The following is a 56,291-nucleotide window of genomic DNA, read 5'->3' as shown; positions in this document are numbered from 1 at the left end:
GCAACGCGAGTTCGCGCCCGCTCTCGGTCAGGTGAAAGCAGGGGGCTCCACTGCTATCGCTGGCACGCGTCAGCAGACCCCGCTCGATCAAACTGCCCAGCGTCTGCTCGCAGCAATGGTCGAGCACACCGGCGGTGAGCTTGTCGAGATCGGCGCTGGTCATCTGCGGCTTCAAGGTCATGGCCGAGAGCACGTAGAACTCCTCGTCGCTCAGCCCGGCCTCGCTCAAGTGCGGCCGGATGCGCGAGAAGAATCGGAAGTGACTGCGACCGAGCAGATAGCCGAGAAAGTCCTCGCCAAAGCTCCCCGCCAGATAGGGCTCGCCCGGCTTGCTGTTGACGCGCTGTGTGGCGTGCGCGTAGCGCCCGCCATGAAAGACGAGGGGCGGATTCTCGGAATGGTCGTAGGCGGCCACCTCACCAATGAAGATGAGGTGGTCCCCGCCCTGATAGCTGGAAGCCGTACGGCACTGGAAGCGCGCCGTGCACCCCTGCAGCAGGGGAATGTTGCCCAGCCCGGATTCGATGTCCAGATCGGCGAACTTGTTCTCGCCCCGCTTGGCAAAGCGGGTGGAGAGATCCTCCTGATCGGTCGACAGGATGTGTACGGCCCAGTACTCGGCATCGCGGAAGGCGGGCAGGCTCATCGCGTCATTGGCCAGACTCCAGAGCACCAGCGGCGGATTCAGCGAGACCGAATTGAAGCTGTTGACGGTGAGCCCGACAGGCTCGCCCGCGGCGTCGCGTGTCGTAATGATCGTGACGCCGGTCGCGAAACTGCCCAACGCTCTTCGAAATGCTCGGGCGTCAAAAGCCTCTGCCGTCATGCCTTCCCCTTGTTGCTTGTGCGGCGTGGTAGGGCGCTCTAGAAGCCGTACTTGATATCGAGCGCGAGATAGTCGCGGTCGGTGAACGGATTCTTCGCCTGGAAACTCTGGCCGATGGTCTCGGTAGGGTCGCCAAAGAAGAAATTGTAGGCGAGCCCAAACTGCAGGTTCTGCAGATACTGCATGTTGACGCCCAGCGTGAGGCGACGGTCCTGCTCACCGAACAGCGCGCCGAAGGAGCCCGCCTGCGCAGGATTGCCATAGGTCAGTTCCGCATAGGAGATCGTGCCCCCCATATCCCAGCCGGAGAAGACGTTGCGCTTGCGCGGCAGCATCAGCAACTGGAAGCCCGCCGCATCATTGTCGATGAAGAACAGCTCGTCACCGTCACCAGCGGGCTGGATGCCATCCTGCGGATTCTTCAGTGCTTCTACATCCAGCACGCGAATGTACTGCACTTCACCAACGATATTGACTTCGTCAAGCCACGTCACCGGCGGGTTGAAGGCCGAGATTGCCGACACCAGACCCTGTACCGTCTCGCCACGACGCGGCACCGGGAACGGCACACCCGAGGCAGTGGTCAGCACGTCGATATTGATGCCGTCACGGTAATTGACTTCGCCCGCCACGCTCAGACCGAATAGCGTCGTCGAGAAACTGACGTTGTACAAGTCGATGTCGTTGAAGTAGCGCACGCTGTAGGCCACGGGAACGGCCTGATTGATCAGGCCCGTCGTCAGCTCGACGCCACCCAGCTCGCCGATCTTGGCGAAGCCGGTCCGGAACTGCAGCGCCGGATTGGGGTTGTGGTAGTTCAGATAATGGAAGCCGATGGAGGTGGACATTGTCAGGCGATAGTCCAGGCCGATACCGAATTGACCGTCATCGCTGGGTCGGATGTCGCTTTCCCGCACGGTCAGAATGTATTCCGGTGCATTCAGGAGCGTGCCGCCCAAGCCGCCCACGTTGCACAGCCCGCTGAGGTCGCTGAGCGGCCCGAGCAGATTGGCCAGCACCTCGTTGAATTGCCCCACATCCAGCAGGCCGGGACAACCATTGAGGAATGCCGGGTTGATCGAGCCGTAAGCGAATTGCGCACCTGGACCAAGAATGTCCGAGGGCGAGAAGTACGAACCGACCGGGAAGATTTCGTTCTCTTCGAAGACAAACTTGTAGTAGGCCTTCAGCGTGAGGTCGAAACCGATGCCCAGGGTGGCCGACACCTGCGGGCTGGGAAGCAGAATGTCCTTGACGTTGGCCCCAGGGACGAAGCTTGCATTGGCGTCCGCCACGCCCATGTCGCGCGCCATGCCGCCGAAGAAGAGCGCTTCGCCCCACGACACCACGTGCTGGCCGAGGCGCATGTTGATGAAGGACGCCTCGCCGAAGGGGAAGTCCGCGATCAGATAGGCATCCAGCAAGCGCGCACGACGACCAACCTCCGAGCGCATGGCCGACGAGAATTCGTTGGTGTCGTCCTGCTCGGGCGACTCTCCATCCTCGTCGTAGCGGTTGAGGAACTCCGCGTTGCGGTTGTCATTCGGCCGCATGTAGACGCGGTCATACCAGGCATTGCCGCTCAGCAGAAAGGCGAAGTTGTCGCGCTCGAAGCTCATCTCCGCCAGTACGCTGGCGCGATTGTTGATGAGGCTGTACTTCTCGAAATTGCGGTTGCCATCGTCCGAGTTCGAGGCCGTCGGCAGGCCGGTCCGGTCGAAGCCGACGATCTGCCCTTCCGGCAGGACGCGGGGTTCCAGCGGGTCGGGCTCGCCATTCAGCAGGTTGGGATCCTGATCCTCCATGCGCATGGCGGCCGAGTAGCTGAAGGTCAGCTTGTAGCTGCCGTCGATGTCGAACGGCAGGCTGAAATCGGCAGCCATCGCCGGTGCACACAGTACGGCGCTGCCAAGCATCACAAACTGCCGCGCAGATACCGCCGCCAAGATTCGCTTCATGTCGGTTGTCCCCTCTCACGAAATGCTTCCCCCTTTCTGTGATGGGGGAGTTGCTTGGCGGTAACACTAGTTGGACAGGGCTTGCGGGCAATCACCCAAACTGACTAGTGCTCATGCGGCAGTATCCGACACGCACATTCACATGACGAAGCGGTACCCTAGATGCCAATAATCACAAGTGGGGGAGCCAGACAATGCATCGACTCGGGTTACTCGATACCGCCTTTCTGCGCATGGAATCCCCGCGCACCCCGATGCATGTCGGCGGTCTGATGACCTTCCGGCTTCCGGAGGACGCCGGACCGGACTACCCCCGCTCGATTGTCGAGCGGCTGCGCGCCTTCCCCTACATGCCGGCGCCCTTCAACTGCCGTATTCAATGGCCACTCTCGCGCGCCATGCCACCACGCTGGGTGGAAGCGGACACAGACGTCGAATACCACATTCGCCACTCCGCGCTCCCGCATCCGGGTGGCGAACGCGAACTGGGCGGCCTGGTGTCGCGGCTGCACTCCAACGCCATGGACCTGGATCGCCCACCCTGGGAGATGCACATCATCGAAGGCCTGGAGAACAAGCGCTTCGCGCTCTATCTCAAGGCGCATCACAGCGCCATCGACGGCATGGGCGCCATGAAGATGGTCCGCACCTGGTTGTCCACGGACCCCAGCGAGACGCGCAGTCCGGGCGAGATGACCGCGGCCAAGGAAGCCGAGCGCGGTGCCGACACCCGCGCCCTGCAGGATGAAGCCGATCAACACGATCACCACCTGCGCGCGGCGCTGGAGCGCTATCTCCACAACGGCCGCCTGCGCGTGGAAACGGCGCGGGACCTCGCGGCCACCTTCTATCGCCTCGGTCAGGGCGGAGACAACAGTGTCATTCGCGCCGCCCTGCGAACGCCAGCCACCCCTTTCAATCAGCGCGTCACCGCACAGCGACGCCTCGGCACGCAGCTCCTCGACCTGAAGCGCTTCCAGGCCATCGCCGAACGCATGGACTGCACGATCAACGACGTGGTGCTCACCATCTGCGGCAGTGCCACACGGCGCTACCTGCAGGAACATGACGCACTGCCGGACGGGCCGCTGACGGCCTCGGTTCCGATTGCCCTGCCGCGCAGCGATGGCAAAAGCGGCAATGCCGTGAGTGGCTTCGTCTGCCCGCTAGGCACCGATATCTCCGACCCGGTGCAACGCCTGCAACGCATCAGCACCATTACCCATCGCACCAAGGAGCAGATGCTGTGCGCCTCCTCGGCGGCGCTTGAGCGGTTCGGCAGCTTCGGCATGGCGCCGCTGATGCTGGGCCAGCTCACGGGTACGTTGCCGAAATGGCCGCCCCTGTTCAACGTCATCGTCTCCAACGTGGTGGCGTCGAAAGAAAAGCTCTACATGATGGGCGCCGAGCTGGAATCGCTCTATCCGATGTCGATCCTGTTCGACGGCTACGCCCTCAACCTGACCGTGGTCGGCTACGCCGGCAAGGTCTGTGTGGGCTACACCGGCTGCCGCGATGCCATTCCGTCCCTGCAGCGGCTCGCGGTCTATACCGGTGAGGCGCTGAACGAGCTGGAGGCAGCCGTGGGGACAGCGGAAGCCGCACTCTCGGCCTAAAGCGGCGAGCGTTGCGCCGCCGCGCTCAGCTGCCTCAAAGCTGGCCGGCGGGGATGCGCAGCATCATGCCGTCCAGGTCCTCGGTCACCTCGATCTGACAGCACAGCCGGCTGTGCGCGAGGGGCTCCACGGCGCCCTCCAGCATCAGGGTCTCCATCTCATCAAGCGGTCCCAGCGCCTCGAACCACGGGGCATCGATGTAGACGTGACAGGTGGCGCAGGAGCAGCAGCCACCGCACTCCCCCACGATGCCGGGGACCTGGGCGGCAGTCGCCGCCGCCATCACGCTCTGGCCCACCGTTGCCTCGACCGTGTGTGTGACGCCGTCCGGGGTGAGGAAGTGCAGCTGGGGCATAGCGTCCGGGTTACTCGGGCAGGAAGGCCTTCAGTGGCACTTCGGGATCGGCCAGCCGGGCCCGGTCCGGTGCGATGTTGAGCGTGACGAGCTTCTTGGCAAACATGAAGTCCTGGGGTCGCCCGACGGAGTCGGCGGCGATCAGCTGCCCCTCCCGCAGGTAGAAGGCCGAAAAGCGCTTCTCGGCGGCGGGATCGCCGCGCAGCACGATGTCGTCATAACCGCTGGACAATCCGGCCATCTGCAGCTTGCAATCGTATTGATCGGACCAGAACCAGGGCACGGCGTCGTAGGGGCTCTCCGCCCCGAGCATCGTGCCGGCCGCCACACGTGCCTGCTCCATGGCGTTCTGCACGGATTCCAGTCGGATGCGCTCACCCGCGAAGCGGTTGGGATGATTGGCGCAATCGCCAGCCGCCACAATGTCCGGATCGCTGGTTTGCGCACAGGCATCGACCACGATGCCGTTATCGACCTCCAGACCGGCGGCCTCGGCCAATTCCACATTGGGAATCAAACCGATGCCAACCACCACCACATCGGCCGGAATCACGCTGCCATCACCAAGCCGTACGCCTTCGACCTTGTCCGTGCCTTCGATGGCCTCCACCCGAACGCCGGTACGCAGGTCGACACCCGCTTCCCGGTGCACGCGTTCGAAAAAGGCAGAGACGACCGGCGCCGTGACGCGTGCCAGCACCCGGTCGAGGGTTTCGACCACGGTGACCGTCATGCCCGCCTTGCGCGCCGACGCCGCCACCTCCAGGCCAATGAAGCCACCGCCGACGATGGCCATGCGGGTCTCGGCACTGCACTGCGCGCGGATCGCGTCGACGTCCGCCAGGCTGCGCAGCAAGAAGACCCCGTCAAGATCACTACCTGGGCAGGGCAACGGCCGTGCACGGCCGCCCGTGGTCAGCGCCAGCTTGTCGTACTGCAGACTGCGGCCATCCGACAGCGTCACGCTGTGCGCCGCACGATCGATGGCATCTACCGTGACTCCGGCGAAAAATTCGATGCCATTCTTCTCCAGCTGCGGCGGCTTGAGCACCAGCAGGCTGTCTGCCTCGGCATCCCCGGAGAAATAGGCCTTGGACAGTGGAGGCCGGCGATACGGGGCGACCGGCTCGTCGCCGATCAAGCTGATCCGCCCTTCGAAACCGCGCTTGCGCAGTTCGCTGGCCACCTCGGCACCTGCCTGTCCCGCCCCCACAATGACGTAATGCTGGTCGCTGCTTTCGCTCATGATCTCTGTCGAAGGACACTTGACTGCATCCTAATCGGGTGCCTTCTCCAGGTACATCAGCCGTTCGCATGACGTCTGTGTTGCAGCGCGTGGACAGCGCAAGGGAATGGCTTGCGCATGACATCCAGGCGCTGGCAGAGCAGCCACAGAAGGCAAGCCAACCGCTGAAGGCGCAGGGCCTGCGCGGTTTCGGATCAGGGGATGCGCCGCGCTGCCTCAGGCGTACCAGTCGGGCCGGCCGTTGGTCCACAGCTCCCCCCAGAGACGGCCACCGCCGTCGACGGTGAGGACTTCACCCGTGACGAATTGGGCGGAGGGCGCTGCCAGATAGACGCAGGACTCGGCGATCTCCATCGGAGTACCCGGTCGCTTCATTGGATTGGCACGCGGGAACTCGCGTTGCCCTTCGGGCGGGTACACCAGCAGTCCTTCGGTGGCTGTCAGCCCCGGGGCGATGCAATTGACGCGAATGCCGAGAGGCGCCCATTCCACCGCCACCGTACTGGACGCGCCAATGATGCCGGCACGGGCGGCCACGGTGTGCGCCACACCCGGCATGCCGCGCTCGGTGACAACGACGACATTGACGATGGCGCCACCGCGGTCGGCGTCGCGCCAGCCGCGCGCGGCGCGCTGCATCATGAACCAGGTGCCGTTGAGGTTGTTCTGAATGACCGCGTTCCAGCCATTCGGAGAGAAATCGATGGCGTCGGCCGCGAATTGACCACCCGCGTTATTGATGACGATGTCGGGCATGCCGACCTCATCCGCAATGCGTGTATACAACGCATCCACCGCCTCGGCGTCGCGGACATTGACGCTGTAGGCGTGCATCGCGGCGCCGCGCTCATGAGCGAAGGCTGTGACCGCATCCAGCTTTTCCTGCGTGCGACCGCAGATCACCACGCGCGCACCCAGGCGCGCGCACAGCAGCGCCACCGCGCGACCGATGCCGCTGCCTCCACCGCTGACCAGCACCACCTGTCCCTCGAGCAGGTCGGCGCGGTACACCGTCGGCGCGGCCCAGACCGCTTCCGGGGTGTTGTTGGCCAGCTGCTGCTGGAGCCAGTCCTCGCGGGCGCCATCCGACACGGGATCAGCCTCCAAGCAGTTCACCGCTGATGATCAGCTTGCGCACCTCGGAGGTCCCGGCGCCGATCTCCAGCAGCTTGATGGAGCGATACAGGCGGTTGACCTCATGCTCCCAGATATAGCCATTGCCGCCGTGCACCTGCACCGCGTCATTAAGGACCTGGTTCATGGTTTCCGCCACGAACAGCACCCCGGCCGCCGTCAGCTTGTGAATCTCGCCGCGGCCACCGTCTTCTTCACCCACCACATTGGCGGCACGCAGCGTCTGATAGGTGTAGAGGCGCATGGCTTCCACGCGCGTATACATCTGCGCGATCTTGTCCTGCACCATCTGGAAGTCGCTGATCGGCCGCCCGAACTGCTTGCGCTGCTTGACGAAGTCCAGCGACAGCTCGAGCGCACGCTCAGCGATGCCGAGACAGATCGGAGAAATCATGGCGCGTTCCAAATCCAGGCCGGACATCACCACGCGCACGCCCTTGTTCTCCTCGCCCACCAGATTCTCGACCGGTACGCGGCAATCCTCGAACACCAGCTCGGCGGTCTGGCTGCCGCGGAAGCCCATCTTGATCAGCTTCTGCGCCACCTTGAAGCCCGGCATGTCCTTCTCGACCAGGAAGGCCGAGATGCCGTGCGCGCCCTTGTCCTTGTCCGTCTTGGCGTAGACCAGCAGCACGTCGGCCACCGGGCCGTTGGTGATGTACAGCTTGCTGCCGTTGAGCACGTAGTGATCGCCATCACGCACTGCCGTGGTGCGCATCGAACCCAAGGCGTCCGAGCCGGCACCCGGCTCGGTCAGGCCCAACGCACCGATCAACTCGCCGCGGCACATGCCCGGCACATACTTCGCCTTCTGATCGGCGTTGGCATTGCGCAGGATGTTGTGGAGGCAGAGGTTCTCGTGCGCCACCCAGGACAGTGCCAGCGCATGGTTCCACCGGCCAAAGGCCTGCAGCACCAGCCCGCTGGTGAAGACGTCCATGCCCGAGCCCCCGAGCGACTCGGGCGCCGTGATGCCGAAGAAACCGGTCTCCCCGATCTTCGGGAAGATGTCCTCTGGCCACCATTCCTCGTTGTCCATGCGCTCTGCCAGCGGATACAACTCCGCCTGCGCGAAGCGATCCGCCTGATGCAGGATTTCCAGTTCTTCCAGAGAGAGACCGGTGAAGGCCTGGTACACAGAAGGCCGATCAGCGGCCGGGGTGCTATCGGGCATGATGTTGCGCCACTCGTGAGTTGGACTTACCACAGAGGCTAAAGGGTGGAGCGGGGTGTGCCTTCGTCCGATGAGATGAGCTTGAGGGCTTGTCTCAGTTTTGCATGGCGCCCTGTTTGGGCTTCGTGATCAGATGGCTCCGTCATGCATCCCAGTTGTGGAGCTCTGAGATTTGGTGGCCATTGGCGCAACCACTATCGCACCCCACTGCCAAGGGTTCCGCGCTCTGAGGCAATCCACTGTCGAGTGGATCACTGAGAACGCGCGGGTTCCTTTGGTTACGGCCAAAGGAACCAAAGCCAGGGTGCCCACGGGTGGCCTGGGCCGGCTACGCCGACCCAGGTGCCCGGATCAGGCGTCGTGCTCGGGGTACGCGCCGACACGACGTCCCTGTCGTGACGGCGCTTGCTCGACGTCCTGTCTCGCACCCCCTGCGCGCGCCACCCAATCCGGCCACCCGCCAAGGGCACAAGGACTTATTCGGGCCATCACTGAAACTGTTGGAGCGAATTGCTCGCCATCCATGGCGAAACGTTTCCGAGAGCCGAACCCCGGCCCGGACATCCATGTCCGAGCGGTCGTCGCGCTGCGACTTGCCACTGGCAAGTCGGTCGTTCCTCCCCCTCCACCCGCGCCGGAGTAGCGCCTGCGCACAGGGGATGGCTGGCCATGGACGGCCAGCCAAGGCCTGTCACGACAGGGACGTCGTGTCAGGCCGACCCCGAGCACAGGCGCTACGTAGGGACCCGGCCCGACAGGGCCGGCGCGGGTGTGGGGTGCCCTCTCTTTGGTTCCTTTCTCTGGGCAAGCAGAGAAAGGGACCCGCACCGGGCAGGATGCTCAGATCAGAGCTCAGAGCATCACAGGTGCGGAACCACGAGCGAAGGTGGTTATTCGAGCAATCAAAGCTGAAACCTGATCGCCAAGGATTCCGCGCTCTGAAGCAATTCACTGTCGATTAGATCACCGAGAACGCGCGGGTTCCTTTGGTTACGGCCAAAGGAACCAAAGCCATGATGCCCACGGATGGCCTGGGCCGGCTAACGCCGACCCAGGTGCCCGGATCGAGCGGCGTGCTCGGGGTCGGGCTGAGGCGCCGTCCATGGCGCCACAGCCCTTGCTCGACGTCCTGTCTCGCACCCCCTGCGCGCGCCACCCAATCCGGCCACCCGCCAAGGGCACAAGGACTGGCTCGCCGCTCCGCAGCATCGCCGTCATTCCGCGATGTCGCGAAGCGACGAGCCGTATGAAGTCCCCTTCACCCGCGCCGGAGTAGCGCCTGCGCGCAGGGGGTGGCTGGCCACGGATGGCCAGCCAAGGCCTGTCACGACAGGGACGTCGTGTCAGGCCGACCCCGAGCACAGGCGCTACGTAGGGGCCCGGCCCGCTAGGGCCGGCGCGGGTGTGGGGTGCCCTCTCTTTGGTTCCTTTCTCTGGGCAAGCAGAGAAAGGGACCCGCACCGGGCAGAGTGATCGAACCAGAGCTATGGCCATCACAGGTGCGGAACTCTGAGCGTAGAGGGCCATTGGATCAGCCAACGCCGAAACCTGATTGCCAAGGGTTCCGCGCTCTGAAGCAATTCACTCTCGACTGGATCACTGAGAACGCGCGGGTCCCTTTGGTTACGGCCAAAGGAACCAAAGCCGGGGTGCCCACGGGTGGCCTGGGCCGGCTGACGCCGACCCAGGTGCCCGGATCAGGCGTCGTGCTCGGGGTACGCGCCGACACGACGTCCCTGTCGTGACGGCTCTTGCTCGACGTCCTGTCTCGCACCCCCTGTGCGCGCCACCCGATCCGGCCACCCGCAAAGGGCACATTTCCTACTGGCTCGCTGCTTCGCAGCATCGCTGCACTCGAGATGGCGTCACCGATAGGGACAAGGCTGCCCTTTCCATCGATCCCCATAACGCGCCTCCCGTGACGCATTCGCCACCAGCGGCCAATCCTCCAACGACACCCCCGCACTGATGCGCCGCTCCAGTTCATCCTCCAACGCGTGCAACAGGTCGTAGCCGATCAAGCGCTCGACCCGGGCGACAGGCACCACAAAATCCTGCAGCGCTTCGAAACCGCACACCTGCTGCGGTACGACGAAGGCGATGGCATGCGGCGTGCCGTCCGCGGCCTCACGCACCCAGATGCGGTAGAAGGCCTCGGGGATGGCGACGCCGCCGCGCAAAAAGCGCGACTGCTCGCCGAAGATTGGGCCAGTGAGGACCCAGAGCTGGCCGTACTTCGGGGCCAGGCGATCCGCCTCCAGTTCCTCCAGCCGCTGCCAGAGCAACTGGTTCAGCCGCGGCTTCTGCGGCACGATATTGGTCATGCGAAAAGTGGCGTCCTGCGCCGCTTCACCGTAGACACGGGAGATCAGGTAGTTGGGCGCGAGATGCCCACGGTTGTAGCCGCTGTTGCGGTAGTCATCGCTGTTGACGCGACGCAGGGTGCGGCCGTCCACCGAGAAATACTCGGGCCGTGCCAGCGGCTTTCCACTGGCGGGATCGCGCGCAATGTAGGCCACCCATAGTGGTGCCGCGCGCAGCTCGGAGTAGCCGACGGCAAAGCCGGGATTGCCGAGGTTGTGCGTGGTGATCTGGGTCAGCCAGTCCGTGGCGCGCGGCAGACCGCCATAGACATGCGCATCGCCAATCGGCCAGAAGGCCTTGCCGGCCAGCAGGGCGATAACGAGCAGCAACAGCGGAAGCAGCTTCCGCAGCCAGCGTCTTGGCATGCGCCTGCCCTAGCCTTCCCGATCGCCAAACCAGCGCAGCTGCTCGCGCAGCCGGACGACTTCGCCCACGATGACGAGGCACGCGCCTTCGACCTGTGCCGCGTCCACGCGCGCCGGCAGATTCTCCAGCGTTCCCACGACGACCTGCTGTGCCTCCAGCGTGCCCTGCGCGATCAGAGCGGCGGGCCAGTCGTCGGGTAGGCCATGTGCGCGCAGCGCGGCCATGGTCTGCGCAAGGCTGGTGCGCCCCATGAAGATGCAGACCGTCTGCCCGGAGCGGGCCAGGGCATCCCAGTGCAGATCGAGGCTGCCGTCGGCGCGTGGGTGTCCCGTGACGAAAACCGCTGCCTGCGCATGGTCGCGGTGGGTCAACGGAATGCCGGCATAGGCCGCACAGCCATTGGCGGCGGTGATACCCGGCACCACTTCGAAGGCCACGCCATGGCTCGCGAGTTCGGCGATCTCTTCACCACCGCGACCAAAGACGAAGGGATCACCGCCCTTCAGGCGCAGTACGCGTTTGCCTTGCTGGGCGAGTTCCACCAGCTTGGCGTTGATTTCTTCCTGCGGCAGCGTGTGCTGGCTGCGGCGCTTGCCGACGTGGATACGCTCGGCGTCACGGCGCACCATGTCCATGATGGCGGGGCCGACGAGATGGTCGTAGAGCACCACATCGCAGTTCTGCAGCAGGCGCAAGGCGCGCAGCGTGAGCAGGTCCGGATCGCCCGGTCCGGCGCCCACCAGCCAGACCACGCCGCGTTGGCTGGCGTCCGCACTCAACCGCGCCAGTTCGGCGTCCGCCGCCGCCTCGTCACCGGACATGGCAGCGGAAGCGCCCGGTCCATCCAGAAAGGCCTCCCACAGCTTGCGGCGTACATCGATATCCATGTCCATCTGCGCGTCGCGGCGCTTGCCGATGTAGCGCGCAAGCCGCCCGAGACGCTGATCGAAGAGTTCCTCGACCTGCTGGCGCAGCCGGCGCGCCAGCATGGGCGCGCGACCAGCGCTGGAGAAGGCCACCAGCAGTGGTGCGCGGTCAACGATGGCAGGAGTGATGGCGGTGCTGGCGGCGCTGTCGTCGACTACATTGACGGGCAGTTGGCGTTGCCCGGCGGCCTCGGCCACGGTGCGGTTCAAGGAAGCGTCGTCAGTGGCAGCCACCACAAAGGCACAGTCGGCCAACTGGGCAGGATCGAAAGCCCGTGCGTGCACGGCAATGCCGAGAGCCTCGAAGCCCTCGTGCGCCTCCCGGCACACCAGCCGGATGCGCGCCCCCGCCTTGCACAGCAGGCGGGCCTTGCGCAGTGCCACTTCGCCCCCGCCCACGAGCAGCACGGTGCGACCGTCCAGACGCAGGAACATGGGGAAATAGGGCCAGTCGGGCGCAGTCGTCACCAAGCCGATGGTTCCGAATAAAGAGCGTCGGTATTATAGCCGCGCGAACTTAGGAGACACGCCATGAAACTGCGCCAACTGCACTACATTCAGGAGGTCGCCCGGCGCGGGCTGAATGTGACCGCCGCGGCCGAGGCGCTGTTTACCTCGCAACCCGGCGTGAGCAAGCAGATCCGGCTGCTGGAAGATGAACTGGGCATCGAGATCTTCGTGCGCAATGGCAAGCATCTCACCGAAATCACCCCGGCGGGCGAACGCATTCTCGAGCATGCCGAGCGCGTGCTGCGCGACGTGCAGAACATCGAGCGCGTTGCCGAGGAATTCCGCTATTCGGATCGCGGCGATTTGTCGATCGCGACCACACACACCCAGGCACGCTATGCGCTGCCCAATGTCATCGACCGCTTCCGGCGCGACTACCCCCGCGTGTCACTGCATCTGCACCAGGGCAGCCCGCCGCAGATCGCGCGCATGGCGGCCAGTGGCGAAGTCGACTTCGCCGTCGCCACCGAAGCCATGGAGCACTTCGACGACCTCGTGATGCTGCCCTGCTATCACTGGAACCGCTGCATTCTGGTGCCGCCGGACCACCCGCTGGCCAAGTCCAAGGGGCAACTCGCGCTCGCCGAGCTCGGCGAACATCCGCTGATCACCTACACCTTCGGCTTCACCGGTCGCTCCAAGCTGGATCAGGCCTTTGCCGCGCGCGGCATTCGCCCGAATGTCGTACTGACGGCAGTGGACGCCGATGTCATCAAGACCTATGTCCGCCTCGGGCTGGGGGTGGGGATCGTGGCGCACATGGCCTACGACCCCGAGGCCGACAAGGACCTGGTCATGCGGCCAGCCGATCATCTCTTCGAGGCCTCGACGACGCATATCGGCTTTCGCCGCGGTCTGTTCCTGCGTCGCTTCATGTACGACTTCATTGAGCACTTCGCCGAGCATCTGACGCCGGAACTGGTCGACGAGATGGCCGGTATCTCCGACCCGGTGCAGCGCCGCGCCCGCGCGGCGGAGATGCAATCCTCCTTGCCCTCTCACTAGCAAGGCCGACGCGGCACCGCCTTCAGCCACCGGTCAGACGCTGCGCGTGATGGGCCAGATGGTCGGCGATGAAGCTCTGGATGAACCAGTAGCTGTGGTCATAGCCGGCATGACGCCGCAACTGTAGCGCCTGCCCTGAGGCCGACGCCGCCGCCTCCAGCGCCTCCGGATGGAGTTCGCGCTCCAGAAACTGATCCGACAGCCCCTGATCCACCAGGATGGTGTCGGCGCGCGGGTGGTGCCGCATGAGCTCGGCCGCATCCCAGGCCTTCCAGGCGTCACGGTCTGGGCCCAGATATCCCGAGAAGGCCTTTTCCCCCCAGGGCACGGCGCTGGGATTGCAGATCGGCGCAAAGGCCGACACCGACGTCCATCGATCAGGATGGCGCAAGGCCGAAACCAGCGCCCCATGGCCGCCCATGGAGTGCCCGAACAGGCCCCGTTGTTGCGCCGATACCGGGAAGTGCGCCTCGATCAGCGCCGGCAGCTCGTCATTGACATAGCTGAACATGCGATAGCCGCGCGCCCAGGGCTCCGCGGTGGCGTCGATATAGAAGCCGGCCCCGGTACCGAAATCGTAGGCGGCGTCCTCGTCGGGATAGCCCAGCCCGCGCGGGCTGGTATCCGGCGCGACCAGCGCCAGACCATGCGCCGCCGCCAGGCGCTGCGCCCCGGCCTTGATCATGAAGGTTTCCTCGGTGCAGGTCAGGCCGGCCAGGTAGTACAGGGCCGGCACCGGCCCCTGCTCCGCCGCCGGGGGCAGATAGACCGCAAAGGACATCGGAGTGCCTGTCTGCTCGGCGTCGTGCCGATAGAAGCCCATGCGCCCGCCGAAGCAGGCGTGTTCGGCGCGGGTTTCGACCGCCATCAGTATTCGACCACGGCGCGAATGGATTCACCGCGCTGCATCAAGTCAAAACCGTGATTGATGTCCTCCAGCGCGAGCTTGTGCGTGATCAGGCTGTCGATATCGATCTTGCCGTCCATGTACCAGTCGACGATCTTCGGCACATCGGTGCGGCCGCGCGCGCCACCAAAGGCACTGCCCTGCCAGACGCGCCCGGTCACCAGCTGGAAGGGGCGCGTGCTGATCTCGGCCCCGGCCGGCGCCACGCCGATGATGGTGGACACGCCCCAGCCCTTGTGACAGCACTCCAGTGCCTGGCGCATGAGCTGGACATTGCCCACGCATTCGAAACTGTAGTCGGCACCACCGTCGGTCAAGGCCTGAATCTGCGCCACGACGTCGTCGACTTCCTTTGGGTTGACGAAATCCGTCATGCCGAAGGCGCGACCCAATGCCTCGCGTTCCGGATTGATGTCCACGCCGATGATCTTGTCCGCGCCGACCATGCGCGCGCCCTGGATCACGTTCAGGCCGATGCCACCGAGACCGAAAACGACCACATTGGCGCCAGCCTCCACCTTGGCGGTGAACAGCACCGCGCCGATACCCGTGGTCACACCGCAGCCGATGTAGCAGACCTTGTCGAAGGGCGCGTCCTCGCGGATCTTGGCGAGGGCGATCTCGGGCAGCACCGTGTAATTGGCGAAGGTCGAACAACCCATGTAGTGATGCAGCTTCTGCCCATTCAGCGAGAAGCGGCTGGTGCCATCAGGCATCAGCCCCTGCCCCTGCGTACCGCGGATGGCCGAGCACAGATTCGTCTTCTGGCTGGTGCAATGCTTGCACTCGCGGCACTCCGGCGTGTAGAGCGGGATGACGTGATCCCCGGGCCGCAGATGCTTCACATCCGGCCCCACCTCGACCACGACGCCAGCGCCTTCATGGCCGAGGATCGAAGGAAACAAGCCTTCCGGGTCTTCTCCAGAGAGCGTGAACTTGTCGGTATGACAGAGACCGGTGGCCTTGACCTCGACCAGCACCTCGCCGGCCTTCGGGCCTTCGAGCTGTACGGTTTCAATGGTCAGGGGTTGGCCTGCGGCGTGAGCTACGGCGGCGCGAACATCCATGCATCAGTCTCCCGTTTGTGATCGAACAGCTTAGTACGTCAGCCACTTGCATGAAGATGCGGCACACTGGCGCGGCGCATCGGGAGCGGAGAACACGGGGTGGCTGCGGAGATTCAATACGATCCGCAAGGCTTGCAGGCCTTGAATGCGGCGCTGGCCTTCATCGTCTTCAGCGTGGCGCTGCATCTGCGGCTGGAGCAGCTGCGCGCCGTTGTGCGCGCACCGCGAGTGGTACTGGTCGGCCTGCTCGCGCAGTGGCTGGCGCTGCCGGCCATCACCCTTGCACTGATTCTTGTGGTGCAGCCGGAGCCCGCCTTCGCCGCCGGCATGGTGCTCATTGCCGCCTGCCCGGGCGGGCAGGTGTCCAATTTCTACGCCATGTTGGCGCACGGCAATGCCGTACTCTCAGTCACCTTGACCAGCATCTCCACCGTGGCCTGTGCGCTGCTCACGCCACTGCTGTTCGCGATTGGATTGCAGGTGGCGGGCAGCAGCGGCGGCGATCTGGAAGTTCCGCTCGGAGACATGCTGCAACTGCTGGGCTGGACAGTATTGTTGCCACTCAGCCTGGGGCTGGCCGTGCAGCGCTGGCTGCCAATGGCGGCGAGCCGCCTGCGCGCGCCCTCCCGCTTCGCGGCCGCCTTTCTGCTGGCTGCGATCATCGCCATTGGCCTGTTCAACAACCGCGGCCTGCTCGTCGACCCTACCGTGGTCGCCATGTTCTGGCTGGTGGTGGTACACAACGCCCTCGCCTTCGCGGGCGGTTATGCCGTAGCGCGGGTGGCGCGCACGCCGGAGGCGGAAGCGCGCGCGGTGACCCTGGAGACCGGCATTCAGAATGCGGGGCTGGGCCTGATCCTGATCTTCAATTTCTATCCGGAGCAGGGTGGCATGATGACCCTCGTTGCGACCTGGGGGGTATGGCACTTGTTGGCCGGTGCCGTGCTCGCGCGCTGGTGGCAGCGGCGCGGCATCCCAGCAGCCCTTTAGCCGAAGATTCGCTGCAGAGAAACCTCGAAGGCGGCCTCGACCTCGGGGAGATCGGACAGGGTCACGTTGCCTTCCAGACGCAGCCGATCGAAGGCCGGAAGCACGGCATCCGCATCGATCTCATTCACAAAGGACAGGCGAAGCAGCTTGCGCGCCACCAGGACCACATCGAGTGCGTCGGTGGCACCGCCATGGCTGCGCATGGGGTCCTTGGTGGCAAGCGCGACATCGCTGACCGATTCCGAGAAGCCCCATTCCTCCAGCAGGAAGTAGCCGATCTCCGGCTGCAGGGTGCGAATCAGTTCGCCAATGCCCGGTTCATTGTCAAACCGTCCCGGCGATTCATCGGCCAGACGAATGACGGGCAGGCAGCCCACCAAGTGCAGAAGACCGGCGAGCAGGGCTTCATCGGCGCCTACCGTGCTACTGCGAAATCGCGTCAAGGCCTCGCACAGCGCGCCCACCCGGACGCTTTCCAGCCAGATGTCGGTCGCTACCTTGTGCAGCATGCGTGAATGCGCGCAGAACATCTGCTCAAGCGCAAGCCGGTTCACCAGCGCACGGGTGTACTGCATGCCGAGGCGGGTCACCGCCGCGGGCAGGGTATCGACCGGCTCGCGCCCTTGGGTGTACGCACTGTTGGCGGCAACCACCACCCGTGCCGCGATGGCAGGGTCAAGGGCAATGCTGTGCGCGATCTGCGTAGTGTCGCAGTGATCCGTCCGCAGCAACGCGTTCACCCGCATGGCCACATCGGGCAGTGTGGGCAGAACCACTGCCTCGCGGTCGATGGCATCGCGCACTTCGCGTGCAAAATCCAGCAGCTTGCGGGAATGTCCTGCGATCGGCATTGCCGCTTCGCGCGGGCTCGCGGCCGTCACCATATCGATGGTTGCAGTATTCCTCATGCCCGCCGCTCCGTAGCATTCGCGCCGTTTCGCATCCGGACTTGAGCATGCCGGTTTGTCGAAACCCCGGTACGGCGCACGCGATCAAGGGCACATCGGCAATGACGAGCGGCTCACCTTCCTTGCAGCACGTGGATGGCGTGCGCAACGCGATGCGATGCGCGCTGGCACAACCTATTGGGTCAGGGTCTGCAATGCGCCGTCGAAGGCACGCTGAAAATCGGGGAGATCCTCCAGGCAGGCGAGCGATGGCAGGCGCAGACGCTCGAAGGCAGGCAAGGCAGCGTCGCTGGGCAGAGGTCGCAGAAACTCCAGCGCCAGCAGCTTGCGCGCCACGATGGCGATGTCGCCAGGGTCGGTCGCGCCTTCATGACTTCGCCACGGATCCCGGCAGACCCAGGCACAGGCGCGCAGGGGTTCTGCGAATCCCCATTCCGCGAGCAGGTAATAGCCAATCTCCGGCTGCAGGATGCGGATTACATTGACAATGTCCTCGTGGTGGCCGGCCAGCTCGTGCATGCGATCGGCCATTCCTATGATGGGCAGGCTCCCCACCATGTGCAGCAAGCCGCCGAGCATGGCTTCCTCAGGGTGGACCTCGGTGCGTTCGCGTGCGAGCAGCTGGCTCAACGCGGCCACCTGCAGACTTTCCTTCCAGACAACGCGCGCGAAGCGCAGCAGCGGACCCGACCTTGCCCGGAACAATCCGGCAAGCGTGAGACGCGTCACCAACGTGCGGGTGTATTGCATGCCTAGCCGCGTCACCGCCATTTGCAGGCTGTCGATCTGCACTGCGCCCGCTGCATAGACGCTGTTGGCTGATTGCATCACGCGAATCGCAATGGCGGGATCGCTGGAGATGGCACGCACGAGATCGACGATGGCGCCTTCCGGATCGCTGACGATCGCATTCACGCGCAGCGCTGTATCGGGAAGCGTCGGCAGCGTGAGCTGATCCTCGTGCACCGCATCGCGCACCGTACGTGCAAAGTCGAGGACCTCACGGGAAAGCTGTGTCTGCCGATTGGGCTCCCCCTCGGAAGCCGGCGAAGCGACCTGATTCATTCTTTCAATGCCCTGCTTTACGGTCACCATGAAGACCGGAGGCCGCCGTTGTGGCCATGTCTTCGCTTCGCAACAGGATGGGTTGCCGCATGCCGCTTCATGCATGGCGGAGGATGAAGGGTCACCCTCGGGTGACAAGTGGATCGCGTGTCCGATCCCTTTCCGTTTACGGCCGGCGCGGCTGCTCCCGCCCGTATTTCTCACTGCTGGCACGCCCGTTCGATGCACGCGCTCCATTGATCCAGATCATGGCCCATCCCCCAGGGCGGGCCGAAGAATACCTTCAGAAACGGATACGACGCCGCCCCGGCGGCACCGTCAACCGACCCGAATGACCATGGCAGCGGCAGGAGACAAGACCATGCGATTCGAGCAAGTGAAGGATGTGCTGACGCACGTCATCGCCTTTCACGATCAGGTCGCGAGCGACTACGCCGACATGGCGCAGCAGACCGACAACCCACGTCTGAAGATGCTGCTTGTCTATCTCGAATCGCACATCCGCGATTCCATGAAGGGCTTGGACGGCTACTTGCATGGTGACGCCCAGCAAGTGCTCAATACGTGGTTGCAGAATGTGCCGGAGCTCGAGCACCCGCAGTTGCTCGAGCATTTGCGCGATCGCCTGAATGTCGCCTCCATCGACGAGGTCGCGGACACGGCCGAGAAGATTCAGGAAACGCTGGGCGAAATGTTCTGGCTACTTTCCGAGCAGGCCGCCATCGATAGTGAGCGCGAGCTGTTCGCGTCGCTGGCCTACTTCCAGAATGCCGAGGTGCGCCGCCTGGCACGCGATACCGCGCGCTTCGACAGCTGAACCACCGAGCGGCAGACGTCATCAATGCCGCCCGGCTGCCCGCGCCGGACAGGCACGCGATTTGCGACGTCACTAGCGGTGCGCGCCACAGGCGCCGTCAACCGCGCAGGCCCTCGTCATCGCGGTGTCTTCGGGCTGCAGAGTGCTGTGTGTGATGCCGAAACGTTCGGCAAGCATTGCCTGCAGTTCTGGCAATAACCGCTGCCAGTCGTCAAGGGCATGCAGGTCGACATGTGCTGCCAAGGCGTAGGTGGTGGATGACAGGCTCCAGATATGCAGATCATGCACGGCCCGTACGCCGGGCACGGTTGTCATTGCCTTTCCGACTTCATCAGCCCGGATGCCGCGCGGTACGCCCTCCATCAGCACCTGCAGGGCTTCGCGCAGCAAACGGCTCGCAGATAGCAGAATCAGACCCGCCACGAAGAGCGACAACAAGGGATCGATGGGGGTCCACCCGGTGAAATAGATGACCGCACCCGCCGTCAGCGCTGCCACCGACGCCAGCAGGTCGCCCATGACATGCAACAGTGCGCCACGCACGTTGATGGTCTGCTCGCCACGCATCAGGATCCAGGCGACCAGCAGATTGACCAGCAGACCGACGAAGGCAATGAGCATCACCGTGGCACCTGCCACCGGCGCCGGTGCAAGCAAACGCTGAATGGCAGCGAAGGCCACTGCGACCACCACGACCGTCATGAGCAGGGCGTTGACCAGTGCACCGATGACTTCGGCGCGCTGCAGGCCAAAGGAATGCCGCGCTGAGGCGGGGCGACGTGCCAACCAGGCCGCGAAAGCGCCGATTGCCAGGGAAAAGCCATCGCTGACCATGTGACCGGCGTCCGACATGAGGGCCAGCGAACCCGACAACCAGCCGCCCACCGCCTCGACCGCAGCAAAGCCAAGGGTGAGCGCCAGCGCCCAGAGCAGCGTGGTGGTGCTTGCCGGCGCATGGTGGTGATGGTGCCCGTGATCGTGATGCGGCGTGGTGTGACTCATGGGGCGGCTTCCTCCCGCACGTGGTCAATCATGTCGCGCAGCATGCGGCGCACATGGTCGTCGGCGGCACGGTAGTAGACGCGCTTGCCCCGGCGCTCCGTGCGCATCAGGCGGGCTGCACGCAACAGCCGCAGATGATGGCTGGCGAGGGAGGCCGACAAGCCCAGATCGTCCGCCAAGGCCTGCACACTGACGGACTGATCCAGGCAGGCGCAGACCAGACGCAGCCGGTTGGCGTCCCCCAGCAGATGAAACATCTCGGCGAGATTTTCCGCGTGTTGGGCACTGAGCTTGACCATGGCCGAAACATATCAATAATTGAAGACCTGTTCAAACATTGTTTTTATTGGGTGACACAATCGGGGTGTTCCCCCATCAAGCTCGTTCTCATCATGCTCCGCGCACTGCGCCTGTCCCTACTGATCGTGCTGTTCTGGTTCCTGGCCGGCTGCCAGGAGACCCCCACCGGCCGCAGCCAGCTCGCCCTGGTGCCCGAGTCAACCATGACCGATCTGGGCCGCACTGCCTTCGCCCAGATGCAACAGGAGGGACGGCCGCTGCGCGAAGGGCCGGAGGTGCAACAGGTGCATTGCATCACCCGCCATATCACGCGAGCGATCACCGAGGTCTACGGCGCCGTGGCGACGCCGCCGCGATGGGAGGTCGCTGTCTTTGACAACCCGGAACCCAATGCCTTCGCCCTGCCTGGCGGCTACATCGGTGTCCATCGCGGCTTGCTGCAGATCGCCGACAACCATGACCAAGTCGCCGCGGTCATCGGCCACGAAGTGGGCCACGTCCTCGCCCGGCACGGCAATGAACGCATGACGCAGAAGCTGGGCATCCGCATCGCGCTGGTGGTTTTCGGGCTTGTCAGCGATATCGAGAGTGAACAGTTCCTGCGCATGCTGGGCTTGGGCGCACACATCGGGATCGCCCTGCCCTTCAGCCGACACCACGAGCGCGAAGCCGATGTCATGGGCCTGCATCTGATGACCGCCGCCGGCTATGCACCGGAGGAAAGTGTCGCCTTCTGGCGCAACATGGCCGACCTTGGCGGCGAACAGCCGCCGGCCCTGCTCTCGACCCATCCGCACCACTACAACCGCATCGCACAGCTCAGCCAACAGGTGGCGACCGTGCGCAGTCTGTACGGCGACCGCACCGGATTGCCCGGGCGGGCAATAGGGAGGAGGCCTACTGCGTCTGGCGGGCGGTGCCCTCGCCTTCGTGTTCGAGATGCGGCAGGTGGGAAGCGCCCCGCCGCAGCGCCGCGAAGGCGTCTTCCAGCGCGAGGTAGGCGGCGGGAATCAGTACCAGCGCAATCACCGTCACGAATAGCACGCCGAAGCCCAGCGAGACCGCCATTGGAATCAGGAAGCGCGCCTGCAGGGAGGTCTCGAAGATCATCGGTATGAGACCGAAGAAGGTAGTCAGCGAGGTGAGCAGCACCGCGCGGAAGCGTCGGGCACTGCCGATGATCACGGACCACGCAGGCCTATGACCGCGTTCACGCGCGCGATTGACCGCATCGATCAGCACCAGGCTGTCATTGACCACCACGCCCGACAGCGCCACCAGACCGAACATGCTGACGAAGGAGATATCCAGCCCGAGCAAGAGATGCCCGGCCACGGCACCGATCAGGCCGAAGGGAATGGCCAGCATGATGAGCAGCGGCTGCACATAGGAGCGGAAAGCCACCGCGATCAGCGCATACATGATGAACAGCGCGAAGACCATGCCCTTGCCCAAGGCGCTGAAGGACTCTGCGCGATCCTGTTGCCCAAAGGACAGTTCCCAGGCCATGCCGGGGTAGTCCTGCATCAGTGCCGGCAGAATCCGCGCCTCGATATCCGCGTTGATCTGGCTGGCGGAGGCCTGCGCAGGATTGACGGATGCCGTCACGTCGATGACCCGACGCCCCTCCTCCCGCTCGATCTGCGTGAAGGCCTGGTTGTACTTCAACACCGCCGCTTGATTCAGCGGTACTTCGCCACCGTTGGGCGTGCGCAGGATCAACGACTCCAGCGTCTCGAGCCGGTCGCGCTCCTCTTCGCGCAGGCGCACATAGAGACGTACCTCATCACGTCCTCGCTGCACGCGCTCGGCTTCGGCGCCGAAGAAGGCGCCGCGCAACTGCGAGGCAACGGAGGCCACATCCAGTCCCAGGGCGCGTCCCAGCGGGGTCAGCGCAATCTCCACCTGAGGCTTACCGCTGGAGAAGCCGTCGTTGATGTTATAGACACCGTCGTAGGTGCCCAGTTCTGCCGCCAGGCGGGTTGCTATCGCCTCCAGCGTGGCCTGCTCGTTGTGGGCCACTTCATAGCCGAGATCCGGTCCGCTGGCCGGCCCCAGGCCGAAGTCGAACTGCAGCCGGTCGACACCGGCTGGCTCACCGAAGCGTGCGCGCCAGGCATCGGCAAAGGCGCGCGCGCTGAAATCGCGCTGGCCCGATTCCACCAATTCCACTTCCACGAAACCACTGTTGGCCGAGCCGCCACGGCTGCCGCCACCCCCTGGCCCGCCCTCACCCGGCCGCCCGCCAACTTCGGCATAGACGCCTTCCACGATCACTCCGGCATCCTCGCCGGCCAGTTCGGCCACCGTGGCGCGCGCTGCCGCTTCCAGTTCACGCACCAGTCGGATGGTATCCGCCTCCGGCGCACCTACCGGCAACACCACCGTGCCAGTCACCGTGTCGCTTTCGATATCCGGCAGGAAACGCACCGGCATCAGTCCGGAAACGATCATGCCGACGGTCACGATAAGCCCTGCCAGACCGCAGGACAGGGTCAGATAGCGTCGGCGCAGCGCCTGTGCCAGAAACGGGCGATAGCGGCGGCGCACGAAGTGCTCCAGGCGCGCCGACACCCCCTCCTGAAAGCGCTGCAGCGCCCCAAGCGGCCCCCTCCAGGGACGCACATTGCGCACCATGGCGAGATGCGCCGGCAGGATGAACAGGCTCTCGATGAGCGAGATCAGCAGGATGGGAATCACCACCAGCGGAATATCGACAAAGAACTTGCCGATGGTTCCGGGCATGAACAGCAACGGGGCGAAGGCGACGATGGTGGTCAACACCGCGAACACCACGGGCTTGCCCACCTCGCGCGCACCGCGGATCGCCGCCTCCAGCGGCGGCACACCGTTCTGTCGGTGATGGAAACCGGCCTCACCCACCACGATGGCGTCATCGACGACGATACCCAGCACCAGAAGGAAGGCGAACATCGACAGCATGTTCACCGAGACACCCAGCGCGGGCAGTAACAGAAAGACGCCAAAGAAGGACACCGGAATACCCAGGGTGACCCAGAAGGCCAGCGCCGGTCGCAGGAAGATGCCCAATACGACCAGTACCAGCACCACGCCCAACTGTCCGTTGCTGATCAACAGGCCCACGCGGCCGGCGAAGAGTTCGGAGCGGTCGTCCCAGACCTGGATACCGACCGTATCGGGCCATTCCTCGCGCTTGCGGTCGGCGTACTGCCGGACCACCTCGGCAATTTCCAGCGGGGACTGCTCGCCGACACGAAACACGCGCACCTGTCCAGCCGGCTGACCATTGAAATAGGCCGACCGGTTGGTGTCCTCGAAATCCTCGCGGATGCGGGCAATGTCGCCAAGGCGCAGCAAGGCCCCGCCTGCTTCGGCAAGAATTACCAGATCGCGCAGGGACTCGGCATCCTCGCGACGCTCATCGACGCGCACCAGCACTTCGCCGCCGCGCGTCTCAATGATGCCCGCACCCAGTTGCTGCGAGTTCTGATCGATGCGCCGTGCGATCTCGGGCAGGCTGAGCCCGTGGCGCCGCAGCATGGTCTCGTCGAGTTCGATGCTGATCTCCGGCGGCGGGATGGCCGCCAGATTGACCAGGGTGATCTCGGGAAATTCGAGCAGTTCCCGACGCGCCTGCTCAGCCAGCGACTTCAGCGTCTGGCGGTCGACATCGCCGTGGAGGATGAGTGTGATGACCTGCTGCTGCGTCACTGCCGAGGAGATGACGGGCTCCTCCGCATCTCCAGGGAAGGTGGTAATGCCGTCGACGGCCGTCTTGATGTCGCTGAGGGCGGTACTGACCTCGGTGCCCGCGAAGAGCTCGGCAACCACCACCCCGCGGCTTTCGACGGAAGTCGAGCGTACCTCCTTGATCTGCTCGATATCGCGGATGGCTTCCTCGATGGCGAGGACGACCCCTTCCTCGACCTCCTCCGGTGTGGCACCGGGAAAGGGCACGGAAATGGTGATGATGTCGAGTTCGACGCGCGGAAAGACTTCCTTCTTGACGTTGAGCGCGAACAGCAGGCCACCGACCAGCAGCACCAGCATGAGCAGGTTGGCGGCCACATGATTCTCGGCCATCCATGCGATGGGGCCCCGGGCTTCACGCATCGCCGTCTTCCGCGCGACGCAGGCGCAGCCCCGCCACCGGATTGCTGAGCGGGCTGGTCACCACATGCTCGCCGTCGCGCAGGCCGCCGTCGATCAGGATGTGATCCTCGGCACGCCAGACCACCTCCACGGTCCGGATATCCAGTTGCCCGTCGACGAAGACCCAGACCTGATCGTTGCCGCGCAGATAGGCGCGCGGCAGCCGGATCAGCGGGCGCGCGTCGCGGCCTTCCAAGGTCACGTCGACAAAGGCGTCGAGCAGCAGCGGTGCGCCCTGCGTGGTCACGTCCAGCGCCAGAGGGTCCGGTACCGCTACCAGCAGCTGCGCCAGGCGCCCTTGCGGCGTGACGTCGCCGAGCAGGCGCAGTACCTGACCGCGCCGCGTGCTCGCATCGTCGTCACCTTCGGCCTGGCGAATGCGCACCTTTGCCCCGGCATCGGCATTGAAGCCCGGAATGGCCACGTGTTCGAGGTGGGCCACCGGCAGCGTCGCGCGGACCCAATAGCGGTCCACGGCGACCAGCCGCGCCAGCTGCGATTGCGGCCCAACCAGAGCACCCACATCCACCGAAGGTTCCGCAACCAAGGCCCGGAAGGGAGCGCGCAGCGTGGTTCGTTCCAGATTGGCGCGTGCACGTTGCAGTTGCGCCTCGGCCCGACGCACATTCGCTTTCGCACTCTCCAACTGCGGGCCGCGCAGCGCCAATGATTCGTTGACGGGAACATCCAGCCCTTCGCCGAATTGCTCGAATTCGGCCTGCGCCACATCCCTGCGCCCACGCTCCAGGGCCAGCTCGGCACGCGCCTGCGCCACTTGCGCCTCGGCCTCGGCCAATGCCGCCTCGAAATCAGTCGCTTCGATCTCGACCAGCATCTCGCCCGCCTCAATGACGGCACCGGGCTCAAGCTCTGGGTGCACGGCCACCACCCTGCCACTGATCTGCGGTTGGAGCATCACCGCATCGGCCGCCACCACCGAGCCGGTCGCGCGTACCGTGATGCGCTGCGGCAGGCGCTGTGCCACCTCGGTATGGACCAGCCGCGCCTGCACGCTGCCGTTGGCACCCCGTGCTGGCGGCTCGCGCGTGGCCATCATCGCGGCGAAGGCAACCACCGCCAGCGCCAGTACCAACAGCGGAAGGGCGGCTCTCAGGACGCGTTTGGTCACGGCAGTTCCTCAGCGTGGGATGCAATCAGGGCGGGTTTGGGCAAGGGCTGGCCGACACGGGCGGCGATGCTGCGGCAGAGGTTCACGCGCTGCACGAAACGCGCATTGCGCGCCGCCAGGGATTCCAGCTCGGTGGCATTGAGCGCCTGCTGCGCCGACAGCACTTCAAGGTAAGGCAACTGTCCCTGGGCGTAGCGCTGCCGTGCCTGACGCAGACGCTGCTCGGCGTGGCCGCGCTGCGCATCCAAGGCCTCCAGCCGCCGGTTCGCAGCGGCCTCGCCAACCAGCGCCCCCTGCACTTCGTTGAGCGCTTGCAGCCAGGCCTGCTCCAACGCATAGAGCCGTTCGATGGCCACCGCTTCGCTTTCCTGCTGGCGGGCCTTGAGCGCGCCGCCCTGAAACAGCGTCCAATCGAGGGTCGCGGCAATCTGCCGGAGGCTTTGCTCGAAAAGCTCGCCGAACTGTGCGGCCTGACTGAACAGGTTGGCCGACAGCGTCAGACGTGGCCAGCGCTCGGCCGCGCTCGCGGCGGCCTGGGCATCGGCCGCCTGCAGGCGCAACCAAGCAGCGCGCAGGTCGGGCCGACGATCCAGCAGGGCACTTGGCAGTCCTGCGTCGGGCAAAGCCTGCGGACCAGGAAGACCCTCCGATGGCGCCGACAGTGATGCGCCCTGCGGCGTCTGACCGCGAAGCAACTGCAGGCGCAGGCGTGCCTGTGCCTCTGCTCCATCCGCATCGGCAAGCTGAGCCCGCAGTGCGGCCACCTGCTGGCGCGCCTGCGCCAATGCCAAGGCGTCGGTTTGACCGCGACCGAAGCGCAGCGCCTGCAGTCTCGCCAGCGCTTCAGCGTCGTCGAACTGGTGCTGGAGTGTGGCGTTCCGATGCACTGCCGTGACCCATTCCGCCCAGGCGATCGCGATGTCCGCCGACAACGACAGCGCCGCCGTGTGCAGGTCCGCCTCGGCGGCTTCGGCCGACCGCCGCGCCGCCTCGCGCCGATGGTGCAGGCGCCCCCAGAAGTCCAGCTCGTAGCGCGCCGCGATGGTCGCCTGCCACGGCTCGCCGCCGATGTTCGCGCCCGGCCCGAAGCCACCCTGAGGCACACCGGCAACGGTATTGCCACCGCTGCCGACGGTGGCGGTATCGCGATACTCCCCGGAAAAGGAGAGCGCGGGCAGCACGCTGGCGCCCTGGGCGCGAGCGGCGGCGCGCGCCTGATAGAGACGCGCCCAGCTCTGCGCCAGGGTCGGACTGTCGGAAACGGCATCTTCGATCAATGACTGCAGGGGCGCGCCGCCCAGGCTGGCGCAGGCGGCAACCGGGGCCTCGCCGTTGGCATTGAAGGCCTCCAGCGGCGCCAGGGTCTGCTCGGCGTTGGGCGCCATCGCGGTAGCACAACCCACGAGCAGAACCGTACCGCCTGCCAGCGTGACACGGCGCAGGGCCGCGGCCAGGCGCGCGGGTAGCCGGTCAGCAGGGGGGCGGGGATGGCGCATCATGCGGAAGCTCTCTACAAACAGGGCGCACTGCGAGGTCAGGGCATCGGCGCCCGACATGATACGTGCCACTGCCGCCCGCACGATGACGCACCCCACGCCTGCTCATGTTTCACGGCACCGACGGTGCCTGAGCCGCAAGGTGTGTGGCGGAGCAGGAGCCGGTGCGGTGCGGTGCAACGCGCCGCTAGGCCCAGGCTACCGCCACCAGGCGCTCGCCACGAAAGGGCATGCGCCCATGCGCCACGCTGGCGTTGTCGATCGCCAGTACATCGCCGCGCTGCCAGGGCATGACGACGGTGTGGTCCCAGATGACATCGCAGACATGACGAATCATGCGCGCGGGAATCTCGCCGCCATCCGCGAAGGTAACGTGATAGCTCTGCTTCTCCGCCGGGAACAGGCGGTGCTTGGCGGTGGCAATGGCCTTCAGCGCCGTGGCTGCGGCAAGCAGGCGCGGGCTCTTGAGCAGACGCGCCTGCCGGAACAGCTCGTGCGGCGTGGCCGTGAGGTGCATAACCTGACTGTGATTGAACCAAGCCAGCTCGCCCGTCTCGGGGTGATGGCGGAAGGCGGGGTGGGTGCTGTACAGGGTCAGACGGTCGTTCGGGCCCCAGACCACTTCGTCACCGGCCTCGGCAGCGATGCGCTCGACTTCGGACTTGTCTTCGGTGCCATAGACCTCGTGCCAACGCTTGAACTGGAAGACATCCCAGCTGCGCTTGGCGCGCGGCCCCTCGTAGGCGCGGATATGCCGTACCCCACGCTGCTCGAAGGCCTGGCGTACTTCGGGGTCCAGTGCCTGCACCACGCGCCGCAGATCGGTGAGTGGCGTCGCCCCGCCGAAGCGTGAGGCCGTCGCGCACCAGAAGAAGAGACTGTGCGGCGCGCGGTCGTAATAGAAACTCATCTCCGCGTGCTGCGGAATGGGGTAGTGCGGCGGCAGCTCGGTCGAGGTGAAGACGTAGTTGCTGAGCTTGCGCCGTGGACTCTGGCCGAGATACTCACACTGCAGATCGGGGGCAATCACCCGCGCCGCATCTTCGAAGGCCTGAGCCTCGTCCACCGCAAAGCCACGGAAGCACAGCGCGCCGTGCTGACGGCGCGCCGCCATGACCTCCTTGCGATGCACTTCCAGCCACGGTGCCAGCGCCATGTCGGGCGCATTGGCGGTGATGACCAGTGGCAGGCCGAGCTCGGGCTGCGGAAGGTGGCCGGCGAGCGGGTCGCCACTCGCCTGCTCGGTGGCTTGGGTCTTGTGCATTGCTGTGTCTCCCGGCGCGTGCTGCGCTCTGCTTGTCGTACGGTCAGTCCGAGCGTACCGCGTCATCGCCATCGGCATCGAAGTCCACGCCTGGCGCAAGGGCGATGAGCACATTGTCGGCCGTGCAAGGCGCCGCCGCATCGCCGCCGAATTCCGGTTCGCCGAAGGCGCCCGGCGGCATCCAGCCCAGCAGACAGTAACCGTGCGCGGCCATGGTTGCGTGCAGCGCCTGGAAATCGCCGCTGCCAGCGGCATCCAACCACGGTTGCGCCGGAAGCAGAATGGGCTGACCGTGGGTGTCCTTGATCAGGCTGTCGAAGACTGCCAGCAGCTCGGGGCACAGCGCCCCCTGGCCCAGCATGTGGCTGACCAGCAGGGAGGGCACCAGCACATCGTCGCCGTGCTCGCCCAGCAGACTGCGGTTCCCGGCTTCGGCCAGTTCCATGAGGACCCGCGGCCGCGGTCTGGCGCTGGCCAGCAACTGGCTCAGCACCAGATGACCGACGACGGCGCGCGCGTCCGCTTCCTGACTGTTCTCCACCACTTCGGAACGCACGATCCAGACCTGGTCGTAGTGCTCCGGGGCGCATTCGGCGAGTTCGGCGCGCGCCACGAAGTCAGCTTCGAGCTGCCGGCACTGGACCGGCGAGTCCTCCTGCAGCGCGCGTCGGCAATACCGCTCGCGCTGCTCCGCCGGATAGATCGACACGATGTCGACGGCCAGCGGCGCCGTGGCCTGTTCGGCAAAGCTTGCCAACAGGCCCGCATGCCGCGGCGTCCAGCCGAGGATAAGAAGGCGCCCGGATGTCGGCACCGCCTCTGGCGAAGCACGGTCGCCCGCAAGCGACGCTTCACTGTCTGTCGCAGCGTCGGCAGCCTCCTCGGCCGCATCGCAATCGGGGGTGGTGTCGCGATAGGCCTCGGCCACGAAGACAAGATGATCGCCCTCGGCAATCACGGTATCGCCTGGTGGATTCAGTCGCGCGCGCTGACGGCCAGCGCTGCTCCGTACCAGACCGCACAGCACCGCATTGGGGAAGCAGTGGCGCGCCGCCTGCATCGACAGGCCGACGAGCTCTCCGGCCTCGCGCACATGGAAGCGCTCGCTGGCGTCCAGCGACAGCAACTCGGCGTAGACCCGCGCTATCCCGGGGTAGCGCAACTGCTGCAGCAGGATGCGGTTGACCAGCGCATCCACGGTGATCAGCGCCAGCGGGCCCGGATAGGCGGCGCGGGCCACATCGGCCTGGCGGTGGTCCTGCAGCTCGGCGATAACCAATGGCAAGGGGCGGTCGTACCGCGGCCGGGCCTCTTCGCGCAGGGCAATCAGGGTCTTGATGGTGTTGACGTCCTCGCTGACCTGCTCGCCGGTGCCGAAGACGCCGCCGGGCAGGATGATCACGCCCGACTCGGCCACATTGACGCGGTGCAGATCCGCGGTTTCCAGCGCGCTTCCGCTGCGTAGCACGACATTCTGCCGGTGTCGCCCACGCGCGCCGTGCAGCCGGAACTGGTGCGCCACACTGGCATCGACGCGCTGGGAAAGCACCGCGATGCGCAGGCTGCGCCGTCGCATGCGGCGGAGAAAGGCACGGATGCGGCCGCCGCCGTTGAGTAGCTCGCCGACGATAGGCACGGTGCGGCTGCCCATCCCTAGCACAACGATGTGCCCGCGCACGGTAATCGGCGTCAGGCCCTGCTCCAGCGCGCGCATGGTGCGATTCAGCCACTGCGTCAGAATCGCGATCAGGGTACCCATGAACAGCACGTAGCCACTGACTGTGAGCCAGGTGGAAACCACGCGCCGCCAGTTGCCCTCGTCGTCGCCCAGATAGCCGGGGTCGGTCAGTCGCAGGAAGGCCCACCAGACGGCGTCGCCGTAGGCCTCATCGCCAGTCGGCAGGATGAGAAAGCCGCCGACCACCGAAACCAGCGCCACGGTGCAGGCCACCACCATGAGCTGGTAGCCCGCGCCCTTGATGAACTGCCGTTCCAGGAAATAGCGCAGGCGATCGGCCGCGCGCAATCGATACAAGATGACTCGTCTCCGCCCGAAGAAGCGGCTGTCAGTGTACTGCGCTGCCCATGGACGCTACAGACCGCCGCCTGGATCCGCCTAGTAGCGCAGGAGGACGCTGCCCCAGGTCATGCCGCCACCTACGCCCTGCAGCATCAGGGTCTCTCCGGCCTGGATCCGGCCGTCGCGCACGGCGGTATCCAGCGCCAGTGGCACCGAGGCGGCCGAGGTATTGCCATGCCGTGCCACGGTGGTGACGACCCGCTCGGCCGGTACGCCGACGCGATCGGCCAACGCATTGATGATGCGGGCGTTGGCCTGATGCGGTACGAACCAGTCGATGTCGCGGGGACGCAGCCCGGTCTGCTGCAGCACGGTCTGCGCGGACTCGCCCAGCGTGCGAATGGCGGTACGGAACACGGCCTGGCCGTCCATCTCCAGGAAAGGGTTGCCGCGCACGGCGCCCTCGGCAATACCCCCGGTGACCCGGAGGATATGCCCCAGGCTGCCGTCGGCCCCCAGATGTGTACCGAGAATGCCGTGCTGCCCGTCGCGACTCACGACCACCGCGCCGGCACCGTCACCGAACAGCACACAGGTGCGCCGGTCATTCCAGTCGAGCAGCCGCGAAAAGACTTCGGCACCGACCACCAATGCGCAGTGATGCCCACCTGTGGCGACCATGCGATCCGCCACGGAGAGGGCATAGATGAAGCCGGTGCATACCGCCTGCACGTCGAAGGCGGCGCCTTGTTGCACGCCCAGCTTGCTCTGCAGGATGCAGGCCGTGGACGGAAACACCATATCGGGCGTGGTGGTGGCCACGATGATGAGATCGACATCCCCCGGGCCGCGACCTGCGGCTTCCAGTGCTTTGCGTGCCGCTTGCAGCGCCAGGTCGCTGGTCAGCTCGCCGTCGGCCGCCACATGACGCGCCTCGATGCCGGTCCGCGAGACGATCCATTCATCCGAGGTATCAATGCGCCCCTCCAGCTCGCTGTTAGTGACGACCCGCTCCGGCAAATAACTTCCGGTTCCGGCGATGCGCGCCAAGCTCATGCCTGCCTCCCACAGAAAATTGACGATGGTCGTGACCTGCATGATGCGCCTTGCCGTGGCTGCCTGCCGCGGCTGCGCACCAACGCGATTGCACGCCTCCCTGCTCTGGCGCGGTCGGCTGGCCTTGCTGTTGGGATGCTTGCGGTCAGGAACCGCGGTTTCATACCTGGAATGCGAGCCCGCCGATCGCGCGCGCAGGCCTGCATGCTACGCGTCGCCGACAGGCGGCATATCGCTCGCTTGGAGGAGGTGCAGCAGACCCGAGGACGGCCGCCGTACTAGCTGAGTTGCAGCACGACCAGCGCGACGGCGCAGGCCGCAGCAAGCAGCCCGCCTCCCACGCCGGCCACCTTCAGCGCCCGACGTCGGCGTTTCCTTCGCGCATTCGCCGCGTAGAGCTTTTCCAGCTCGGCACGCGGCATGACGTCCATATCCCAGTGGGTGGTATGGGCTTCCTTGATGTCATCCAGTTCGACCTGCTTGGGCTTCTCGGGATGGCGCTCCTGCGCTTCTCCGTCGCCCTCGTCGCTGGATGGCGGTGGATCTTTGTGATCAGCCATGTCGGCATGCTAGCAAGCAGCCGAGCGCGGCACATGCCTGTTCACCTCAGCGTACGGGACGCGCACTTGCTCCCCGCCCCGCCCTGCTGCACCCTCCCGCCACGACGCCCAAATCTGCCAACGCCATGCCATCGCCTCGCATCATCGTCCGCAATTCCCCCATTCACGGCCGGGGCGTCTTTGCCAATCGCGATATACCAGCGGGCACCGAAATCATTACCTACAAGGGCCGTCTGCTGACGCACGATGAGGCGGACGCCCGCTTCGGCGGCAATTCCGAGGAAGGCCACACCTATCTGTTCACGCTCAACGAACACTATGTGATCGACGGCGACGACCAGGGCAACTCCGCACGCTGGATCAACCACAGCTGCAGCCCCAACTGCCGTGCAGTGACCATTGAACACGACAGCGGCGAACCCGAGCGGGACCGCATCGTCATTGAAAGCCTGCGCGACATCGCCAAGGGGGAGGAACTCAGTTTCGATTACGGCATCGTGCTGGATGTGCCGCACACCAAGGCACGCAAGCGCATCTGGGCCTGCCGCTGCGGCAGCCCTGCGTGCACCGGGACCCTGTTGAAGGCCAAATCAAGACAGCGATGACAGCGGTCTGAGCGCGGTTTACTCTGCAATCAGGTTTCGGGCCAGGAGGTCTCCGACGATGTTCCGTTTTCTTGCCCCCGCATTGCTGGTCCTTGGGCTCGCCGGCACCTCCCCGGCGTTCGCACAGATCAGTCCGGCCACCGGCCCCGATCCGGAGCTTTCACCAGGCGATGTGGTTCGGGCGCAGCTCGCCGGCTTCCGCGCCGACAGCGACGCGGGGATCGCGCAGGCCTTCGCTTTTGCTTCGCCGCGCAATCGCTCCGTCACCGGTCCGGTTCAGCGCTTCAGCAAGATGATCCGGGCAGGCTACGGCGAGCTGCTCGGCCATCGCAGCGCCAGTCTTGCCGAGTTGCGCCAGGACGAGGCACACACCTACCAGGGCGTTGAAATCACCGCCGCGGATGGCCGCACGCACCTCTACGTCTTCATCCTGTCGCGCTATGACCTGCCCAATTGCGACAATTGCTGGATGACCGATGGCGTCGCCAAGCGCCCGGCCAATCCGGACGCGCAATCGCTCTAGCCAGCATTGACCAGACCGCGCATCAGCCAACGGGCGGTGCGCTGGAAGCCGCCGCTGACAACCCGCCATCCTAGTGCGGTATCGTGGCTTACATCGGCATGGACGGACAGCACGCCGGAGGGCATCCCTAGGCGGAGCTGAGCATCCTGACTCGGATGCATGCAGTCTGCTACCACCGTGTCGGGCAGCATGGCCGCAGCCGCTGTGCACAGGGCTACCGTCAGCGGTACCGCCCGATGCGGCTGTCCACTGGCGATGACCCGTACGCTGCCGTCCATCGCATTGGCCTCCAGGGTGCCGCCATCGAGTGTGGTTGCTGCTGTGGGTGGAGAGACCACCACCAGATACGGAATCATGCGCTCCGCCTCTGCCTGGGCACGATCGGCAGCAATTCCCATGCGCACGGCCGCCTCCGCGCGCAGCGCGAGCAAGCGCTCCATCAGTGACTGATCGGCAGCAATGGCATCGGGATGCGCATCGCCACGCAAGCCAACATCCGTATCCCGTACGAAGACGCAGGCATTGCCGGCGTCGACGCAGGATATCGGCGTCCCATCATCCGCCGTATCGCGATGCCTGCCGGTGGGGAAGAGCGCGCCTGTGATGGCGCCTCCCGGATCGAGAAAGTCGAGCGCGATGGCCGCGCCGGGCCCGCTGACCCCCGGTATGACGCAGTCGCCGTGCGGGTCGCGGGCGCCGTCGCGCAGCGGCACGCGGGCGTGGATCAAGCGCCCGGTATTGGTGTTGTAGATGCGTACCCGCGCATGCTTGCCGGTGGTGGACACCCATCCCTCGTCGACCGCGAAGGCCGCCACGGCCGCCACCATGTTGCCGCAGTTGCCGCGGCTTTCGACGCGCGCCACTTCGATGCGCACCTGCAGAAAGGTGTAGTCGACATCGGCGTCCTCCCGTTGCGAGGGTGCGACCACGCACACCTTGGAAGTGGAGGAACTGCCGCTGCCCATGCCGTTCAACTGGCGGCCGAAACCGTCCGGGCTTCCCAGGGCGTTCAGCAGCAGGGCGTCGCGCGTCTTCGGCTCCGCGGGCAGATCGGCGGCCTTGATGACCAATCCGCGGCTGGTGCCACCGCGCATGAAGACCGCCGGCAGCGTTGCGGCGGCGACGGAAGCAGGAGTGACTCGATGCATGAAGGCCCTACCCAAACAGTGTGCAGACGGACGGAACACAAGACGCACATGATCGCGAGAACGCTGCACACGCGCTATGGTCGGATGCGCATTGACGCTAAAGGAGCCCACCCATGCTGCATCGGCTCACCGCGAAGACCCTCGCCTGCCTGCTGATGGCAGGCATCCCAGCCATGATCGCCAGCGCCCAGGACAGCGCCGACATCAAGGGCCTCGTGCAAGAGGCGATGGCGGGCGATCATCGCAGCGAGGCGCACCGCGCACGCGACGACGCTCGCCACCCTGCTGAGACACTCGCCTTCATGGGGTGGCGCCCCGGCATGACCGTCGTCGAAGTCTGGCCCAGTACAGGCTGGTACACGGAAATCCTGGCGCCGATCACGCGCGAGGACGGCATCTTCTACGCCGCCAACTTCGCCCCCACTGCCGACCGCACACCGGGCTGGCGCAAACGCCAGCACAAACGCTACATGGAAAAGCTGGAGCGGCAGCCGGGCGTCTACAACCATGTGGTGGCAACGCCGCTGGCGATCCCCGAGCGCACGACCATCGCCCCGCCGGGTAGTGCCGACATGGTGCTCACCTTCCGCAACGTCCATAACTGGATGAAGGGCGGTTACGCGCCCGCCATGTTCGACGCCATGGCGCGCGCACTGCGGCCCGGCGGCGTCCTGGGCGTGGTCGAGCACCGCGCCCCATCAGGCACCAGCGTCGCCCGCATGAAGGCAACCGGCTACGTCACCGAGCGACACGTCATTGCCCTGGCCCAGTCCGCGGGGCTGTCGCTGGAGGCGCGCAGCGAGATCAACGCCAATCCACGTGATGACCACGACCACCCCGCCGGCGTATGGACGCTGCCGCCCACTCTGCGCCATTGCGGACAGGTCTTGGATAACATGCGCAGGGACTGCAAGGCCCGCTACCAGGCCATTGGAGAATCCGACCGCATGACGCTGCGTTTCCGCAAGACACCCTGACCATGACCGTCACTGAGGCTCCCTTGGCATGAAGCGGGCGCTCGGCCTGCTGTTGCTCTGTGCGAGCCTGTTCGGCTGCGCGACCATGGCGCCCGCGCCGCCCGAGCCGAGTGCGCGGCAACTCGAACTGCATCAACGCATCCTGCAGGAGACGCTGGCGCAACTGGGCCGGCCCTACACCTATGGGGGTGCCGACAGCGACGGATTCGACTGCAGCGGGCTGGCGCATCACGTCTATGCCGACGCCGGCGTCCAGCTTCCGCGCACCGCAGCGCAACAACGCGCCCAGGGCCGCGCCATCCCGCGCGAGGATCTGCTGCCTGGCGATCTGCTCTTCTATCGCATTGACGGCGGCGACCACGTGGTGGTCTACATCGGTGACGGCCGCGGCGTCCACGCCCCGCGTCCGGGCAAGACCGTCACCATCGCCGAGGTCGACCGTCCTTGGTGGGAGCAGCGGCTGCACAGCGCGCGGCGACTGCTGACGCCCTGATGCGCTGATGCGCTGAACATCACCACACCCATCCCTGCTGCCGCTGCTGCCCGCACCGCCGCACTGCTCCCCCACCCATAGTGCCTGCGAGCCGCGCTGGCTCCGTTGCATGGCATCTCGTCCAAACAGCTGACGACGGGATGGATGGCGACTGGATACCGTGGCGACCCTCATGGCCGGCGCGGTCGGCACGACAACGCGACCGGCAAGCAGCGAGGTGCAATGTGAATACGATCAGCGAGGCGACCGCCACCCAGTCCACACCGCATGTGCGGGAATGGCCGCTGCTGGGCAGCATTCCCGGCATGGCCAGCGATCCACTGCGCTACCTGCTGAAGTGCTATCGGCAATATGGCTCAGTGTTCAAGATCCACGTGCTGGGCAACGAATACACCGTGCTCGCCGGCGCCGATGCCGCCAATTTCATGAATTCGCGCGACGGCAAGGAATGCCTGCGTTCACGCGAGTTCTGGGAGGGCCTGGTCAAGGAGTACGACGCCAAGAGTGCGCTGCCCGGCGTGGATGGTGAGGAGCACTCCGAACTGCGCAAGGTGCTGCGTCGCGGATATTCCCGGGAGTCGATCAAGGGCCGCTACAACGAACTGGTGGACATCACCGACCGCGCCATCGCGCGCGACTGGAAGCCGGGCAGCACCGTGCCGGTACTCGAGTCCTTCCAGTTCATGGTCACTGATCAGCTGGGCATCATGATCACCGGCAATGCGCCGCTGGAGTATGTGGCCGACATCCGCATCATGATCCTCTACATCCTGAACTGCCTGGTCACGCGTCAGCGCCCGGAGTTCCTGATGCGGCTGAATCCGCGCTACCGCAAGGCCAAGCAGCGCGTCTTCGAGCTGGGTGACCAGATGAAGGCCGACTACCTGAGCGGCGACCGGCATACCGAGCACCGTACCCTGGTCGACGACATCATGGAGACGCACCGCGACAACCCGGAGTTGATGCCCGCCAAGAATCTGCGCCTGCATCTGACTGCGCCCTATGTGGCCGGCCTGGACACCGTGGCCAATACCACCGCTGCCTGTGTCTACACGGTGCTCAAGCACCCCGAGGTGCATGCACGCGTCCAGAGCGAGATCGACGCCTTCTTCGCCGACGATGCGCCCATCGAGGAAGCGCGGCTGATGCAGCGTCTGCCGGCCTTGAACGGTGCCATCATGGAGACCATGCGGCTCTACCCGATTGCACCCGCCCAGATGCGCACGGCCAACCGGGATTTCGTGTTCGATGGCCACCAGATCCGGGAGGGCGACACCCTCTATCTGGCCAGCACCATCACGCACCTGATGGAGGAGTACTTCCCACAGCCGGAGCACTTCGATATCGATCGCTATGCCCCGCCGCGCGAAGAGCACAAGCAATCCGGCGTCTACTCCCCCTATGGTCGCGGCGCGCACACCTGCCTCGGCAAATCGCTGGCCGAGATCCAGTTGCTGCTCACCATGGCGCGCATCTTCTACAAGCTGGATCTGGCGCTGCCCTCGCCCGACTACCAATTGAAGACCAAGACCGCGCCCACGCCCGGCCCTGCGCGCAGCTTCAGCGTGCAGGTCAAGGGCTACCGCCACTAGCGCAGACCGGCGGCTCCCACAGGGAGGCCGCCGGCCCCGTCGGGGGACGCGTCCTAATCGTCGAGGATGGCCAGTGCCGCCTCGGATTGGTAGAAGGGTTCGAGCTGGCGGCGGATGGCTGGCTCGAGCAGCTTTTTCTTCTTCAGCAGTTTCACCACGGGTTGGGTGAAACGACTGATCTCGCGGCGCAGCAGATCGGCATCCAGACCGAAATCGCCGACGAGCTCGGCCAGGCTGTGCTCGCCGAAGTGGGCGTAGTAGGCATCGATCCCCTCTTCCACCAGCTGCTGCACGTAGGGCGTCTTGCGCAGGTGGTGGATGCCGTCGTAGGCAATGGCGGCCCAGTCCGCGGCATCATCGCCATTGACACCATCGAGCACCTCCGACACCGGAATGTCCGACGCCTGCCGCCATAGCGCATCGGCGCCGCGTCGCAGGTCCTCGTCCTTGACGCCGAGCAGATAGGCCTCGCCGATCTCGGCGCTGGCGTCGACGCTCTTGTCGATGTAGTCGCGCAGGCGCTTGTCGAGTTCGGCATCGATCCCGGGCCGCGCCCGATTGAGCATGGAGCGGCCGAAAGCCAGGGCGCGCTTGGCGCCGGGCACGGTATCGGTCAGCGGATTGTTGGTCACCCAGCCCTGGATACCGTGATAGAGCAGGTCGGCGACGAAACCGCGGTAGGCCTTGCTCTGCAGCAGGGAGCCCACGATCTCCTCGCGCAGCGTGCGCATGGCGATGGCCTTGTCGCGTGCCGCTTCGAAGACCTCCGCATCGACCAATTCGCCGATGCGCGCATCCGCATGCGCCTCGCTGTCCACCACCGCCCGTGCAATGTCCTGAACCGTCGCGCGCAGTCGGTCGTCGATCTCCAGCTCCGCCATCAAGTTCACGACGCAGTACTTCAGCTGCTTCGCCGGCACCGCCTCCTTGAGCTTGAGGCGGGATGCGTCTTCCAGCGTGGCGCGCACAGTGGCTTCCAGCCATTCCTCGAATCCCTTGCCCGAAAGCTGTTCCACCACATGTGCCACATGCGCGTCCAGCAGGCGCTGTGCGCGCTCCTTGCCAGCCATGTCTCCCCCTTGATTCATTGATTGTAGGTACCGACCACGGAGCATAGCGCGCTCGCGGCCGCCACAAAAAACCCCGGCACGGGGGCCGGGGCTTGAATGCGGCGCCTGAGCGCCGTTGGCGTCTGTGAATCCGACTAGAGACCGCGAATCTGTGCGGCCTGCAGGCCCTTCGGCCCTTCGCGGATCTCGAATTCGACTTTCTGCCCTTCCTTCAGAGAGCGGAAGCCCGAGCCCTGGATTTCCTTGTAATGCGCGAACAGGTCTTGACCGCCCCCTTCGGGCGTAATGAAGCCGTAGCCTTTCGCATCGTTGAACCACTTCACCGTGCCGGTGGACACATTCGACATACAACCATCCTCGATCACTGAACCGCGTAGACATGCAGGACGACCCTGCGCCGGCTGTCCCCGCACACGCCGACATCTCTCAGTGCGCCACCGCCCCGAAAACCACGAACGCCAACACACAACGCACGAATGAAGGGACGACTCGTACCCTACCGCCGCCCGCGGGCCGTGTCGACACGCCCAAGCGGCCCAAGAAGGCCGAAGGCGTATCCTGCGCTGCATAACGAATGACATACACAGGGGAGCAACCATGCAATGGATGATCTACGGCGCCAACGGCTATACCGGGGAGCTGATCGCACGAGAGGCTGTGGCCGCGGGCGCGCAACCGATTCTGGCGGGACGCAGCGAAGAAAAAATCGCTCCGCTGGCCAAGGAACTGGGGCTCAGCCATCGCGTCTTCGGACTGGATGACGCGGCGCAAGTGGCTGGCAAGCTCAGCGACGTCGGTCTGGTACTGCATTGTGCCGGCCCCTTTTCGGCGACCAGCGCGCCTATGATCGAAGGCTGCCTCGCCGCCGGCGCCCACTACCTGGATATCAGCGGCGAGATTCAAGTCTTCGAACACGCCCACGCCCAGGCAGTGCGCGCGGCCGAAGCCGGCATCGTCATCTGCCCCGGTGTGGGCTTTGACGTCATTCCCACCGACTGCGTCGCGGTGACGTTGAAACAGGCGCTGCCCGATGCCACGCACCTTGCGCTCGGCTTCGATTCCCGCTCCGGCTTTTCTCCGGGCACAGCGAAAACCTCGGTGGAAGGGCTGGCCGATGGCGGGCGCGTACGCCGCAACGGCGAGATCACGCGCGTACCGCTGGCCTGGCGCACACGCACCATCGACTTCGGTGACGGCGACAAGCTGGCCATGACCATTCCCTGGGGCGATGTCTCCACCGCTTTCTACAGCACGGGCATCGGCAATATCGAGGTCTATCTGCCCGGCTCGCCGCGTCTGATCAAGCAGGCGCGACGCGCCAACTACGTGCGCTGGCTGCTCGGCCTCGCGCCGATCCAGCGCATGCTCAAGCGGCGGGTGGAACGCAGCGTGCGCGGGCCGGATGCGGAAACGCGGGCCCGGCAGCCGACCTACGTCTGGGGCGAGGCGCGCAATGCGGCCGGGCGTACCGTCACCGCGCGGGTGCGCACTGCCAACGGCTACAGCCTGACCGTTTCCGGCGCGCTGGCCATCAGCCGGTACCTGATGGAGAATTCGGTGGAAGGCGGCGCCTATACGCCCGCCATGCTGCTCGGCCCGCAATTGGTGGAACAGCTCCCCGACAGTACGCCCATCACGGTGAGCGAAGCATGAGTGTGATCCCCGAAGACATTGCCACCCGCAACCCCGCACCGCCCTCCAAGCGCCTGCTGCTTGCGGAGCTGCGCGCGCTGGCCGAATGGCCGCGCGCGGTAGTGTGGCTGCCCACGCGCCACCTGCCCCGTGGCGACGGCCATCCAGTCCTGGTGCTGCCCGGCTTCGGCGCCAGTGACCGCGCCACCGCACCGCTGCGCCGGGCGCTGCAACGCCTCGACTACCGTGTGGAGGGCTGGGGCCAGGGACGCAATCTGGGTATGCGCCGCGAGATCGGCCAGGCGCTGAGCGCACGCATCGAGGCCCTGCACGCCGAGCACGGCGCCGTCAGCCTGATTGGCTGGAGTCTGGGGGGCGTCTTCGCGCGCGAGCTGGCACGCGGCCAACCGCAGCGTGTCCGGCGGGTGATCACGCTGGGCAGTCCGATTAGCCATCACCCCAAGGCGAACAATATGGAGCGCCTGTTCCAGCTCGCCAATCCGCGCCACAACGGCGAGGTCGACTGGGATGCCTTCACCCGCCGCGAAGCGCCGCCGCCGGTGGCCTGTACCGCGATCTACACCGAAAGCGACGGCGTGGTGGCCGCGCGCTGCTGTCGCGAAATGCCGGCACCGCATACCGAGAATGTGCGCGTCCGCGGCAGCCATATCGGCCTGCCCGCCAACCCGGCCGTGCTCGAGGTCATCGCCACGCGTCTGATGCAGCCCCCTCGCGCACAGACCTAGCGCGCAACAGCGCCTTGCTAGCGCTCCCGCACCAGGCGCAGCGCACAGAAGCCATCACAGGCGCTGACATCCGGCAGGGTGCGGAGCCAGGGATCGCTGTCGCTGGCCGGTGGTACTGACAGGATGCGCGCCGCCTCGACCACGGAGAAAGCGGAATGGTTGGCGAGAAATCGCGCCACGACCGCGTCGTTCTCCTGCGGGAGAAAGCTGCAGGTGGCGTAGACCAGCCGACCACCGCGCCGCACGGCACGCGCCGCCTGTTCGAGAATGGCGAGCTGCTGCCGCGCCAGGGCATCCAGATCCACCGCGCGCAATACCTGCTCGGGATGCCGGCGCAGGGTGCCGCTGCCCGAGCAGGGCGCGTCGACCAGCACCGCGTCAAAACCACCCTCCGGCAGCAATGCCGGGTCCAGTCGGCCATCTCGTGACAGGCTTGCCGTGGAAATGCTGCCCACGCCGAGGCGTTGCGCGCGCGCCTCGATGCGCGACAGCCGGGCGGCATCGGTATCGAGGGCGAGGATCGTGCCGCGGTCGTCCTGGTCGGCGGCCAGCGCCAACGCCTTGCCGCCCGCGCCGGCGCACCAGTCCGCAATCTGCTCGCCCGGCCGCGCCTCTACCAGCGCACAGATCCACTGGCTGCCGACATCCTGAGGCTCGATCCATCCCTGGCGCCAGGCAGCGGTCTGCTGCAGGGGCTGGCGCTGCGACAGACGCAGCGCCAGTGTGGCATCGGGAACCCGGTCCACCGCGACGCCCTCGGGCCGCAAGGCCTGCAGCGCCTGCTCGGGCGTGCAGCGCAGGCGGTTGACGCGCAGATCCACCCCCGCCTGGCCGGCCATCGCTTCTGCAATGGCATCGCAGCGGGCTGCCGAAAAATGCGCTTCGGCCGCTTCGTTCAGCCAGGGCGGCCAGTTGCGCGCCGTGGCGGTCGTTGCCGCCATGGGCGGCGGTGGCTCGGGCAGACCGAAGCGGCGGAGCTGCTCGGCCTCGGCCGCATAGTCGTCGACCAGCAAGGCACTGAGCCAGGCGGCCGGTTCGTCACCAGCGCGCGCGCGCAGCTGGCAGACCTGGCGCAGTACCCCGTAGACCAGCGCGGCCAGCCATCGGCGGTCCTTGGCACCCAGCTTGCGGTTGCCGCGCACCTGCCGCGCCAGTGCGCGATCCGCGGCGGCGCCATCTTCCGCCACCTCGGCCAGCACCTGCAGCGCCAGCTTGACCTGGGCGCGGTGCAATCCGCGCAGGGCGGGCGTTGTGGGGATCATGCCACTGCCGCCCATCCATCCAGACCGAAGCCCTCGGCCAGCAGTGCCCGTTGCACAGATGCCTCCTGCACCTGACAGACGCGCGCCCACAGGGTCGCGCCTTCTGCATGTACTTCGCAGTACCAACGGATGTGCTTGCGCGCAATGCGTACGCCCGCCTCGGGGCCATAGAGGGCGTGAATGGCCTCGACATGCTCGAGCAGCCAGCGGCCCACCTGGCGGGTATCGGGTGCCGCCGGCGCCGGCGCGCCGCGCAGACCGGCCGCCAGTTCGCGGAAGATCCAGGGCCGCCCCTGGGCGGCGCGTCCGATCATCAGGCCATCGGCGCCGGTGTGCGCAAGGACCTGCCGCGCCTTGTCGATGCTGTCGATATCGCCGTTGGCGATGACGGGAATGCCCACCGCCTGCTTCACCGCCGCGATGGTGTCGAATTCCGCCGCACCGCGATAGGCATCGGCGCGGGTCCGACCGTGCACGCTGACCATGCGGACGCCACAGTCTTCCGCAATGCGTGCAATCCGCACCGCATTGCGTTGACCGGGTGCCGGCCCCGTGCGCATTTTCAGCGTCACGGGAACGGTGACGGCGCGCGCCACCGCCGACAGGATGCGCGCGACCAGACGTTCATCGCGCATCAGCGCGCTGCCCGCTTCGCGGCGGCAGACCTTCTTGGCCGGACAACCCATGTTGATATCGATGATCTGGGCACCGTGGGCGACGTTGTACTGCGCCGCCCGCGTCAGCATCTCCGGCTCCGCACCGACGATCTGGGCCGCAATGGGCGCCGACTCGCCCTCGTGATCGCGCCGCGCGCGCGACTTCGGCGTCGCGCGCAGGCGCGGATCGCTGTGCGTCATCTCGGAAAAGCACAGCCCGGCACCCTGGCGGCGGCACAGAATGCGAAAGCAGCGGTCGGTAACACCCGCCATCGGCGCCAGCAGCAGGGGCGTCTCGATACGATGCGGCCCGATGAACAGCGGCGGCGGCATTGCGGCACTCATGGGTGATGCTGGTCCGTGCCATCGCCGGCGTCGCTGAGCAGGGCGTCCATGGCCTCAATCAGCCGCGTCACCAGTTCGCCGAAAAAGAGCGACAGCACCATGCCCCCCACGGTGAGCGCCCATAACAGGCGCGATTCACGCGCGCCCTCGGTGTCGGCCAGCAGTTGCGCCGACAGCACGAAGAACGCCACCGCCAGCAACAGCGTAGCCAGCAGCACACCCACAGTCTGGTAGACGGCGCGACGCACGCTATGCACGGAGCTGCTGGGTTGGTCGAGATCGGACAGATGCCGCCAGTAGAAGCGGCCAATGCGGAGCACCACTGCCGACAGATACACGCCGGCACAGAGCAGCGCGAAGGCGCCCACCCACGGTGTCAGCACGCGCAACCAGCTCACCGGCGCGAAGCTCCACAGTGCGATGGTCGCGATCAGCATCAGCGGCAGGATGCGCGTGACGCGCACCGCCGGCTGCGAGCTGGCGGGCTTATCGAGAATCCGGGCCTCCGCTGCCTGCAGCCGCTGGCGCAAGGCACGGCGCGCGCGGGGGGACGCGGAGGGGGAGTCGCGCATGGGTACTCGCGGAAAGTGGTGGGAGCCAACGGCAGATTCGCTATTTTCGCCGATCTTGGCGCCGCAGTGTGGTGCGGCTGGACGCAGTGCGGGCGCGGAGCGCGCAGTGCAGATCGGCCTTGGACAGGCACGCCTTGGCAGCGACAGCGCAGTAGCCTCTTGGTACACACCCTGGAGTCTGCAGATGACCGTCTCCGAAGCCATGCGGCTTGCCGCCGAACACAGCTGCGACATGGAGTGGGATGCCGAACACAGGCAATGGCGCATCGGCGCGATATCCTATGATGCCGACGCCTGCTCGCTGGATGCGAGCACCCTCGCCCGGATTGACGCCGATACCTTTGTCGATGTCTTCATTCCGGATCGCGAGGATCTGCGCTGACCACTCGCTCCCCGCCTCCGCCGATGCCGCAAGACACTGAAGAGACCGTACACCCCCACGACTTTGCCGCTGAACTGGCGCGCCAGGTCTATGCCGATCTCACCGGTGTACTCACCGGCGCCGATGACAAGGACGCCTTCGCCGTGACCGCCGAGGGCGGCGCCGAAGGTCGTAGCCGCGCGCTGTGGTTGCTGTTGCGCGCTGCCCTTGCGGCGCACCGCGCCCTGCACTTTGGCCTCGGCAGCGAATTCGCGGAACCGCACAGCGAGGATGTCCTCGATGCGCTGTCCATGCTGGTTCCGGAATTGGCCGCGAGCGCCGACCACGCCACCTGGCACGAGCAGGGTGAACGGCTGGCCGCTTCCATCAGTGCCTCGGAGGGCGATCGCGAGGCCTTGCACCAGGCCTTGGCGCGTGCCATCTATCGCCTGTACGACGGCCTGCGCCGCAAGGACGAAGTGCAGGGCGGGCGCGGGCTGGTCGAACTGCGCACGATGCTGGCGCACATCGATGCCGCGGCTCAGCTCGGCGCCGCCGGGCCGCTGTCTACGGTGGTGCGACCAGACCGCTTCCACGACGACTTCTTGCGCTACGTGGAGGTCGCCCAGAACCATGCCGCCGACGCCCAGCAGGCGGTGGCCACGCTGCAGCGCGACGGCCGCATCACCGCCATCGTCACGCAGGATGTACACCCGGTGGAGCAGGCGCGCGAAACCCTGGCCGAAGATCAGTACGCCGAACGCCTGCGCATCGAGGCCCTGCTCGACTTCCTCAGTGCGCTACGTCGCAGCGCCGAGAACGATCCGCTGCTGCGCGCCTGCAGCGAGAACGAAACCGCCTTCACCGCGCTGGTGACCGCGGCGGCAACCACCCCTGTGCGTGGGCAGGTGGGCTTCGAATATGCGGCGCTGGCTCAGATCACGCGCTACAACCTGCGCCTGCTGCAATCCGCCGCAGCCCAACAAGGCCGCGCTCACTAGGCGCTGACGTCTCTGATCTCGGCTGCATCCGGCAGCTGCCAGGCCAGCACCGCACCGACTGCCGACAGGACCGCCACCCCCAGCACCGGCGCAATGGGGGTCGCCAAGGCCAACAGACCCAGACCACTGAGGGCAAGCGCCACCACACCGGACACCGTATTGCTGAAGGCGCTGGCGGTCATACGCGCCGCATCCTGGGCGTGGTCCACCACCCAGGTCTTGCGCCCGAGCCGAACGCCGGCCTCGGCGATCCCCAGCAGCAGAAAGGGCACGGCAAAGGCCCACGCCGGTGTCGCCGCCACACTGGCCAGCAGCGCCAGCATCAGCGTCGACAGCAGGCCGCAGGCACCGGCCGCGGCCAATACCCGCTGCGCGCCACGATCCGCCATGCCACCCCACAGGCGACTGCTGAGCACGTCGGCCAGGGCCAAGGCGGCGAGCAGCAAGCCCAGCAGCCCGACCCCGCCGCGACCCTCGGCAAGCAGTACGTAGAGCGGCGCCGCCAACTCCACTGCCAGCAAACAGCAGCGCGCCAGCAGAAAGCGGCGGTAGATCGGCTGCCCAACCGTCATCTGCCATCCGGCCCGACTCTCTGCCAGCGGGTTGCGCCCACCCTGGGTGGCACCGGCGTGCTCGCGAATGGCCGCGAAGGCCAGACTGGCGAGCAGCCAGAGCGCGCCGCCGGCCAGCAGCAGGCCTAACAGAACGGTTTGGTCCTGCGCCGCCCCACTGAGCTGCAGTGCAAGCCCACAGCCCAGTGCGAGCAGGCCGCCCACCAGGGCGCGGTTGGCGAGCAGACCGCCTCGCACGCCCTTGCTGACCGTCTTGGCAGTGACATCCTGAAAGGCCACGGAGGCAGTGCCGCTGGCCAGGGAGAAAAGCACCAGCAACAGCAAGACACCAGCGGCGAGCACCGCTCCGTCGCTAAAGGCCAGCAGCAGCGCCATCAGCAGGAGGCAGAGGGCCTGCGTCATCCCGGCCGCGCACCAGAAGGCCTTGCGGCGCGGGCGCGCGCGGAGCTGCCCTGCCACCGCCAACTGCGGCAGCAGGCTGGCGGCCTGCTTGATGGGCATCAGCGCGGCCACCACCATCGCGGGCGCGCCGGCGCTGGTCAGAATCCAGGGCAATACCAACCTTGGGCCCGCGACCTGCTCCGCCAACTTGCTGGCGGCACCATTGAGCACATTCAGCAGGTAATTGCGAGGCGCGTGGCGGCAGGCGCTGTCCGGAATGGCTGCGCAGATGCGGTCGGCATCATCATCGCCGCTGAGCAGCTCATAGCTGCGGGGGACGGCTGCGCTCACCGCGCCCCGCCCCAGCTCGCACTACTGCGCCGCAGCGCAGACTGCGCAGCCATCATTGCAGGCAAGGGATGGCCGACAGCGGCCATCCCCGTACCAGGATGCAGGGACAGACTAGGCGCCCTCGCCGTCTTCCTGCGGAATCAGTGCTTCGACTTCGATGCTCAGACGCACATCGTCGCCCACCGCCGGAACGTAGGCGTCCATGCCGAAATCACTGCGCTTGATGTGGGTGATGGCATTCCCGCCGCAGGCAGGCACGCGTGCCATGGGATGCGCATCGAGGCAGTTGAAGTGCGTGAATTGCAGAGTCACCGGCCGGGTCACGCCGAGCAAGGTGAGATCACCACTGACCGCGAGCACCTTGCCATCGGTGACGGTGAACTGATCGCCGACGAAGCGCACTTCTGGATGCTTTTCGGCATGGAAGAATTCATCCGTCTGCAGATGCTGGTCCAGTTTTTCCACGCCGGTGTTGGCGGAGGCGACCTGTACGCGAATATCCACCTTGCCAGTACCCGCCTCACGGTCATAGACGATGGAACCATCCACGTCATCGAAGCGGCCTGTGAAGTGGCTCAGGCCCAGATGCATGATCTCGAAGTGCACGAAGGTGTGCGTGGGGTCGATCTTGAAATTCGCGGGTGCCGCAAGGGCTTGGGGCGCAGCGCTGACGGCGGCGGCACACAGCAGGGAAGTGATGAAGCGACGCATGGAAAGATCCTCCTCGTTGGCTCGGTTGGGTAAGGGCGCCCTGGGGTTCAGGGAAGGGCGCCGTACAGCGAAAACTGGATGCGCACGTCGTTGGCAACGACGTCGAAGTCCCCCCATGCACCGCCACCGACGTTGAAGGTGGCGCGCTGGATGGTGAAACCGCCCTGGATATGGCGGCCAGCGTCGGTGTCCTCCATGGTGAAATCCACCGTTACCGGCTCGCTGTGGTCGCGAATACGCAGGCTGCCCTGGGCACGCCACTGCTGTGCGTCGATGCGCTCGACCGAAGCGGATTCGAAGACCGCGGTCGGGAACTGTTCTACCGCCAGCCAGTTCTTGCGCTTGACCTCCTTGTCGGTGTCGTCATGGCCGGTATCGATGGAGGCGGTTTCCACAACCACGCGCGCGGAACTGTTGGCCGGCGTCTCCGTATCTAGCTGGATATCGGCAGACCACTCCGAAAAACCACCCTTGACGGTCACGCCCATCTGCGTGGCCGCGAAGCCGACGTCGCTGCGTGCCTTGTCGATGACCAGTGGCGTCTGGGCGTGCGCTGCGGCATTGGCCAACAACGCGAACAGCGATACCGAGAGAAGTCGGAATGCCAGGGTTGAGGGGCGCGTGCGAACGCTCATGAGGAAGGATCTCCTGTGCGGGGACGGATGGGCAGCATGCGCCACAGCAAGCCGTCTCGATCAATGAATTGGTGCTTCAGCGCAGCGGCCACATGCAACACGATGAGCGCCAGCAGGGTCTTGTTGAGCACGGAATGCAGCACGGCCAGCCGATCACCCAGAACCTCGTTCTTGACGAGCAGATCAGGCAGCGGGACCACGCCGAAGACTACCGTCTGGAAGCCCATCGCCGAACTCATCAGCCAGCCGGTGACCGGGATCAGTACCAACAGCAGATAGAGTCCGGCGTGCGTGACATGCGCGGCGCGGCGCTGCCAAGGGGGCGTCGAGGCCGGCAGTGCGGGCGGACGTCGCCACCAGCGCCAGAGCAGGCGGAGCAATACCAGCAGCCAGATGCAGACGCCCAACCATTTGTGCCAGCTATACATCTTGAGCTGCAGGGGCGAGAAGGCGAGTTCGACCATGATGAAGCCGAGCACGAAGGAACCCACCAGCCCGAATGCCGTCAGCCAGTGCAGGCCTTGGGCGACCAGGCCGTAACGTGCCGCGCTGGATCGCGAATGCTTCGTTGGGTTGTCCATTAAGATGCAGGCTACGGTCCGCCGCGACGGCGAACAAGCGGAGGGATTCGCTGTTGCACTTCAATATAGTTGAAGTGCTGTTAGGTGATGTATCCCGCTATTCGCGATGGTAGGGGTGGCCGCTACTCAGACTCCAGGCCCGGTACAGCGCCTCGACCAGGACCACGCGGGCCAGCGCATGCGGCAGCGTCAGCGGACTGAGCGCTACGCTTGGGTCGCCACTGGCACGCAGGGCCGGCTCCAGGCCGTCCGCCCCGCCGATGAGCATGCTGACGTCCTGCCCCTCGCCCATCCATGCTTCCAGGGCCTGCGCCCATTGGCGCGTTGTCCATGGCTTGCCGTGCTCATCGAGGACAACGACCCTGGATCCGGGCAGCATCTTGGCGCGCATGCGTGTCGCCTCATTGCGCATGATGCGCGCGGTGTCGGGCTTCTTGCTACGCGGCTCGGCGGCCACCGCCTGCACCTCCACCTGGCACTCGCGTGGCATGCGGCGCGTGAAATCCTGTACCGCCGTCTCCGCCCAGTCCGGCAAGCGGGTACCAACAGCGATGACGCGGATGCGCACGACCGACTCAGCCGTTGCTGCGGGCGCCCTCGCCGTTGTCAGCCTGGTGATCCGGAAGATCCCACAGCTTCTCCAGCTGGTAGAGGGCGCGCGTCTGGGCCTGCATGATGTGCACGACGACGTCGCCGAGGTCCACCAGCACCCATTCGGCGCGCGTCATCCCTTCGACACCGCGCGGCTGTACCCCCGCCTTCTTGGCATCTTCCACCACCCGCTGCGCAAGCGACTGCACATGGCGACTGGAGGTGCCGGTGCACAGCACCATGTCGTCGGTGATCGTGGTCAGCGGCGCCACGTGCAAGGTCTTGATCTGTTCGCCCTTCAGGTCTTCCAGGGCGTTCACGACGGTGGGTACCAGCGCTTCGGTCATATCAGGCTTGGGCCGCCAGGTCGGCAAAGTCGGTGTCTTGAAAGGTGTCCAGCACACGGTCCGGCACGAGCCCGCGCACACAGGCGCCCTCGCGCAGGCGGGCGCGAATGGTGCTGGCCGCAATATCCATCTCGGGAATCGCGATGGCGTGCCAGCAGCCGTGCCGCTGCTGCCGCAGGGTGGCGATATCCACCTGCGGATATGCGGCAACCTCGGCATGCGGCGTCAGAGCGTGCCCCGGCCGAGCAGCCACGACCAGGTGGGCGTAAGCAAACAGTTCCTGCCAGCGGTGCCAGCCATGCAGACTGTTGAAGGCATCGGCCCCGAGCAGCCAGACGCAGGTTTGATCCGGAAAGCGCTCGCGAGCGCGGCGCAGCGTGTCTACGGTATAGGACGGTCCGTCATGACGCAGCTCGTCGTCATCGGCCACCAGTCCGGGGACGTCCGCGACCGCCTGCTCCAGCCACGCGTGTCGGCGTGGGCCATCGATCCCTGGCTTGTCACGATGCGGGGGCTGGGCACAGGCCAGCAAGTGAACGGCTTCCAGGCCGAGACGCTCACGCGCCTCGATGGCAAAGCGCAGGTGGCCGTTATGTACGGGCGCAAAGGTCCCGCCGTACAGGCCAATCAATGCTGCATCACCCTGGACTCTTCACGATATCAGCGGACCTGGCCGTCGCCGTACACAATCCACTTCTCGGAGGTCAGCCCTTCCAGACCCACCGGACCGCGCGCGTGGAACTTGTCGGTACTGATGCCAATCTCGGCCCCCAGGCCATACTCAAAGCCGTCGGCGAAGCGGGTGGAGGCATTGACCATCACCGACGAGGAATCCACCTCGCGCAGGAAGCGACGCGCGGTCGTGTAGTTTTCGGTGACGATGGATTCGGTGTGCCCGGAACTGTAGCGGGCGATATGCGCCATGGCACCGTCCACGCCATCGACGACGGCAATGGACAGGGTCGGCCCCAGATACTCGGTCCGCCAATCGTCCTCGCTGGCACTGTCGATATCGGTGAGGATTGCGCAGGTGCGTTCGCAGCCACGCAACTCGATGTGATACGGCGCATAGCGCTTCTGCAGTTCCGGCAGCAGCGTGGATGCAACCGCGGCATCCACCAGCAGCGTTTCCATGGCGTTGCAGACGCCAAAGCGCTGCGTCTTGGCGTTGACGGCGATGCCAATGGCCTTGTCGTGATCGGCATCGGCGTCGATGTAGACGTGACAGATACCATCGAGATGCTTGATGACCGGCATGCGCGCATGCTCGGCGACAAAGGCCACCAGGCCCCGCCCGCCGCGCGGAATGAGCACATCGATGCAGTCGGGCATGGCCAGCATGGCGCCCACTGCGGCACGATCACTGAAGGGGACGACCTGCACCACGTCGGCGGGGAGACCGGAGGCGCGCAGCGCGCGCTGAATGACCTCGCCGATGGCGCGATTCGACGCCAGCGCCTCAGAGCCGCCGCGCAGCACGCAGGCATTCCCGCTCTTGATGCACAGAACCGCAGCGTCCGCGGTGACATTGGGGCGTGATTCAAACACGATGCCCACCACACCCAGTGGCACCCGCATACGTCCGACTTCGATGCCGGAGGGGCGTTGGGTCAGCTCCCGAATGGAGCCCACCGGGTCGGGCAAATCTGCGACCTGACGCACACCATCTGCCATCGCCCGTACGCGATCCGGGTTGAGCTCAAGGCGCTCCAGGAGTGCGCTATCCAGCTTGTGATCACGCGCAGCCTTCATATCCCTGGCATTGGCGGCCAGGATGCTGTCCTGCGCCTCGAGCAGGGCATCGGCCAGCGCATAGAGCGCCGCGTTCTTGATGCCGGTCTCGGCACGGGCGATGAAGGGCGCGGCGGCACGCGCACGCGCACCCACCGCACGGATACGGCTTTCAACGGATTGCGGAGAGGCTGAGCTATCGGCAGCCAGTGCTATATCTTGCATAAGGCTCTGGGCAGAAAACCCGGGGGGACTGCGCCACTTGCGACGCTGCACCATGTTAGCAGGTCGTCCCAGGCCGCATGGGCCTGTCCCTGCTTGGCGGCACTGTCGATGTCGGCCAGCCAGCGCAGCAGCGCCTGCACCTGCCCGGCCCGGCTGCGCCGGAGCGCAACACCCAGGTGGCGCGCGCGCGTACCGAAGACGCCACCTGCCTTCGCCGCTGCCCGCACATCACCGCTGCGCGCGAAGGCACGTTGCGCAGCGTGCCACTGTCGCAGCACGAAGGCCAAGCCGCCGGTGATGGCGGGCAGCTCCGTGCCATCGCGGCGAAGCTGACGTGCGGCGCGCAAGGCGCCGCTGGCATCGCCAGCAAAGACGCGGTCCATCAGCGAGAAGGGATCGAAACGCGCCATGTCGGCACCCAGATCCCATACCGTTTCCGCGGTGACCGGATCGGCGTCCGCGCCATGCAGCGCCTTGAGCTGGTCGATCAGCTGTGCGGCGGCCAGCAAATGACCCTCGCTGCATGCCGCGATGGCCTCCACCGCCTCCCCCTCGGCCCGAAGGCCGCGCTGCTGCAGGCGCTGACGGATCCAGCCCGGTGCCTCCTCGTTGGACACCTTCCATGCATAGACCAGCTGCGCCGTCTGCTCCAACTGCCCGAACCATTTGGTCTTTCGCGCCCGGCTGTCATGGCTGCCGGCAATGACCAGGAGCGCGACGTCCTCACCGGCATTCTGGAAGGCCTCTATCAACGCCTGTGCGGCCTTGGCATCCAGTGCACCTGGCACGCGCACCTCGAACAGACGCTGCTCGGCAAACAAGGAAGGGCTGGCGCACTCCGCGGTAAGGCGGGACCAATCGAAACCCGCGTCGGCGTGCATCTGTTCGCGCGCGCCATAACCGACGGAACGCAGCCCGCCACGGATTGCATCCGCGCCTTCCTCGATCAGGAGGGGTTCGTCCCCGGCGATGACCCAGAAGCGACCAGGCTTTCGTAAAGCACTATCGAGTTGATCGGGGCGAAGAGGCACGGTTCGGAGGTCAGAGGCTGTGCGTCGAAGAGTAGCGCAGGCCTGTCCGCTGAATGCAAAAAGCCGGCACGGAGCCGGCTTTTGCAGGACGGGAAGGCAGCGGCCGATCAGGCGTTTGCCGTCTCCGCAGGCTGCTCCGCCTCATTGTTCTGCTTGGCGGCAACCGCCTGGCGATCCACCAGCTCAATATAAGCCATCGGCGCGTTGTCACCAGGACGGAAGCCACAACGAACGATGCGCAGGTAGCCGCCCGGACGCTCGGCATGGCGCGGCCCGATCTCGTTGAACAGCTTCTGCACCATCTCGCGGTCGCGCAGACGCGAAAACACGAGACGACGATTGGCGACGCTGTCGCTCTTGGCGCGAGTAATGATGGGCTCGGCGTGACGGCGCAGTACCTTGGCACGGTGCACCGTGGTGCGAATGATTTCGTGCCGGAACAGAGCATTGGTCAGGCTCTGCAGGTTTGCGTTGTGGTGGCCGGAATGGACTCCGACCCGATTATTCACCTTTCTATGACGCATGGTATCTGCTCGTTCTCAGCGGTTAGGCGCGGTATTAGGCGGTGGTCTTGGGCGGCGACCAGTTCTCGAGCTCCATACCAAGCTCCAGATCCTTGCTGGCCAGCGCGTCCTTGATCTCGTTCAACGACTTCTTGCCCAGGTTCGGCGTCTTCATGAGCTCGGTTTCCTTGCGCTGCACGAGGTCGCCGATGTAGTAGATGCTTTCAGCCTTCAGGCAGTTGGCTGAACGTACGGTCAGCTCGAGGTCATCGATCGGACGCAGCAGCAGCGGGTTGACTTCCTTGCGCTGGCTTTCGCTGGCCTCTTCGGCCTCCGCTTCGAGGTCGACGAAGACCGACAGCTGATCACGCAGAATGCGTGCAGCGAGGCGCACGGCTTCACCGGCCTCGATACAGCCATTGGTGTCGACGTCCAGCACTAGCTTGTCGAGGTCGGTGCGCTGTTCAACACGCGCGCGCTCGACGCTATAGCTGGCACGGCGGACCGGGCTGTAGCTGGCATCCAACCGAAGCTGCCCGATGGTCGTGCCTTCATCGTCGCCGTGGCGCTGGGTCACCGGCTGATAGCCACGACCACGGGTCACGTGCAAGGTCATATCCAGCGTACCGCCGGTCAGATTGGCGATCTCCAGCTCCGGATTCACGATCTCGACATCATGGTCGAGGGTGATATCAGCAGCGGTGACCGGACCCGTACCGGACTTCTTCAGCGTCAGAGTGGCTTCGTCGCGCGCATTCAGACGCAGTGCCAGATTCTTGACGTTAAGAAGAATGTCGATGACATCTTCCTGCACCCCTTCCAGCGCGGAATATTCGTGCACGACGCCTTCGATCTGTACCTCGGTCACGGCAGCGCCGGGAATCGAGGAGAGAAGGATGCGGCGCAGTGCATTCCCCAGGGTGTGCCCGAAGCCACGCTCCATCGGCTCGAGGGACACACGCGCGCGATAGGCGCTGATGGCCTCGACATTGACGTTTCGCGGCTTAAGCAAATCGGAGACTTGACCCTGCATGGACGCGTACCACCTCGAGAATTCTTCGAATGAACCTCCCGTCGGGAGGACAGCAAAAACAGGCTTGCTGTTGCCTTACTTGGAGTAGAGCTCGACGACCAGGTTTTCGTTGATGTCCGGTAGGATCTGATCGCGTTCCGGGGCCGCCTTGAAGGTGCCCTTCAGGCCCTTTTCGTCCACCTGCACCCAGTCCGGGAAACCAACCTGCGAGGCGATCGACAGCGACTCGGTGATGCGGGATTGCTTGCGCGCCTTTTCACGCACCTCGATCACGTCACCCTCGCTGACCTGATAGGAGGGGATATTGACCGTCACGCCGTTGACACTGATCGCCTTGTGGTTGACCAGCTGGCGCGCCTCGGCGCGGGTGGCGCCAAAGCCCATGCGGTAGACAACATTGTCCAGACGGCATTCCAGCATCTGCAGCAACAGCACGCCGGTCGATCCCTTGGCCTGCTGTGCCTTCAGGTAATAATTGCGGAACTGGCGCTCAAGGACGCCGTACATCTGGCGCAGCTTCTGCTTCTCACGCAGCTGTAGCGCGTAATCCGACAGCCGCTGACGGCGACCAGCGCCTTGCTGTCCCGGCGGTGTGTCCAGCTTGCACTTGCTTTCCAGCGAGCGGCCGCGACCCTTAGTCATCAGGTCGGTGCCTGCACGGCGGGACTGCTTGCACTTCGGTCCGGTGTACTTAGCCATAGTCTTTCTCCGTCCTAGACGCGGCGACGCTTGGGCGGCCGGCAACCGTTATGCGGAATCGGCGTAACGTCCGTGATGTTGGTGATCTTGAAGCCTGCCGAGTTCAACGCACGCACCGCGGACTCACGACCCGGGCCGGGTCCATTGACGAAGACCTCCAGATTCTTGACGCCATGCTCAGCCGCACCCTGACCAGCGCGCTCGGCAGCGACCTGCGCGGCAAAGGGCGTGGACTTGCGTGAGCCGCGGAAGCCGCAGGCACCCGAGGTGCACCACGACAGGGCGTTGCCCTGGCGGTCCGAGATCAGAATGATCGTGTTGTTGAAGCTGGCGTGTACGTGCGCAACACCGTCAGTGATGTTCTTCTTGACGCGCTTGCGCTTGGAGGAGGAGGTATTCGGAGATGCCATGAATTAAGGACTCGATTTAGCTTTACTTCTTCTTGCCGGCAATCGCGCGGCGGGGTCCCTTGCGGGTACGCGCATTGGTCCGCGTACGCTGACCGCGTACCGGCAGACCACGCTTGTGACGGTTGCCGCGGTAGCAGCCGAGGTCGACAAGACGCTTGATGTTCATCGAAATTTCGCGACGGAGGTCACCCTCCACCGTGTAGGCGGCCACGGCTGTACGCAGGGCTTCCAACTCAGCCTCGGTCAATTCCTTGATTGGCTGCGCCGGGTTGACATTGGCGGCCTCGCAGATCGCGCGGGCGCGGGTGTTACCCACCCCATAAATCGACTGCAACGCGATCACCGCGTGCTTGTTCGCCGGAACATTGATGCCTGCTATACGGGCCATGCGCTTCGAACTCCTGGGAAATCAGCGGCGCTGAAAAAGGCGCGGGATTGTAAACGACTGACTGAAAAAATCAAGTGGGTGAACGCCATCGACAGGCAGAAGCTGCCCGCTGAAAGACGTTGACTGCCCCGCACTGTGGCTACGCACGCGTGCTTCGAACTCCGGGATGGCGATCAACCCTGGCGCTGCTTGTGGCGCGCATCCGTGCAGATCACGCGCACGGAGCCATTGCGGCGAATCACCTTGCAATTACGGCAGATCTTCTTGACTGAGGCACGAACTTTCATGACGACTTCCTGGACGCGACCTAGCGGATCTGGCCCGCGCGGCCGATGGTGTTGAGATTGGCTTTCTTGAGCACGCTCTCGTACTGGTGTGACATCAGATGCGACTGCAGCTGGGACATGAAGTCCATGGAGACCACCACCACGATCAGGAGCGACGTGCCGCCGAAGTAGAAGGGCACGCTCCACTGCGAATACAGGATCTCCGGCATCAGACAGATGGCCGTGATGTAGGCGGCGCCAACCACCGTGATGCGGGTGAGCACGGTGTCAATGTACTGCCCTGTCTGCAGCCCCGGGCGGATGCCGGGAATGAAGGCACCCGAGCGCTTCAGGTTATCGGCGGTGTCCTTGGAATCGAAGACCAGCGCCGTGTAGAAGAAGCAGAAGAAGATGATCATGCTCGCGTAGAGCAGGATGTAAACCGGCTGCCCGGGAGACAGCGTATTCGCGACGCTCTGCAGCGGCCCGGAACCCGCTTCCCCCATGAAACGGATCAGGGACGCCGGGAACAGAATGATGCTGGAGGCGAAGATCGGCGGGATGACGCCCGCCATGTTGAGCTTGAGCGGAAGATGCTGAGTCTGCGCAGCAAACACGCGACGGCCCTGCTGACGCTTGGCATGCTGCACCGGAATGC

Annotated in this window: 56 protein-coding genes and 1 pseudogene (2 of these 57 cut by a window edge); 14 read left to right on the top strand and 43 right to left on the bottom strand. The window is 65.5% G+C overall.

Translation table 11 applies throughout. The features are described 5' to 3' along the window. A protein-coding gene (locus ACOOFO_RS06145; RefSeq protein ID WP_420428987.1) for a flavin reductase crosses the window boundary here: on the bottom strand, positions 1-826 show its 5' portion. 173 nt of this gene lie to the left of the window's left edge; only the first 826 of its 999 coding nucleotides appear in the window; it begins with the start codon at positions 824-826; its stop codon lies off the left edge, out of view. 38 nt (positions 827-864) lie between these two features. Then, positions 865-2,784 (bottom strand): DUF1302 domain-containing protein, encoded by a 1,920-nt coding sequence (locus tag ACOOFO_RS06140; protein ID WP_420428985.1) that lies wholly within the window; start codon positions 2,782-2,784, stop codon positions 865-867. A 194-nt stretch (positions 2,785-2,978) separates the two neighbouring features. Here ACOOFO_RS06140 and ACOOFO_RS06135 point away from each other — a divergent pair, with 194 nt between their 5' ends. Next, positions 2,979-4,400 carry a WS/DGAT/MGAT family O-acyltransferase gene (locus tag ACOOFO_RS06135; RefSeq protein ID WP_420428983.1) on the top strand — a complete coding sequence of 474 codons (1,422 nt, stop codon included), beginning with the start codon at positions 2,979-2,981 and terminating at the stop codon, positions 4,398-4,400. Between the two features lie 34 nt (positions 4,401-4,434). On the opposite strand, the gene ACOOFO_RS06130 is transcribed toward ACOOFO_RS06135, so the two are convergent. The 6 genes from ACOOFO_RS06130 to cysG form a co-directional block, all read right to left on the bottom strand. Then, positions 4,435-4,755, bottom strand: coding sequence for a 2Fe-2S iron-sulfur cluster-binding protein (locus ACOOFO_RS06130; RefSeq protein ID WP_420428981.1), 321 nt, complete (start codon positions 4,753-4,755; stop codon positions 4,435-4,437). A gap of 10 nt (positions 4,756-4,765) precedes the next feature. Further along, positions 4,766-6,001, bottom strand: a complete 1,236-nt coding sequence (locus tag ACOOFO_RS06125) for an NAD(P)/FAD-dependent oxidoreductase (protein ID WP_420428979.1) — start codon at positions 5,999-6,001, stop codon at positions 4,766-4,768. A 216-nt stretch (positions 6,002-6,217) separates the two neighbouring features. After that, complete coding sequence (locus ACOOFO_RS06120; protein WP_420428977.1) at positions 6,218-7,093, bottom strand: SDR family oxidoreductase; 876 nt, start codon at positions 7,091-7,093, stop codon at positions 6,218-6,220. Positions 7,094-7,097: 4 nt separating this feature from the next. Then, positions 7,098-8,309, bottom strand: coding sequence for an acyl-CoA dehydrogenase family protein (locus ACOOFO_RS06115; RefSeq protein ID WP_420428975.1), 1,212 nt, complete (start codon positions 8,307-8,309; stop codon positions 7,098-7,100). Between the two features lie 1,865 nt (positions 8,310-10,174). Continuing rightward, a complete protein-coding gene (locus ACOOFO_RS06110; RefSeq protein WP_420428973.1) occupies positions 10,175-11,038 on the bottom strand; it encodes a DNA/RNA non-specific endonuclease in 864 nt (287 codons plus the stop codon). A gap of 9 nt (positions 11,039-11,047) precedes the next feature. Continuing rightward, positions 11,048-12,400: a siroheme synthase CysG gene (cysG, locus tag ACOOFO_RS06105; RefSeq protein ID WP_420429666.1), complete on the bottom strand. Its 1,353-nt coding sequence runs from the start codon at positions 12,398-12,400 to the stop codon at positions 11,048-11,050. A 96-nt stretch (positions 12,401-12,496) separates the two neighbouring features. Here cysG and cysB point away from each other — a divergent pair, with 96 nt between their 5' ends. Continuing rightward, positions 12,497-13,480 carry an HTH-type transcriptional regulator CysB gene (gene cysB / locus ACOOFO_RS06100; protein WP_420428971.1) on the top strand — a complete coding sequence of 328 codons (984 nt, stop codon included), beginning with the start codon at positions 12,497-12,499 and terminating at the stop codon, positions 13,478-13,480. 22 nt (positions 13,481-13,502) lie between these two features. Here the strand turns inward: cysB and fghA are convergent, their stop codons facing one another. Together fghA and ACOOFO_RS06090 are read right to left on the bottom strand one after the other, a co-directional pair. Continuing rightward, positions 13,503-14,348 (bottom strand): S-formylglutathione hydrolase, encoded by an 846-nt coding sequence (gene fghA, locus ACOOFO_RS06095; protein ID WP_420428969.1) that lies wholly within the window; start codon positions 14,346-14,348, stop codon positions 13,503-13,505. Next, positions 14,348-15,454 carry an S-(hydroxymethyl)glutathione dehydrogenase/class III alcohol dehydrogenase gene (locus ACOOFO_RS06090; protein WP_420428967.1) on the bottom strand — a complete coding sequence of 369 codons (1,107 nt, stop codon included), beginning with the start codon at positions 15,452-15,454 and terminating at the stop codon, positions 14,348-14,350. Before ACOOFO_RS06090 ends, fghA begins: the two co-directional genes overlap by 1 nt. A gap of 99 nt (positions 15,455-15,553) precedes the next feature. Between ACOOFO_RS06090 and ACOOFO_RS06085 the strand changes: the two genes are divergently transcribed. Next, positions 15,554-16,444, top strand: a complete 891-nt coding sequence (locus ACOOFO_RS06085) for a bile acid:sodium symporter family protein (protein ID WP_420428965.1) — start codon at positions 15,554-15,556, stop codon at positions 16,442-16,444. Here the strand turns inward: ACOOFO_RS06085 and ACOOFO_RS06080 are convergent. Further along, positions 16,441-17,352, bottom strand: a complete 912-nt coding sequence (locus tag ACOOFO_RS06080) for an HDOD domain-containing protein (protein ID WP_420428963.1) — start codon at positions 17,350-17,352, stop codon at positions 16,441-16,443. The genes ACOOFO_RS06085 and ACOOFO_RS06080 overlap by 4 nt on opposite strands. Positions 17,353-17,526: 174 nt before the next feature. After that, positions 17,527-18,417, bottom strand: a complete 891-nt coding sequence (locus ACOOFO_RS06075; protein ID WP_420428961.1) for an HDOD domain-containing protein — start codon at positions 18,415-18,417, stop codon at positions 17,527-17,529. A 361-nt stretch (positions 18,418-18,778) separates the two neighbouring features. On the opposite strand from ACOOFO_RS06075, the gene ACOOFO_RS06070 reads away from it, so the two are divergent. Then, positions 18,779-19,234, top strand: coding sequence for a hypothetical protein (locus ACOOFO_RS06070; RefSeq protein ID WP_420428959.1), 456 nt, complete (start codon positions 18,779-18,781; stop codon positions 19,232-19,234). A 72-nt stretch (positions 19,235-19,306) separates the two neighbouring features. Here the strand turns inward: ACOOFO_RS06070 and ACOOFO_RS06065 are convergent, their stop codons facing one another. Then, positions 19,307-20,236 carry a cation diffusion facilitator family transporter gene (locus ACOOFO_RS06065; RefSeq protein ID WP_420428957.1) on the bottom strand — a complete coding sequence of 310 codons (930 nt, stop codon included), beginning with the start codon at positions 20,234-20,236 and terminating at the stop codon, positions 19,307-19,309. After that, positions 20,233-20,535: an ArsR/SmtB family transcription factor gene (locus ACOOFO_RS06060; protein WP_420428955.1), complete on the bottom strand. Its 303-nt coding sequence runs from the start codon at positions 20,533-20,535 to the stop codon at positions 20,233-20,235. The genes ACOOFO_RS06065 and ACOOFO_RS06060 overlap by 4 nt, the downstream gene beginning before the upstream one ends. Between ACOOFO_RS06060 and ACOOFO_RS06055 the strand changes: the two are divergent. After that, positions 20,485-21,303 (top strand): annotated as a pseudogene (locus ACOOFO_RS06055) (M48 family metallopeptidase); the annotation flags it as partial. The gene ACOOFO_RS06060 and the pseudogene ACOOFO_RS06055 sit on opposite strands and share 51 nt — an antisense overlap. A 130-nt stretch (positions 21,304-21,433) precedes the next feature. Here ACOOFO_RS06055 and ACOOFO_RS06050 read toward each other — a convergent pair. From ACOOFO_RS06050 to ACOOFO_RS06020, 7 genes are all read right to left on the bottom strand, one after another. Beyond that, on the bottom strand, positions 21,434-24,631 hold the full coding sequence (locus ACOOFO_RS06050; protein WP_420428953.1) for an efflux RND transporter permease subunit: 3,198 nt from the start codon (positions 24,629-24,631) through the stop codon (positions 21,434-21,436). Further along, the gene (locus ACOOFO_RS06045) at positions 24,624-25,799 is read right to left on the bottom strand and encodes an efflux RND transporter periplasmic adaptor subunit (RefSeq protein ID WP_420428951.1); all 1,176 of its coding nucleotides are present in this window, start codon (positions 25,797-25,799) and stop codon (positions 24,624-24,626) included. The genes ACOOFO_RS06050 and ACOOFO_RS06045 overlap by 8 nt, the downstream gene beginning before the upstream one ends. After that, the gene (locus tag ACOOFO_RS06040) at positions 25,796-27,355 is read right to left on the bottom strand and encodes a TolC family protein (protein ID WP_420428949.1); all 1,560 of its coding nucleotides are present in this window, start codon (positions 27,353-27,355) and stop codon (positions 25,796-25,798) included. Before ACOOFO_RS06040 ends, ACOOFO_RS06045 begins: the two co-directional genes overlap by 4 nt. A gap of 127 nt (positions 27,356-27,482) precedes the next feature. Next, on the bottom strand, positions 27,483-28,559 hold the full coding sequence (locus tag ACOOFO_RS06035; protein ID WP_420428947.1) for a TauD/TfdA family dioxygenase: 1,077 nt from the start codon (positions 28,557-28,559) through the stop codon (positions 27,483-27,485). Positions 28,560-28,602: 43 nt separating this feature from the next. Then, positions 28,603-30,594: a CASTOR/POLLUX-related putative ion channel gene (locus tag ACOOFO_RS06030; protein WP_420428945.1), complete on the bottom strand. Its 1,992-nt coding sequence runs from the start codon at positions 30,592-30,594 to the stop codon at positions 28,603-28,605. 81 nt (positions 30,595-30,675) lie between these two features. Then, positions 30,676-31,635, bottom strand: coding sequence for a beta-ketoacyl-ACP synthase III (locus tag ACOOFO_RS06025; RefSeq protein WP_420429664.1), 960 nt, complete (start codon positions 31,633-31,635; stop codon positions 30,676-30,678). 278 nt (positions 31,636-31,913) lie between these two features. Further along, positions 31,914-32,195: a hypothetical protein gene (locus ACOOFO_RS06020; protein WP_420428943.1), complete on the bottom strand. Its 282-nt coding sequence runs from the start codon at positions 32,193-32,195 to the stop codon at positions 31,914-31,916. A gap of 125 nt (positions 32,196-32,320) precedes the next feature. On the opposite strand from ACOOFO_RS06020, the gene ACOOFO_RS06015 reads away from it, so the two are divergent. Both ACOOFO_RS06015 and ACOOFO_RS06010 read left to right on the top strand, forming a co-directional pair. Beyond that, complete coding sequence (locus ACOOFO_RS06015) at positions 32,321-32,800, top strand: SET domain-containing protein (protein ID WP_420428941.1); 480 nt, start codon at positions 32,321-32,323, stop codon at positions 32,798-32,800. 58 nt (positions 32,801-32,858) lie between these two features. Continuing rightward, a complete protein-coding gene (locus ACOOFO_RS06010) occupies positions 32,859-33,323 on the top strand; it encodes a DUF4864 domain-containing protein (RefSeq protein ID WP_420428939.1) in 465 nt (154 codons plus the stop codon). On the opposite strand, the gene ACOOFO_RS06005 is transcribed toward ACOOFO_RS06010, so the two are convergent. Next, on the bottom strand, positions 33,320-34,471 hold the full coding sequence (locus ACOOFO_RS06005) for a PrpF domain-containing protein (RefSeq protein ID WP_420428937.1): 1,152 nt from the start codon (positions 34,469-34,471) through the stop codon (positions 33,320-33,322). The two genes, ACOOFO_RS06010 and ACOOFO_RS06005, sit on opposite strands and share 4 nt — an antisense overlap. A gap of 113 nt (positions 34,472-34,584) precedes the next feature. Between ACOOFO_RS06005 and ACOOFO_RS06000 the strand changes: the two genes are divergently transcribed. The 3 genes from ACOOFO_RS06000 to ACOOFO_RS05990 all read left to right on the top strand — a co-directional run bounded on the left by ACOOFO_RS06000 (position 34,585) and on the right by ACOOFO_RS05990 (position 37,533). After that, positions 34,585-35,448 carry a class I SAM-dependent methyltransferase gene (locus tag ACOOFO_RS06000; protein WP_420428935.1) on the top strand — a complete coding sequence of 288 codons (864 nt, stop codon included), beginning with the start codon at positions 34,585-34,587 and terminating at the stop codon, positions 35,446-35,448. 28 nt (positions 35,449-35,476) lie between these two features. Further along, a complete protein-coding gene (locus ACOOFO_RS05995) occupies positions 35,477-35,941 on the top strand; it encodes a C40 family peptidase (protein ID WP_420428933.1) in 465 nt (154 codons plus the stop codon). Between the two features lie 224 nt (positions 35,942-36,165). Beyond that, positions 36,166-37,533: a cytochrome P450 gene (locus tag ACOOFO_RS05990; RefSeq protein ID WP_420428931.1), complete on the top strand. Its 1,368-nt coding sequence runs from the start codon at positions 36,166-36,168 to the stop codon at positions 37,531-37,533. Between the two features lie 53 nt (positions 37,534-37,586). Here the strand turns inward: ACOOFO_RS05990 and ACOOFO_RS05985 are convergent, their stop codons facing one another. After that, positions 37,587-38,603, bottom strand: a complete 1,017-nt coding sequence (locus ACOOFO_RS05985; protein WP_420428929.1) for a hypothetical protein — start codon at positions 38,601-38,603, stop codon at positions 37,587-37,589. Positions 38,604-38,737: 134 nt separating this feature from the next. Beyond that, positions 38,738-38,941 (bottom strand): cold-shock protein, encoded by a 204-nt coding sequence (locus ACOOFO_RS05980; RefSeq protein ID WP_420429662.1) that lies wholly within the window; start codon positions 38,939-38,941, stop codon positions 38,738-38,740. A gap of 259 nt (positions 38,942-39,200) precedes the next feature. On the opposite strand from ACOOFO_RS05980, the gene ACOOFO_RS05975 reads away from it, so the two are divergent. Next, complete coding sequence (locus tag ACOOFO_RS05975) at positions 39,201-40,256, top strand: saccharopine dehydrogenase family protein (RefSeq protein ID WP_420428927.1); 1,056 nt, start codon at positions 39,201-39,203, stop codon at positions 40,254-40,256. Then, positions 40,253-40,981: an esterase/lipase family protein gene (locus ACOOFO_RS05970; protein WP_420428925.1), complete on the top strand. Its 729-nt coding sequence runs from the start codon at positions 40,253-40,255 to the stop codon at positions 40,979-40,981. Before ACOOFO_RS05975 ends, ACOOFO_RS05970 begins: the two co-directional genes overlap by 4 nt. Before the next feature lie 17 nt (positions 40,982-40,998). Here the strand turns inward: ACOOFO_RS05970 and ACOOFO_RS05965 are convergent, their stop codons facing one another. From ACOOFO_RS05965 to ACOOFO_RS05955, 3 genes are read right to left on the bottom strand one after another with little or no spacing between them, the layout of a single operon-like run. Continuing rightward, on the bottom strand, positions 40,999-42,243 hold the full coding sequence (locus ACOOFO_RS05965; RefSeq protein WP_420428923.1) for an RsmB/NOP family class I SAM-dependent RNA methyltransferase: 1,245 nt from the start codon (positions 42,241-42,243) through the stop codon (positions 40,999-41,001). Beyond that, positions 42,240-43,232 (bottom strand): tRNA dihydrouridine synthase DusB, encoded by a 993-nt coding sequence (gene dusB / locus ACOOFO_RS05960; protein WP_420429660.1) that lies wholly within the window; start codon positions 43,230-43,232, stop codon positions 42,240-42,242. Before dusB ends, ACOOFO_RS05965 begins: the two co-directional genes overlap by 4 nt. Before the next feature lie 8 nt (positions 43,233-43,240). Next, complete coding sequence (locus ACOOFO_RS05955) at positions 43,241-43,816, bottom strand: hypothetical protein (protein ID WP_420428921.1); 576 nt, start codon at positions 43,814-43,816, stop codon at positions 43,241-43,243. Between the two features lie 106 nt (positions 43,817-43,922). On the opposite strand from ACOOFO_RS05955, the gene ACOOFO_RS05950 reads away from it, so the two are divergent. Together ACOOFO_RS05950 and ACOOFO_RS05945 are read left to right on the top strand one after the other, a co-directional pair. Beyond that, positions 43,923-44,198, top strand: a complete 276-nt coding sequence (locus ACOOFO_RS05950; RefSeq protein WP_420428920.1) for a hypothetical protein — start codon at positions 43,923-43,925, stop codon at positions 44,196-44,198. 23 nt (positions 44,199-44,221) lie between these two features. Next, a complete protein-coding gene (locus ACOOFO_RS05945) occupies positions 44,222-45,178 on the top strand; it encodes a hypothetical protein (protein WP_420428918.1) in 957 nt (318 codons plus the stop codon). Here the strand turns inward: ACOOFO_RS05945 and ACOOFO_RS05940 are convergent. From ACOOFO_RS05940 to secY, 16 genes are all read right to left on the bottom strand, one after another. Next, on the bottom strand, positions 45,175-46,482 hold the full coding sequence (locus ACOOFO_RS05940; RefSeq protein ID WP_420428916.1) for an MFS transporter: 1,308 nt from the start codon (positions 46,480-46,482) through the stop codon (positions 45,175-45,177). The two genes, ACOOFO_RS05945 and ACOOFO_RS05940, sit on opposite strands and share 4 nt — an antisense overlap. Positions 46,483-46,593: 111 nt before the next feature. Further along, positions 46,594-47,193: a YceI family protein gene (locus ACOOFO_RS05935; RefSeq protein ID WP_420428914.1), complete on the bottom strand. Its 600-nt coding sequence runs from the start codon at positions 47,191-47,193 to the stop codon at positions 46,594-46,596. Between the two features lie 47 nt (positions 47,194-47,240). After that, positions 47,241-47,828 carry a YceI family protein gene (locus ACOOFO_RS05930; protein WP_420428912.1) on the bottom strand — a complete coding sequence of 196 codons (588 nt, stop codon included), beginning with the start codon at positions 47,826-47,828 and terminating at the stop codon, positions 47,241-47,243. Next, positions 47,825-48,409, bottom strand: coding sequence for a cytochrome b (locus ACOOFO_RS05925; RefSeq protein WP_420428910.1), 585 nt, complete (start codon positions 48,407-48,409; stop codon positions 47,825-47,827). The genes ACOOFO_RS05930 and ACOOFO_RS05925 overlap by 4 nt, the downstream gene beginning before the upstream one ends. 97 nt (positions 48,410-48,506) lie before the next feature. After that, positions 48,507-48,977 (bottom strand): 23S rRNA (pseudouridine(1915)-N(3))-methyltransferase RlmH, encoded by a 471-nt coding sequence (gene rlmH / locus ACOOFO_RS05920; protein ID WP_420428908.1) that lies wholly within the window; start codon positions 48,975-48,977, stop codon positions 48,507-48,509. A 7-nt stretch (positions 48,978-48,984) separates the two neighbouring features. Next, positions 48,985-49,347, bottom strand: a complete 363-nt coding sequence (gene rsfS, locus ACOOFO_RS05915; protein ID WP_420428906.1) for a ribosome silencing factor — start codon at positions 49,345-49,347, stop codon at positions 48,985-48,987. 1 nt (position 49,348) lies between these two features. After that, positions 49,349-49,978, bottom strand: a complete 630-nt coding sequence (nadD, locus tag ACOOFO_RS05910; protein ID WP_420428904.1) for a nicotinate-nucleotide adenylyltransferase — start codon at positions 49,976-49,978, stop codon at positions 49,349-49,351. A 29-nt stretch (positions 49,979-50,007) separates the two neighbouring features. Then, positions 50,008-51,303 (bottom strand): glutamate-5-semialdehyde dehydrogenase, encoded by a 1,296-nt coding sequence (locus ACOOFO_RS05905; RefSeq protein WP_420428902.1) that lies wholly within the window; start codon positions 51,301-51,303, stop codon positions 50,008-50,010. Beyond that, complete coding sequence (holA, locus tag ACOOFO_RS05900) at positions 51,291-52,334, bottom strand: DNA polymerase III subunit delta (RefSeq protein WP_420428900.1); 1,044 nt, start codon at positions 52,332-52,334, stop codon at positions 51,291-51,293. The genes ACOOFO_RS05905 and holA overlap by 13 nt, the downstream gene beginning before the upstream one ends. A 107-nt stretch (positions 52,335-52,441) precedes the next feature. Next, entirely contained in the window at positions 52,442-52,858 is a 417-nt protein-coding gene (gene rplQ / locus ACOOFO_RS05895) for a 50S ribosomal protein L17 (protein WP_420428898.1), read from the bottom strand. A gap of 34 nt (positions 52,859-52,892) precedes the next feature. Further along, complete coding sequence (locus tag ACOOFO_RS05890) at positions 52,893-53,870, bottom strand: DNA-directed RNA polymerase subunit alpha (RefSeq protein WP_420428896.1); 978 nt, start codon at positions 53,868-53,870, stop codon at positions 52,893-52,895. 75 nt (positions 53,871-53,945) lie between these two features. After that, on the bottom strand, positions 53,946-54,569 hold the full coding sequence (rpsD, locus tag ACOOFO_RS05885) for a 30S ribosomal protein S4 (RefSeq protein WP_223057262.1): 624 nt from the start codon (positions 54,567-54,569) through the stop codon (positions 53,946-53,948). 14 nt (positions 54,570-54,583) lie between these two features. Continuing rightward, a complete protein-coding gene (gene rpsK, locus ACOOFO_RS05880) occupies positions 54,584-54,979 on the bottom strand; it encodes a 30S ribosomal protein S11 (RefSeq protein ID WP_223057263.1) in 396 nt (131 codons plus the stop codon). A 22-nt stretch (positions 54,980-55,001) separates the two neighbouring features. Next, positions 55,002-55,367, bottom strand: a complete 366-nt coding sequence (gene rpsM / locus ACOOFO_RS05875) for a 30S ribosomal protein S13 (RefSeq protein WP_223057264.1) — start codon at positions 55,365-55,367, stop codon at positions 55,002-55,004. Positions 55,368-55,540: 173 nt separating this feature from the next. Then, positions 55,541-55,654 carry a 50S ribosomal protein L36 gene (gene rpmJ / locus ACOOFO_RS05870; protein WP_223057265.1) on the bottom strand — a complete coding sequence of 38 codons (114 nt, stop codon included), beginning with the start codon at positions 55,652-55,654 and terminating at the stop codon, positions 55,541-55,543. Positions 55,655-55,674: 20 nt separating this feature from the next. Next, positions 55,675-56,291: the 3' end of a preprotein translocase subunit SecY gene (secY, locus tag ACOOFO_RS05865; RefSeq protein WP_420428892.1), read on the bottom strand. It continues 739 nt past the right edge of the window; only the last 617 of its 1,356 coding nucleotides appear in the window; its start codon lies off the right edge, out of view; its stop codon occupies positions 55,675-55,677.

This window comes from Algiphilus sp. (assembly GCF_965216485.1).
In the GTDB taxonomy this organism is placed as follows: Bacteria; Pseudomonadota; Gammaproteobacteria; order Nevskiales; family Nevskiaceae; genus Algiphilus.
The sequence above is the reverse complement of the archived record's forward strand: the minus strand, read 5'-3'. Positions and strand labels throughout refer to the sequence as shown.

Coding starts and splice junctions, on each gene's coding strand:
- ACOOFO_RS06140 (WP_420428985.1), bottom strand. CDS start 2,784: ATGAAGCGAATCTTGGCGGCGGTATCTGCGCGGCAGTTTGTGATGCTT.
- ACOOFO_RS06135 (WP_420428983.1), top strand. CDS start 2,979: ATGCATCGACTCGGGTTACTCGATACCGCCTTTCTGCGCATGGAATCC.
- ACOOFO_RS06130 (WP_420428981.1), bottom strand. CDS start 4,755: ATGCCCCAGCTGCACTTCCTCACCCCGGACGGCGTCACACACACGGTC.
- ACOOFO_RS06125 (WP_420428979.1), bottom strand. CDS start 6,001: ATGAGCGAAAGCAGCGACCAGCATTACGTCATTGTGGGGGCGGGACAG.
- ACOOFO_RS06115 (WP_420428975.1), bottom strand. CDS start 8,309: ATGCCCGATAGCACCCCGGCCGCTGATCGGCCTTCTGTGTACCAGGCC.
- ACOOFO_RS06110 (WP_420428973.1), bottom strand. CDS start 11,038: ATGCCAAGACGCTGGCTGCGGAAGCTGCTTCCGCTGTTGCTGCTCGTT.
- cysG (WP_420429666.1), bottom strand. CDS start 12,400: ATGTTCCTGCGTCTGGACGGTCGCACCGTGCTGCTCGTGGGCGGGGGC.
- cysB (WP_420428971.1), top strand. CDS start 12,497: ATGAAACTGCGCCAACTGCACTACATTCAGGAGGTCGCCCGGCGCGGG.
- fghA (WP_420428969.1), bottom strand. CDS start 14,348: ATGGCGGTCGAAACCCGCGCCGAACACGCCTGCTTCGGCGGGCGCATG.
- ACOOFO_RS06090 (WP_420428967.1), bottom strand. CDS start 15,454: ATGGATGTTCGCGCCGCCGTAGCTCACGCCGCAGGCCAACCCCTGACC.
- ACOOFO_RS06080 (WP_420428963.1), bottom strand. CDS start 17,352: ATGAGGAATACTGCAACCATCGATATGGTGACGGCCGCGAGCCCGCGC.
- ACOOFO_RS06075 (WP_420428961.1), bottom strand. CDS start 18,417: ATGAATCAGGTCGCTTCGCCGGCTTCCGAGGGGGAGCCCAATCGGCAG.
- ACOOFO_RS06070 (WP_420428959.1), top strand. CDS start 18,779: ATGCGATTCGAGCAAGTGAAGGATGTGCTGACGCACGTCATCGCCTTT.
- ACOOFO_RS06065 (WP_420428957.1), bottom strand. CDS start 20,236: ATGAGTCACACCACGCCGCATCACGATCACGGGCACCATCACCACCAT.
- ACOOFO_RS06060 (WP_420428955.1), bottom strand. CDS start 20,535: ATGGTCAAGCTCAGTGCCCAACACGCGGAAAATCTCGCCGAGATGTTT.
- ACOOFO_RS06050 (WP_420428953.1), bottom strand. CDS start 24,631: ATGCGTGAAGCCCGGGGCCCCATCGCATGGATGGCCGAGAATCATGTG.
- ACOOFO_RS06040 (WP_420428949.1), bottom strand. CDS start 27,355: ATGTCGGGCGCCGATGCCCTGACCTCGCAGTGCGCCCTGTTTGTAGAG.
- ACOOFO_RS06035 (WP_420428947.1), bottom strand. CDS start 28,559: ATGCACAAGACCCAAGCCACCGAGCAGGCGAGTGGCGACCCGCTCGCC.
- ACOOFO_RS06025 (WP_420429664.1), bottom strand. CDS start 31,635: ATGAGCTTGGCGCGCATCGCCGGAACCGGAAGTTATTTGCCGGAGCGG.
- ACOOFO_RS06020 (WP_420428943.1), bottom strand. CDS start 32,195: ATGGCTGATCACAAAGATCCACCGCCATCCAGCGACGAGGGCGACGGA.
- ACOOFO_RS06015 (WP_420428941.1), top strand. CDS start 32,321: ATGCCATCGCCTCGCATCATCGTCCGCAATTCCCCCATTCACGGCCGG.
- ACOOFO_RS06010 (WP_420428939.1), top strand. CDS start 32,859: ATGTTCCGTTTTCTTGCCCCCGCATTGCTGGTCCTTGGGCTCGCCGGC.
- ACOOFO_RS06005 (WP_420428937.1), bottom strand. CDS start 34,471: ATGCATCGAGTCACTCCTGCTTCCGTCGCCGCCGCAACGCTGCCGGCG.
- ACOOFO_RS06000 (WP_420428935.1), top strand. CDS start 34,585: ATGCTGCATCGGCTCACCGCGAAGACCCTCGCCTGCCTGCTGATGGCA.
- ACOOFO_RS05995 (WP_420428933.1), top strand. CDS start 35,477: ATGAAGCGGGCGCTCGGCCTGCTGTTGCTCTGTGCGAGCCTGTTCGGC.
- ACOOFO_RS05985 (WP_420428929.1), bottom strand. CDS start 38,603: ATGGCTGGCAAGGAGCGCGCACAGCGCCTGCTGGACGCGCATGTGGCA.
- ACOOFO_RS05975 (WP_420428927.1), top strand. CDS start 39,201: ATGCAATGGATGATCTACGGCGCCAACGGCTATACCGGGGAGCTGATC.
- ACOOFO_RS05970 (WP_420428925.1), top strand. CDS start 40,253: ATGAGTGTGATCCCCGAAGACATTGCCACCCGCAACCCCGCACCGCCC.
- ACOOFO_RS05965 (WP_420428923.1), bottom strand. CDS start 42,243: ATGATCCCCACAACGCCCGCCCTGCGCGGATTGCACCGCGCCCAGGTC.
- dusB (WP_420429660.1), bottom strand. CDS start 43,232: ATGCCGCCGCCGCTGTTCATCGGGCCGCATCGTATCGAGACGCCCCTG.
- ACOOFO_RS05955 (WP_420428921.1), bottom strand. CDS start 43,816: ATGCGCGACTCCCCCTCCGCGTCCCCCCGCGCGCGCCGTGCCTTGCGC.
- ACOOFO_RS05945 (WP_420428918.1), top strand. CDS start 44,222: ATGCCGCAAGACACTGAAGAGACCGTACACCCCCACGACTTTGCCGCT.
- ACOOFO_RS05935 (WP_420428914.1), bottom strand. CDS start 47,193: ATGCGTCGCTTCATCACTTCCCTGCTGTGTGCCGCCGCCGTCAGCGCT.
- ACOOFO_RS05930 (WP_420428912.1), bottom strand. CDS start 47,828: ATGAGCGTTCGCACGCGCCCCTCAACCCTGGCATTCCGACTTCTCTCG.
- ACOOFO_RS05925 (WP_420428910.1), bottom strand. CDS start 48,409: ATGGACAACCCAACGAAGCATTCGCGATCCAGCGCGGCACGTTACGGC.
- rsfS (WP_420428906.1), bottom strand. CDS start 49,347: ATGACCGAAGCGCTGGTACCCACCGTCGTGAACGCCCTGGAAGACCTG.
- ACOOFO_RS05905 (WP_420428902.1), bottom strand. CDS start 51,303: ATGCAAGATATAGCACTGGCTGCCGATAGCTCAGCCTCTCCGCAATCC.
- rplQ (WP_420428898.1), bottom strand. CDS start 52,858: ATGCGTCATAGAAAGGTGAATAATCGGGTCGGAGTCCATTCCGGCCAC.
- ACOOFO_RS05890 (WP_420428896.1), bottom strand. CDS start 53,870: ATGCAGGGTCAAGTCTCCGATTTGCTTAAGCCGCGAAACGTCAATGTC.
- rpsD (WP_223057262.1), bottom strand. CDS start 54,569: ATGGCTAAGTACACCGGACCGAAGTGCAAGCAGTCCCGCCGTGCAGGC.
- rpsK (WP_223057263.1), bottom strand. CDS start 54,979: ATGGCATCTCCGAATACCTCCTCCTCCAAGCGCAAGCGCGTCAAGAAG.
- rpsM (WP_223057264.1), bottom strand. CDS start 55,367: ATGGCCCGTATAGCAGGCATCAATGTTCCGGCGAACAAGCACGCGGTG.
- rpmJ (WP_223057265.1), bottom strand. CDS start 55,654: ATGAAAGTTCGTGCCTCAGTCAAGAAGATCTGCCGTAATTGCAAGGTG.